This window comes from Halorubrum salsamenti, from assembly GCF_007671685.1.
GTDB lineage: Archaea > Halobacteriota > Halobacteria > Halobacteriales > Haloferacaceae > Halorubrum > Halorubrum salsamenti.
Map to the genome: position 1 here is coordinate 109,694 of NZ_VCNL01000002.1, position 53,088 is coordinate 162,781.

A 53,088-nucleotide genomic window follows, 5' to 3' on the forward strand; every position below is an offset into this window, starting at 1 on the left:
CGCCCTTCGGCGACTCGACGCGGGCGAGCGTCACCTCCTCGGTCGCGTGTCGCGGGTACGCGAGCGCCCGAAAGCCGATAGCCGCTCGACGCGGTCGACGCGCGGCGGGACGACGGTCGGGCGGGCGAGATCGCGCACGGTCGGCCCGATCGCGCGGTTCGCGGGCTCTGCCCGCGGGATCCGATCAAGATGAGGTCGGCCGCGACCGCCTCGGCGGTCCCGTCGATCCGGCGGTGCGGCGTCTCGCGGACGACGTGAGTCTCGACCCGAACCCGGCGTTCTCGATCGTCGATCGGTGGGTCCGAAGCGCCTCGTTCCGACGGTTCCGGAAGTTCGTCCTCGGCGTCCCCGAGCGGACGTTCGAGGGGGAGACCGTCACGAAGCGGATCCGGTCGACGCTGCTCCGATCGAGACGGGCGAGCCCCGTCTCGGACCCGTCTCTCACATGGTATTTTTTATACTGCACAATAATCACTTATAGGAGATCAACCTCCGGTCGGATCGTGGCAGACCACGGACGGCAAGGGTATAACCCGGCGGCGACCGAACCGGCAGCCATGAGCGACGAGCCGATCGAGGCCGCGGTCGAGCGGTTCCTCGACGAGACCGAGTCCACGCTGGACAGCTACGATCAGGGGTACGCGGACGCCGACGCGACGATCACGGTGCTCCGGACGCACATCGACGAGCTGGCCGCCGCCGTCGACGACGACGAGACGGAGTGAGCGAGGACGGGGAGCGTCGACTCGCCTCAGGGTCCCGCGCCGATCAGCTTTCGCACGCGGGCGACGTGTTCGCCGAAGGCGGGGTCGCCGCGTTCTCGCGGACGCGACACGTCGACGTCGACGATCTCGGCGACGCGCCCCGGCTCGGCCGCCATCACGACGATCCGGTCGGCGAGCGTCACCGCCTCTGCCACGTCGTGCGTGACGAACAGGACGGTCTTCCCGGTCGAGGCCCACACGTCGAGCAGCTCGCGCTGCAGCATCTCCCGGGTCTGGGCGTCGACCGCGCCGAACGGCTCGTCCATTAAGAGTAGTTCGGGGTCGACCGCGAGCGACCGCGCGATGGCGACGCGCTGTTTCATGCCCCCCGAGAGCGATTTCGGGTACGAGTCGCGGAACTCGGTGAGCCCGACGAGGTCGAGCATCTCGTCGACCCGGCGCTCGCGCTCGGCCGCGCTCCGGTCGCTCCGTTCGAGCCCGAACCCGACGTTCTCCTCGACCGTGAGCCACGGGAACAGGTGGTACTCCTGAAAGACGACGCCCATGTCGGTCGTCGGGCCGGTGACGGGCGCGCCGGCGACCCGGATCTCCCCGTCCGTGGCGTCAGTGAGTCCGGCGATGATCCGGAACAGAGTGGTCTTCCCGCAGCCGGACGGGCCGACGACGCAGACGAACTCGCCCGGCTCGACCCCGAACGAGACGTCGTCGAGCGCCCGGACCGGGGCCCCGGCGCCGTCGTACGTCTTGCCGACCGCGTCGACGGCGACGCCGGCGCTGCCGTCGGTGCCGACGTCCGCCGATCCGTCTCCCGCGTCCGGCCCCCGATTCACGCCTGCCATGCTAACACCCGCCGTTGGACCGCGCGGAACGCCACGTCGACGACGAGGTACATCAGGCTCAACACGAAGATGTACGCGATGGCCCGGTCGACGCGGAGGTTGTTGCTCGCGCGCAGAATCTCGCGACCGACGCCCGGCACGGAGAAGATCTCGGCGGCGATGACGAGCATCCAACACCGGCCGAGTCCGGTGCGGATCCCGGTTAAGATCCCCGGCAGCGACGCCGGGAGGACGACCGACCGGATCATGTCGAGGTCGCCGCGCACGCCCAGCGTCCGCCCCACGTCGATCAGGTCCTCGGAGACCTCCTCGACGGCGCCGTAAGTCGCGTAGAAGTTGATCCAGAATCCCCCGATAGCGATGATGAACGCCGCGCCGGCGTGGTTGAGGCCGAACCACGCGATCGCGAACCCGATCAGCGCCAGCGGCGGCACGGGTCGGAGCACCCGCACCAACGGGGCCGTCACGTCGTCGAGCAGACCGCTCCACGCGAACGCGACGCCGGCGCCCACGCCGAGTCCCGTGCCGGCGATCGTGCCGGGGACCCAGTGGCGAATACTCGACGCCAGCGCGTCGGGCATCGTCCCCGAGACGAACTGACCGCGGAACTCCGCCGCGACCGCGACCGGCGACGGCAACACGATCGCCGGCTGCGTGAGCGAGAGGAGGTACCAGAGCGCGACGAAGCCGACCAGCCCCGCGGCGCCCCGTAACAGCCGCCGCGGGTCGTCGAGGCCGAGGCCGGTCTGCAGCCCGCTCCCGTCGAACTCCCGTCCGGTGTCGGTAGCCATCAGAGCGAGTCGTAGACGTCGAAGTCGAAGATCTGGTCGTTCGTGAGCTGTTCGCCGATCTGGCCGTTGCTCGCCGCGAACTCCGAGAACACCGGGGTCGCCTCGCTGATGGAGGCGGGGTCGGTGACGAAGTTCGACAGCGGCGAGTCGAGCGCCGTCCGCGCCCGGTCGACCGGCATCCCGATCCCGGATTCGACGTGTTGGGCGGTCTCATCCGGGTTCTCGTCGATGAAATCGGTGGCGCGGACGTGCTGTTCGAGGAACTGCGCCGCGAGCGGTGAGTCCCGGACCGCGTCGCTCATCAGCGTCACCGCGGCGGGCTGGCCGGGGAGGATCTCGGCGGCCGTCCGGAGCATCGCGACGGACGAACCCTCCTCCTGTGCGATCGTCGGCACCGGCTCCATGATGGAAGTCCCGTCGATGTTCCCGCCGTTGATCGCTTGCCAGACGGCGCTGGCACCGTTTATCTCTCGGATCTCGATGCTGTCGTTCTCGTCGGGGTCGACGCCGGTCTCCCGGAGCCAGTACCGGAGCAGCACGTCGGGAACGCTCCCCTGCGGGAACGTGCCGAACCGGAAGGGGCGCCCCCGCTCTTCCTCCCACATCGCGAACGCGTCCCCGCCGTGTTCCTCGAAGGTGTCGTGGAACGAGGACTCGGCCATGATCCCCATCGGCTCGCGGATGTTCGCCGCGGTCACCCGTGCGGGGATGTCGTTGTCGATCACGATCATCGCCGGCACGATCCCGAACATGGCGACGTCGATGTCCCCGCCGCTGAACGCCTGCACGATCGCCGGGCCGTCGGTGAACTCTCGGCCGTCGATCTCGGCGTCGATCTCAGAGAAGTACCCCTCGCCCTCCATCACGTACCACTGGAGGTCGGGGTAGATCGGCATGTGCGCGACCGTCAACTCGTCGAGCCCGCCGCTGTCGCCGCCGAGACAGCCGGCGAGACCGACCGTGGCAGCGCCGCCCGCGGCCGTAAGAAACGACCGCCGCGAGGCTCCCGCGTTTCGCTCGGACATACCGATCACAGGAGTTCACCGTGCAATACACCCGCGCCACCAGCAACTGGAGCGTATACCGGTGACGGAGTGTATCTGGCAGAAACGCCGGTAGCCGTGGTTTCGGTCGGCATAGTCGGCGATACTCCGACGGAATCGCGTCCCCGATCCGCGCAATACTTGCGAGGCCGATCGGCGCGATCGCCGTCGGTCGCGACTCCGGCGACCGACCTACTACCGACCAGCCGCCGACCGCCCACCGACCGCCCACCGACCGCCCACCGACCGCCGACCGCCCACCGACCGCCGACCGCCCACCGACCGCCGACCGACCGCCCACCGACCGCCGACCGCCCACCGACCCGCAGCCGACCCGCCGTCGTTTATGAGGGCGCCCGCCAACACGCGCGTATGGTCTCGGAGATCTTCGACCCCGACGCGTGGGAACCGGTCACGGACGAGTTCGACGACATCACCTACCACCGCGGCGTCGACGTGCCGGTCGTCCGGATCGCGTTCGACCGCCCGGAGGTCCGGAACGCGTTCCGCCCGGGCACCGTCGACGAGCTGTACGCCGCGCTCGACCACGCGCGCAAGCAGGCGGACGTGGGCTGCGTGCTCCTCACGGGCAACGGCCCGTCGGAGAAGGACGGCGGCTGGGCGTTCTGCTCGGGCGGCGACCAGTCGGTCCGGGGCGGCTCCGGCTACGAGTACCGCGACGACGACGAGGCGGGCGACGAGGACGACGAGCTGGTTCGGGAGGCGCGCGCCGGCCGGCTCCACATCCTCGAAGTCCAGCGGCTGATCCGGTTCATGCCCAAGCCCGTCGTCGCCGTCGTCCCCGGCTGGGCGGTCGGCGGCGGCCACTCGCTGCACGTGGTCTGCGACCTCACGCTCGCGAGCGAGGAACACGGGAAGTTCCTTCAGACCGACCCCGACGTGGCCTCCTTCGACGGCGGGTTCGGCTCCGCGTACCTCGCGAAGCAGATCGGCCAGAAGAAGGCACGCGAGGTGTTCTTCCGCGGGAAGACCTACTCCGCCGAAGAGGCCGCGGACATGGGAATGGTCAACGAGGCGATCCCCCACGAGGAACTCGAAGAAGTCGCGCTGGAGTGGGCCGACGAGATGACGAAGAAATCGCCGACCGCGATGCGGATGCTGAAGTACGCGTTCAACATGACCGACGACGGGATGGTCGGCCAGCAGGTGTTCGCGGGCGAGGCGACCCGCCTGGCGTACATGACCGACGAGGCCCAAGAGGGCCGCGACGCGTTCTTAGAGAAGCGAGAGCCGCAGTTCCGCGACTACCCGTGGCACTACTGAAAAAGCCGTTCTGACCCCGGTCGTCACCCGTGCGTGTACCCGCGGTCGGGAAGCGGGTCGCCGTCGGCGGTGACCCCCTCCGCGGCGTCGACGACGCTCCCCACGCGAGTCAGCCCGCCCGGACACGCCTCGCGGGCTGGTTCGACCGCCTCCTCGGGGACGGCGCAGACGAGCTCGAAGTCCTCGCCGAAGTGCGCGGCCAGCTCGAAGCGCTCTGCCTCGTCGCCCTCGGCGATCTCGTCGACCGCGGGGTGAACGGGGAGCCGGTCGGGGTCGAGTTCGAACCCGACCTCGCTCGCCTCCGAGAGCTGGTGGAGCGAGCGCGCGAGTCCGTCCGAGGAGTCCATCATCGCGGTCGCGGCGTCCGCGAGCGCCAGCCCGTCGGCGACGCGGGGCGTGAACCGGAACAGGTCGTTGGCGCGCTCGACCGCCTCGTCGTTGCCCCTTTTGAATAGCCGGAGCGCGGCCGCGGACCGTCCCCACTCGCCGGTGACGCAGAGCGCGTCGCCGGGACGCGCGCCCGACCGCGTGACGGCGCCCGCGTCGGTCGCGTCGCCGACCGCGGTCGAGGCCGTGGTGAACTCGTCGTGGGTGTCGAGGTCGCCGCCGACGTACTCGGCGTCGACCGCCTCGCAGACGTCGACCGCGCCGGCGATGAACCGGTCGAGCTTCTCGTCGTCGAAGGCGGCGTCGGCGTAGACGGCGACCGCCGCGGTCGCCCTTGCCCCCATCGCCGCCACGTCCGAGAGCGACGCGCCGACCGCGCGCCACCCGGCGGTGTACCGCGTCGTCCCGGGCGGGAAGTCGGTCCGCTCGTGGAGCATGTCGGTCGTGATCACGGTGTCGCCCACGACGGCGGCGTCGTCGCCCGCGTGCGGGAGGTCGGCCGCGAGCGCCCGGAGCGCGTCTCGCTCGTTCACGATACCGACGGATCGTGTCGGGACGGCTTATAAGCGATCGATCCGGATAGCGCGGGCTCGTCCCCCGATCGCTCACTTGAGTGCGGCTCGTTACCAAGAACCATTTAAATAGGTAATACACATTAACGGATATTATCATTATCAATCATTATGTTTATTACCCACCTCCCGCACCTACCGAGTGCAATGACAGTATCCGTACGCGGACACGCAGCGCCCCGACCCGCCGACAGCACGATCACCAGACGACCACCGCAACCACCCACACGACCCGATGACGACGCCTAACGACACCACATCCACGGACGACCCGACGAATCAGACGACCCGAACGACCGATCGAACGACGACCGATCGATCCTCGACCAACCGATCGACGACGGATCGAACGACGACGGATCGACGCGGCACCGACGCTTCTCCCCGGACGATCCCCGGGCGCACGCCGATCACCGAAGAGGCGGGCGCCCCGATCGTCCCGACGACACGTCCGACGACCGAGGGGTCGACCGCGACCGAAACCCCTCGACGCCCCAGTCCGCCGCCGAGCGACGGCGAGCGGGACGCCCCGCTGGTCCCGGATCTGCGACCGACGCGTCGCCCGCGGACCGCCGGGGGGTCGCGATGAGCCCCGTCCCGATGGCGGGGACCGGACGCGGACCGCGACCGGACCGGACGACGTTCACGCGGCGCGCGACCGATCAGACCGACCGGACTGACGCCGCCGCGCGCATCGACGACACGACCGACCAGTTCACCGACGACGCGACAACGGAGCGACATCAATGAATCCCAACGAACTCGACGACGACGTCTTCACGAGAGATATCGACAACCCGGCCGGCCGCCGGCTCCGCGAGCTGTTCGAGGAGCAGGACTACACGTTCGCGCCCGGTATCTACCACGCGCTCGACGCCCGCCTCGCGGAGATGGCCGGGCTCGACGCGGCCTACATGAGCGGCTACTCGACCGTCCTCGGCCAGTTCGGCTTCCCCGACCTGGAGATGGTCACGATGAGCGAGATGGTCGAGAACGCGAAGCGCATGGTCGAGGCGACGAACCTCCCCGTCATCGCCGACTGCGACACAGGCTACGGCGGCGTCCACAACGTCCGGCGCGCGGTCCGCGAATACGAGAAGGCCGGCGTCGCCGCGATCCACATCGAGGACCAGACCTCGCCGAAGCGCTGCGGCCACATCGCGGGCAAGCAGATCGTCTCCCGCGAGCAGGCGCGCTCGCGCTTCGAGGCCGCGGTCGACGCCAAGCAGAGCGAGGACACCGTCATCATCGCCCGCACCGACGCGTACGGCTCCGCCAACGGCGACTGGGAGGAGCACCTCGAACGCGGCCGGATCTACGCCGACGCCGGCGTCGACCTCGTCTGGCCCGAGATGCCCGACCCGTCCCGCGAGGACGCGGTCGAGTACGCCGAGACGATCCACGAGACTCACCCCGACCTGGATCTCGCCTTCAACTACTCCTCCTCGTTCGAGTGGGGCGCGGAGGAGGACCCGCTCACGTTCCAGGAGCTCGGCGACCTGGGCTACCAGTACATCTTCATCACGCTGTACGGGCTCCACTCGGGCGCACACGCCGCCTACGAGGACTTCGAGAACATCGCGCAGAACGACGAGGAGGCGCAGTTCGACCTCGAAGAGCGGTACATCGGCCACGAGACCGAGAGCCACCACGAGCTCTCCTTCGTCCCGCGGTACCAGGACATCGAGGCCGAGTTCGACCCCGAGGCGCGCAAGCGGCAGGAGGAGTCGGCCGGCTTCACCGAGGACGAGAACGACCCGATCACGGCCGAGAACAACGACGACTGATCGCGTCGGCCGACGACTGATTCCGGCGCCCGGCGGTCACCGATCCGGAATCGCGCCCCGATTTTTCAGCTCGGCGAGGTCGCCGTCGCCGTAGCCGTACTCCCTGAGGACCGCCTCCGTGTGCTCGCCCAGTGAGGGAGGATGCCGCCGAGCCGTCGTCGGCGTCCGCGAGAAGTGCATCGGCGAGCCCGGCACCCGCATCGGTCCGGCGGTCGGGTGGTCGAACTCCGCGACCATGTCCCGCGCGGCCAGCTGCGGGTCGTCGAACACCTCCGCCATGTCGCGGACGCGGCTCGCGGGAACGCCGTGCTCGCCGAGCCGGTCGAGGGCCTCCTCGGTCGCGAGTCCCGCGAACGCGGCGTCGAGCTCGGGATCGAGCGCGTCCCGGTTGCGCACGCGCTTCTCGTTGGTCTCGAACCGCTCGTCGGCCAGCAGGTCGGGGCGGTCGAGCGCCTCGCAGAGCCGCGGCCAGAACGCGTCGGACGCGCAGGCGACGACGACGTACCCGTCGCGCGTCTCGAACGCCTGATACGGGGCGATGTTCGGGTGTTTGCTCCCCATCCGCCCCGGCGGCTCGCCGCTCGCGAAGTAGTTCGCCGCCATGTAGCTGGTCCACGCGGCCTGCCCGTCGAGCAGGCTCACGTCGATCTTCTGGCCCGTCCCGTCGCCCAGCTCCCGTTCGAGGAGCGCCGCGAGGATCGCCTGCGTCGCGTACATCCCGGCGCCGACGTCGGCGAGCGCGACCCCGATCCTGACCGGGGCGCCGCCCTCGGTTCCCGTGATCGACATGAAGCCACCGCGCGCCTGCATCATGATGTCGTAGGCGGGCTTGTCGCGGTCGGGGCCCCACTCGCCGTACCCGGAGATGCCGCAGTAGATCAGCCCGGGGTTCTCCTCGGCGAGGTCGGGGTAGTCGAGACCCCACTCGGCCATCTTGCCGACCCGGAAGTTCTCGACGAGCACGTCGGCCCCGCGGGCGAGGTCGCGGAACACCGCCCGCCCGGCGTCGCTCGCGAGGTTCAGCTCGACGGAGCGCTTGTTGCGGTTGACGCTCGCGTAGTAGGCGCTCTGGGCGCCGTCGCCCTCGCCGAAGGCGGGCGGGCGCCACGTCCGCGTCTGGTCGCCCTCGCCCGGTCGCTCGACCTTGATCACCTCGGCGCCGAGGTCGCCGAGCTGCATGGTACAGAACGGACCCACCAACACCCGCGAGGCGTCGAGCACGGTGAGCCCGTCGAGCGGTCCCGCGTCGCCCTCGGGGTCGCGCGCCTCACCGACCACGGGGGATCACCACCGATATCCGCCGCCGCGTCGCGTTCATGCCACCTGACTCGGGCGGACGGGTAATGAGCCTCCCGCCGGCGACGCCCGCCGCGTCGCCAACGGTTAAACCCCGCCGTGACGATCGAACCCGTATGGATCTCAATATCGAGGGGAACGTCGCGCTGACGACGGCATCGAGCAGCGGCCTCGGCTTCGCGTCGGCCCAGGCGCTCGTCCGCGAGGGCGCGAACGTGGTCATCAACGGCCGCGACGCCGACCGCCTCGCGGAGGCGAAGGCGGACTTGGAGGACGAAGCGGCCGGCGACGCCCGCGTCGTCGCCGTCGAGGGCGACATCACGGACCCGGACGACCTCGACCGGCTCGTCGAGACGACGCTCGACGAGTTCGGTCGGCTCGACCACCTCGTCACGTCAGCGGGCGGACCGCCGTCGGGGGCGTTCCTCGACACCGACGACGAGGACTGGGAGGAGGCCTACGAGCTGCTCGTGATGAGCGTCGTCCGGCTCGCGCGGAAGTGCGCCGAGCCCCTCGCCGACGGCGACGGCGGCACCATCGTCACCATCGCCTCGCGGTCGGTGAAGGAGGCGATCGACGGGCTGGTGCTCTCGAACTCGGTGCGGATGAGCGTCGTCGGGTTGGAGAAGACGCTCTCGAAGGAACTCGGCCCGGACGTGCGCGCGAACGCGGTGTTACCCGGCTCTCACGAGACGAGCCGGATCCGAGAGCTGATCGATCAGGCGATCGAGCGCGGCGAGTACGACTCGTACGAGGAGGGGCTCGCCGACTGGGTCGACAACCCCCTCGACCGCATCGGCGACCCGATCGAGCTGGGGAACACCGTCGCGTTCCTCTCCTCGCCGCGGTCCGGGTACGTGAACGGACAGGCGGTCGTCATCGACGGCGGCGGCGGGAGCTCGAACCTGTAATCGGGTCGCCTCATTTGCCGAGCCGCTTTCGCAACCGTCAACCGGCGGAACCGCCACGGTCCGCGTAGATGGAGGTCCTCGTCCGGCTGTCGGGGCTGCTCGCGCTGCTGCTCGCGGGGACGGGACTCCGACGCGTCGGCGTCCTCGACGCGGACCGCACGGAACTGCTCAACCAGACCGCGTACTACGTCGCGCTCCCGGCGCTGGTGTTCGTCGCGACCTACGACCAGTCGATCGGCGACGTCGTCTCGTGGGAGCTGTTCGTCGCCGTGGTCGCCGCGCTCCTCGGGACCGCGCTCGTGGCGTCCGCCGTCCACCGGAACCGGTCGCCGAGCGCGCGGCGCAGCGTCGCGGTCGTCCAGTCGTACCACTCGAACCTGGGCTACCTCGGCGTCCCGCTCGTCGCGGCGACGTTCGACGCCGAGGTGACCGCGATCGCGAGCGTCATCCTCGGCATCGGCGCGCTGGTGCAGGTGCCGCTGACGGTGGTCTTGCTGGTGTCGATGAACGGGGCGAACGCCGAGGGCGCCTTGGGGCGACACCTCCGGTCGCTCGCGGGCAACCCCGTCCTCATCGCGCTCGTCGCCGGCATGGCGATCGGGGGGTTCCGGCTCGGCGTGCCGACCGCGGCCGCGGCCGCCCTCGACTGGGTCGGGTCGCTGGCGCTCCCGCTCGCGCTGCTCTGCGTCGGCGCGACCCTGCAGGTCGACCCCTCGACGATCGACCGCGGGGCGACCGCCTCGGTGGTGGCGCTCAAGGTGGCGTGTATGCCCGCCGTCGCGTGGGCCGCCCTCGCGTTGCTCGGCGCCGACGCCGCGACGTTCACCGCCGGGGTCGTCATGCTCGGAACGCCGACCGCGGTGTCGACGTACGTGTTCGCGACCGAGCTCGGCGGCGACGCCGGGTTCGCCTCGCTGAACGTGTTCGTCACGACGGTCGCGTCGGTCGCGTCGCTGACCCTGCTGATCGAGCTGGTCGGTGTCGCGGTGTAGGCTGACTGACCCGACCGCGGCCTCGACCCGATCCGCGTCCAGCCGCAACCCGAATCCATTTGATCCGGGACGCCCACGGGCGAGCCATGGAACACGTCGCGTTCGACGACGCGGAGACGTACGAGCCGGAGGACGGGTGGGCGCGCGCCGCGCTGGCGGGCGGCGACCGGTTCTCCTTCGAGTGGTTCGAGAAGCCGGCGGGCCACTCCTCGCCGATGCACGACCACGAGAACGAGCAGGTGTGCGTCTGTCTGGAGGGCGAACTCGTCGTCCACACCGAAGACGACACCGCCGTGTTAGAGCGGTACGACTCGGTCCACCTCGACGCGTGGGAGTCGCACCGCGTCGAGAACCGGACCGACGAGCGCGCGGTCGGCCTCGACGTGTTCGCGCCGGGTCGCGGCTTCGACTTCTGGACGGACCGGGAGGAGTGATGGCGGGCGACGCGCCGCGGTCGGCGTCGGCGGGCGGAGACGCGGCGACGACCCGACTCGCCCGGAGCGTCGAGGGCCGACCCCTGCTCGGCGACGAGGACGGGTTCGTCCCGCTCGGAGCGGCCGGGAGCGACGGGATCGACGACGCGCTCGGCGAGGCGACCGGGGCGTCGACGCTGCCGCCGATCGACGATCTCCCCGCCACGCGAACGCCGGCGGAGCGGCTCTCGTTCGGCGTCCCGTTCGACCCCGGGAAGCTCTGGGGGATCGGGCTCAACTACGCCGACCACGCCGACGACCTCGACGCGGTGCGACCCGCCGAGCCCGCGAGCTTCATGCGGCCGGCGACGGCGCTGACCGCGCCCGGCGGGCCGATCCGGCTCCCGCCGACCGAGGAGGCGGCCCGGGTCACGGCGGAGGCGGAACTCGGGATCGTGATCGGCCGGACCTGCACCGACGTCGACGAGGCCGAGTTCGGCGACGTGGTCGCCGGGGCCGTCCCCGTCATCGACGTGACCGCCGAGGACGTGCTCCAGCGCAACCCGCGCTTTCTCACCCGCGCGAAGAGCTACGACACGTTCCTCGTCGTCGGGCCGTGGGTGTCGGCCCCGGTCAGCGTCGACCGGCTCGCGGGAACGACCGTCCGGACCGTGATCAACGACGAGACGGTCGCGGAGAACACCGTCGACCGGATGCTGTTCCCGCCCGAGGAACTCGTGGGCGTCCACTCGCGCGTGATGACGCTAGAGCGGGGCGACCTCATATCGACGGGCACGCCCGGCGCGGGCGTGATCGAAGCCGGCGACACGGTCCGCGCTGAGGTCGACGGCGTAGGCGTGTTAGCGGCCGACGTGGTCGGGAGGGAATGAGGATCGATATCCACGTCGGAAGGAGAGGAAGAACGCGAGAACCGGACGAGCCGCACCCGAGAGTCAGGCCGGCAGCGTGTCGATACCGTTGACCTCGACGTAGCCGTACCCGCACTCGGGACAGCGCCACTTCGTCTTCTCGCCGAGGTGGAGGGTCATCGCCGCGGTCCGGTAGAACGACTGGGCCTCTCCGCACGAGGGACAGTCCACGTCCTTTTCGAGCGCCATGTGCGCGGATCCGTCCGGCGCGGTTTTGAAGCTACTGATCCGGCTGTTCCCCGTCTCGCGTGACTCGCTCGGTCACGCCCCTCTGAGGGTCATGGCGATGAGCTTCTGTTCGGCGGCCCGGAGGTGCTGATGGAACGTCGGCGGGGAGATGTCGAACCGATCGGCGAGCTCCTCGGCGGTGACTTCCCGCGGCCAGTCGTAGTATCCGGCGTCGTGGGCCGTTTCGATGATATCTCGCTGCCGATCGGTCAGATCGTCGTCGAGGGCCGCCCGGAGACACCCCTGTCCGAAGATCGGCGTCCTGTAGGGCCGCTCTCGTTTGCGCGTCAGTTCGGCGTCCGAGTAGGCGTCGAGGAACCGATCGACTACCGCTCCGGTGTCCTCGGACGGGGGTATCTCCGCGCCGATGGTTCCGCTTCCGTCTCTCGCTTCGACGGTGCGGGGAAGCGCCCCCGCCTCACCGAGAAAGACCGCGGGGCAGTGGTCGTCCACGACGAATTCGAACAGCCCCCCGTCTTCGAACCGTTCGACGAGGCTCGGGTCGGCCGACGGATGGTCGCGGGCGAGCGAGAGGACGGCCTCGGGCTCGACGCCGCTGATCGAGAAGAACTCGGCGTAGCTCCCCCCGCCCCGTGGAATGAACTCTCTCAGCTGCATTTCCCCGCCTTCCAGCGCAGACACCGCGACGAACGGGTGCGTGGGACTCGAGAGGGAGAACTCGACGTACGTCACCCGCTCGTCCGTCCGAGGGCGATTCTGTGACGCCATGTAGTACCAGTGCTATCCTCAGCGTTTTTACTCTTCTCCTCACGCCGGTCGGCGAGCGCCCGCTCTGGACGCGGGGTCGAGCGGAGAGAAATCGGCGTCGCGGGTCGGAATCGCGGATCGGCGAGGGGCGGAACCGAGGGGGATGGAACGGCGAACTGTCAGATGTGTGCCTCTGACGGTAACACGGTGTGGCTCCTTCGGGATAGTCACACACCCTAACGGATTAGGTGTGGGGCCGGCGACGGCGGCCAGTTTACGTCTCGTCGACGTGCCGGACCTCGCTGGCGACGCCGCGCGTCGAGTCGACCATCTCCGGGCCGGACATCTCGGCTCGGCCGACCGCGAACGCCTTCGGCCCCTCGATGACGACCTCGTCGCCGACGCGGATGTCGTCGTCCGCGTCGACGACGCCGGGCGCCAAGACGGAGCCGTGGGGGACGAACGGGTCGATCCGGACCCGCTTGGTCGGGGCGTCGCTGTCGGCCCACCGGCGCGCGCCGGCGAGGGTGAACGAGAGGGTACCGTACTGCGGCACCATCGTCGCGAGCTGCTCGCCCGGCTCGCCCTCGCGGCCGGCGTCGGGGTCGTCGCCCCACACCTGCAGCTTGGGGTAGCGCCCGGTGGTCCGGATGTCGGCCTCGCCCGGCCCGCCGAACAGGTCGTCGCCTGCGCCGTCGCCGAGCAGGTAGTCGGCGAGCGCCCGGACCGTGTTGTGCTCGCGCTCCCGCTTGCTGTAGGCGGGCTCGCCCTGTAAGGCGGCGTTCAGCTCCCCCAGCGACTCGTCGCTCGTCGGGTGACCGACGCAGGTGTACTCGAAGGGGACGTCGACCGCGGGATCGCTCTCGACGCGCTCGCAGATCTCGCGGTAGCCGTGCTCGGGGACGTGAGCGATCACGCGGGAGTAGTCGTTCCGCTCCAGGTACCGGCGGAGCACCTCGGCGACGAACCCGATCTCGTCCTCGCTCCAGTCGCCGGTGACGACCGCGTCGTAGTGCTGGGCGGGGTAGGTCGTCTCCAGCTCCTGGGGCACCACGCCGATCGGCGAGGTCATCGAGACGGTGTGGCCGCGCCACTGGATCGCGTCGTGGAACTGCCCGTGGCTCTGGGAGTCGCTGTACGGTTTGGTGGCCGAACAGGGCACCAACACGAGCGGCTGGTCGGAAAAGCGGTTCCGGTACCGGCTCGTGACGCGGTCGGCGAACCGCCTGATCTCGACGCGGTCGAGCGTCTCGCTCGTCGCCGCCGTCACCTCGGCGTCGCGCATGAGGGGAGTCCGCTCTTCGAGGTACCCCCACTGGTCGTCGAACTCGCGGAACGCGGCCGTGAGCCACTGCTCGTGACGGGTCTGGCCTTCGATGTAGTCCCGCAGGCGACCCGCCCGGATCCGCTCGCGGACGCGCCGAAGCTCGGCGCGGAGGGCGTTGACGTTGTGCTCGGCGCAGTCCGCGCGCGTGAACTCCCCGCGGGGCCCCGCGCAGGCCGGACAGGCGCACGGCAGCTCGTCGAGGTCCTCGAGGAAGTGCTCGGCGTCGGCGGTGAGATACATCCCTTCCGTCCCCTTCGTCCGCGCGAGCGACGCGTCCACGAGGTCGACGCCGGCGTACGCGAGGAGCGCGACGTTCCGAGGCGTGGCGACGCCCGACAGCGTGAGGGCGGTGTCGGCCGGCAGGGCCTCTTTCGCGGCAACGATCGCGTCGCGGAACGCCTCGCCGTGGCCGACGAACCCGGAGGCGTCTGCGAGGACGTACGCGTCGGCTCCCACGTCGCGCGCGCTCTCGCTGTCGACGACCGCGGCGGCGGGGTAGTCGACGTCGGGGTGATCGACCGCGAACGACTCGCGGACCTCCTCGCGGGTGCCCGCGGGGAACGCCCGGTGCGGCAGGACGGTGAGGGTCGCCTCGTCGCCGTCGGGGACCTCGCGGTCCCCGGCCCAGAGGCTGCCCGCGTCCGTGAGAAACGGGTCCGCGAGCGCCGGCGTCGTCACCGGCTCGGCGAGCCGGAGCTCGCCGAGCCGGGCGGCGCCGTCGCGCTCGTGGACCTCGAAGTAGTCAGTCATACCTCCCCTCGCGGGGGGACGGTCAATTCTCTTGTGTTCCGCGGTCGTCCCGGCCGAACCGTTAGGTTCCCGGCGATTGTACCGTACCTATGGACATAACCGGCCCGTGGGACCGCGAACGCGTCGACGAGTTCCTCGACGGAGCGCGGATCCCGGTCCGTATCGGCTGTCGCACCCCGAGCGACGCCCCGTGGATCGTCTCGCTGTGGTTCTCGTGGGACGGCGCGGTCAACTGCGCGACGAGCGCGAGCGCCGACCTCACCGGCTTCCTCGCGCACGACGACCGCGTCTCCTTCGAGGTGTCGACGAACGACCCGCCGTATAAAGGGATTCGAGGGCGGGGCCGCGCGACGGTGACGGCGGACGCGGACAAGGAACTGCTCCGCGCGCTGTTGGAGCGGTACCTCGGTGGCGTCGACAACCCGACCGGCGATCGGCTCCTCCGACCGGAGCGCGAGGAGGTCCGGGTGCGGATCGAGCCGGAGCGGCTGCACTCGTGGGACTACACGAATCGGATGGGAGCGGAGGAGCGCTGATTCCGCTCCCGCTGCTCAGCGACCGAGGTGCCGCAGGTTCTCCGTCTCGACGCGGTCCGGAACCGCCTCGACCGCGCGCGGCACCCAATCGTCGTGACCGAGGGTGAGTTCGGCCTCGGGGTTGGACTCGGCGAGGCTCGCGACGCCCTCGGCGGCCGCGACCTGCGCCGCGCCGTCGACCCGCTCGGGGACCTCCGCGGTGAGCGGGTACGTCTCCGAGAGCGCCCGCGGGAACGGACCGAACGGGGGTTTCACGCGCCACACCGCGTCGTAGTCGTGGTTCGACGGCGCGTCCGACTCGGTGAGGAGGAGCCGTTCGGGGACCGCGAGCCGCGCGAGGCGGTCGTGATGCCGACGGACCTCGGGGCGGCGGGCCGACTCGTGGGAGGTGTAGAAGAACGCGTCCTTCGAGACCGGGTCCGTCCGCTCCAGCTCGTCGGCGTGGTCGAGGAGGGTCCGGAGCCCGTCGAGCATCGCGGGGTGGCCGCGGGCGCGGCGATCGACGAGCTGGAGGAGGTTCCCGGACCGGATCGCGGCCTTCACGCGCCGCAGTTCCTCGAAGGTGACGTGGAGGTTGTGCTCGGCGAGGAGCTCCTCTGTAGCGTCCATCTCCCGGAGCTCCGCGGGCGTGTGCTCGGCGCAGACCGGACACGAGCAGGGGAAATACTCCATCTCCTCGAGGTGTTCGGTCCCCGAGACCGTCAGGTACCGGCCGTCGCGCGCCATCAGCGCGTAGGCGGCCGAGTCGAACAGGTCACAGCCCGCGGCGACCGCCAGCGCGAGCATCATCGGGTGGCCCGCGCCGAACAGGTGAACCGGGGCGTCGGGGTCGAGCCCGCGCTTGGCCGCCCGCACCGCCTCGACGACCTCGGCGTAGCGGTAGGAGTTTAAAAGGGGAACCATCGCGCCGACCGGGAACACGTCCAGGTCGGTCGCGCTCGCGTGTCTCCCCGCCTCCTCGCGGAGGTCCGGGAACGTCGACCCCTGCACGGGGGCGTTGACGAGCATGTCGCCCGTCTCCGCGGCCTCCGCGTCGGCGAGCGCTTGCCGCGTCGTCTCCAGCTCGCGCTCGGCGCGCTCGCGGTCGACGTCGGGGGGCGTGGGCACGTCGACCGGGGTGGCCACGTCGCTCCCGATCCGCCGCTGGAACTCGATGATCTCCTCGGTGGTCACGTCGATGTCGCCGTACTCGGCGAGCTGGAAGGAGCCGGAGTCGGTCATGATCGCGCCGTCGAACCCGAGGAAGTCGTGGAGCCCCTCCTCCAGCACGCGGTCGCGGATCCGGTCGGTGCTCCGGATGATGTAGGAGTTGGTGATCAGCATCTCCGCGCCGAACTCCTCGGCGAGCCGCCGCGGCTCGACCGTGAGGACGTTGGGATTGACGACCGGCAGGAGCGCCGGCGTCTCGACGGTCACCCCGGCGCGGGGGACCTCCAGCCGCCCGATCCGCCCGGCGGCGTCGTGGTCCCGGACCTCGAAGTGATCGCGCATACCCGGAGTCCGGGGACGCGGGCGGTAAGGGTTGCGTTCGGGGGCGACGGGGCGAGCCGCCCCGGCGTCGCCCGCGGCGGCGACCGCGGCCGCGAGCGCCCCCGACTCAGAGCCCGGTCGGGTGGCTCACGTACGCCGTCTCCAGCCCCCACTCCTCCGTCAGCGCCTGCAGCGACCGGACGCCGAACGTCTCGGTCGCGTAGTGGCCCGCGAGGAACACCGTGATCCCCGCCTCGCGCGCGTCGTGGTAGACCCGCCCCTTCCCCTCGCCCGTGACCAGCGCGTCGGCGCCGGCCGCGACCGCCTCGTCGAGCCAGTCGGCGCCGGAACCGGTGACGACCGCGACGCGCTCGATCTCGTCGGGGCCGAAGTCGATGACCCGCGTCGGCAACTCCTCGTCCTCGCCGTCTGGCTGTCCCTCGAACCCGTCGAGCGTCTCGCGGATCGACGCGGCCGACCGCGGCGCGTCCGTCTCGCCGATCGTCCCGATCGTGACTGGCCCGATCTCGCCGAACGGCTCTCGGTCGTCGAGAGCGAGTTCCGCCGCGACGCCGGCGGCGTTGCCGAGTTCGGTGTGGCCGTCGAGCGGGAGGTGCGAGACGTATAAGGCGAGGTCGTGCTCCGCGAGCGCCGCGACCCGGTCGTAGGTCCGGCCCGTGACGCGGTCGATCCCGCCCCACGAGATCCCGTGGTGGACGACGAGGACGTCCGCGCCCGCGTCGGCCGCGGCCTCGATAGTCGCGTCCGCGGCGTCGACCGCGAACGCGACGCGCTCGATCTCCTCCCGGTCCGACCCCACCTGTAACCCGTTCGCGCTGGCGTCGACGTCGGCGTACGCGGCCGTCTCCAGCCGGTCGTCGAGCCGTCGCACGTACTCGGAGCGCTCCATACTGACGCGTGCGCCGGGCAGAAACTAAAGCACGCGGGTCCTTCCGGAAGTTACTCTCTCTCCGCGAGGAACGCCTCGACGGCCTCGCGGTCGGGGAGCGCCGTCATGCCGCCGCGGTCCCGCACCGAGAGCGCGGCCGTCGCGTTGGCGAACGCGAGCGCGTCGGCGAGGTCCGGCGGGTCGTCGGCGTCGACCGCGCCCGCGGCCAACCGGTTTATCAGTCCCGAGGTGAACGCGTCGCCGGCGCCGGTGGCGTCGACCGCCTCGACCGAGAACCCCTCGTGACGCGCGGTCGTCTCGCCCCACGGCGCCGCGTCCATGCTCGCCGCCACCGCGCCCGCTGAGCCGAGGGTGACGACCGCCGTGTGCGGTCCGAACTCCAGCAGGTCTCTGGCCAGATCCGCGCCCTCGCGCGAGGAGATACCGGTCGCCGCCACGTCCTCGTCGCTGGCGAACGCCACGTCGGTGTCCCCGAGGATGTCGCGGATCGCCTCGACCACCGCGTCCCGGTCCCCCTCCGGAACCAGGTCCGGGCGGTAGTTCACGTCGAACGAGACGGTGCAGCCGCGCTCGTCGGCCACGGCCGCCACCTCGCGAATCGCCGTCCGACCCCTCGGGTGCGTCAGGGCGACGCCGCCGAGGTGGACCCACGAGGCGGCCGCCAGCGCGTCGGTCGGGACCGCGTCGGGCTCGAACCCGAACGTCACGTCCCGCGAGCCGTAAAAACGGAATCGTCGGCCGTCGACGCCGGGCGGCGAGACCACCGCGAGCGTGGTGTTGCCGCCGACGCGCCGGGAGAGCGCGTCGGGGACGCCCTCGTCGTCGAGCGTCTCCCGCAGGAAGTCGCCGAAGGGGTCGTCGCCGAGTCGGGTCCAGAACGCCGGCGGCGTGCCGAGCCGGGAGAGCCCGACCGCGACGTTGGCCGGGGCGCCGCCCGGGCGGTGCGTGAAGCCGTCCACGTCGCGCAGCGTCTCGCCCGCTCCGGGAAGCAGGTCGACGAGCGTCTCTCCGGCCACGAGAATGTCCGTCATACGTGGAGGGAGGGACGTCGGACGGTATGAAAGTTCGCGGTTCGCCGGCGATATCGAGTGGGTGGGACCGGCGGCTCGCTCGCGGGCGATCGTCTACTCGCCGCCTCCGTCGCCGTCGTCGCCTTCGCTTTCCTCAGCCCCCGCGACCTCCTCCGCGACCGCCTCGAACGCCGCGAGGATGACCCGCTTGCAGGCCTGCCCCTCGGTCGTCCAGTGCTGCGCGTAGTCGAGCATGTCGTCGTAGATGTCGGGCTTACAGCCGGCCGCCTGCGGGTGCCCGCCCCCGTTCACCTTCCCGGCGACCTCGTGGGCGTGCCGGAAGTCCTCGGAGCCGCGGATCGACGCGGAGCCGGCGGGCTTGACGATCACCGCGGCGTCCGATCCCCGCTCTCGGAGGGCTTCGGCGACCTCGTTCTGCGAGCACCGGCCGTACGTGACGGCGACGGTCCACTCGCCGACCTCGTGAGTGACCGCGCGGTCGACGGCGGCGCCGATCCGGGCCTCCTTCTCGACGCGCCGATCGGCGACGAACTCCCGGACCGTCTCGGGGAGGTCGGCGCCGTACGCGCCCACGATCGCCGCGTACTCCTCGCCGCCGGCCCAGTAGGAGTAGTCGGCCAGGTCGTCGGAGCGCGGGTCCTCCTTGATCCAGAGGTCGTGGTCGCGCGTCACGGCCGCCAGTTCGCTCCACCGGTCGTCGAAGTCGTAGTCGAGCGAGCGGAGCGCCACGTCGGCGGTGCACTCCTCGTCGGACTCGCCGACCACGAGGTCGACGCCGAGGTCGCGGACGGCCGCGGCGGTCGACTCGTCCCACTGGTGGTGGTCGAACCACCGGATCGAGGCGGTCGACTCCGCGAGCGCCTCCAGCGGCTCCGCGATCCACTCGTAGTCGTCGGGACACAGGTCGCAGACGAACAGGTCCACGTCGTCGTCGGCGTACGCGAGCACGCGTTCGAGCGACGTGTCGATGGAGTACGGCCCGGCGGCGACCAGCCCGACCGGCGACTCGGCGTGGGCGTCCTCGGTGGGGTCCTCGGCGTCGGTCTCGCCTTCGCCCCCTTCTGATTCGGACGCCTCGTCCTCCCCGTCGCCGAGCCGCGCCGCGATGGCCGCCTCGAAGTCCGCGGCGTCGAGCGCGGCGTCGTACGTCTCTCGGACCATCGCCGCGCAGGCGAGCCCGTCGGCGTCGCCGTCGGCGATCACGACCGCCTCGCTTCCCTCGATCGCCTCCTTCGCGCGCCGCTCGGCGCGCTCCTCGTCCAGCGAGTCCGGGTAGAAGAAGCCCTTGCCGGGCAGCCGCGTGTACCGCGAGCGGGGGATGTCCCCCTCGTCGATGAGTTCGTCGTCCATACCGTCGCGCCGGGCGGCAGCGGGAAAACTCCGCCGTTCTCGGGCGGGCGGGCCGGCTGACCGCCCTGACGCGAACCGCGCCGCAGCCTCAGATCGTCGTCCGCCGCGGGTCCTCGTCGGTGAGCTGGCGGACGGTGAGCACGGGGATCGGGCACGTTCGGACGACGCGTTCGGCGACCGAGCCGATGAGGAACCGGTTCTCGCCGTGTCGCCCGCGGGTCCCCATCGCGACCGCGTCGGCGTCGACGTCCCGCGCGTACCCGGCGATCTCGGGGGCCGGACGGCCCTCCCGAACCTCGGTCGTGACGTCGAGGGTCGCGTCGCGCGCGGTCGCGGCGTCGGTCACCTGATCGAGCGCGTCCTCCCCGCGGTCGTCGAGCGCCTCGCGGAGGTCGTCACGGACCTCGTCGGGCGTGGACTCGACTTCGCCGCTGTCGACGACGTAGAGGGCGTGGACCTCCGCGTCGAACCGCGCGGCGACGTCGACCGCGACGTCGACGGCCCGGCGGACGCTGTCGGAGCCGTCGGTCGCGACCACGATCGTGTCGAACATGTGCACCCGTTCGCCGAGGCGGTAGTTAAAAATAGGCGGTCGGATCCGAGGACACGGCGATCGACAGCGCGAGCGCGGCACGACGAAGTTTATAAGTGATCGAGGCGGTGCAGCGGCGCGTGCTCCTCGCGCTCATTGGGCGCGAGGAGCACGCGCGAGGTCGCCGGCGGCTTCGCCGCCGGCTTCGCCGCCGGCTGCCAGAGGGACCTTCGGTCCCTCGCTGGAGTCAGTCGCCCGGAGCGAAGCGGAGGGCGACTGACGAGGCTGGGGAGGTGTGAGGCTGCGGTTGTTGCTGGGCGGGACTCAAAGGGGCAGTCGCCGGCGGCTGTGCCGCCGGCTACAAGCGAGAGCTTCGCTCTCGCCCTGCCGCGAGGACGACGGTGGCGTAGCAAGCACCGCAGCGAGCAACGCGAGCGAGGAGCGCAGCAAGGTCCCCGAGTCGTCGCGGCTGGGGCCTCGGAGGTCTCCACCGTCGGTCTGCCAGCAACGATTTATAAGCGAGCGGCTGGGGCTTCGGAGGAATTCGTCTCGTCAACAGTTTCACTTATAAACCCCGATCCGCGTACCGCCTCCCCTACGCCAGGAAGACGTGCCGCGGCCGGTCGGCCAGCACTTCGCGGCCCCACTGGACGGTCTCGCGGAACTCGTCGGAGCCGAAGAACGCCATCGCGTCCTCCTTCGCGTGCCACTGGCTCGCGATGAACATGTCGTTCTCGTCTTCGACGTTGATCATGAGGTCGGTCTCGACGTGGCCGTCCATCTCCGCGAGGATCTCCCCCACGTCGTCGAACGTGTCGGTGAAGTCCCCCTGGTGCTCCGGCTTGACGGTGTAGAACATCCCCATCGTGCCGAAGCCGGACTCCTCGCCGGCGCGGGCGACGATCCCCGGTAGCTCCGAGAGGAAGCCGGCCGCGGTCTCGGCGGCGGAGGCCGTGTCCCAGATGGAGACGACCGCGGCGCGGTCGGTGACGCGCCCCTCGTACACCGCCGTCTTCACGTGGGTGCCGTAGTGGTCGAAGTTCCCGCGGAGCCCCTCGACCTCGTCGAACAGCTCGTCCACGTCGGCCTCGCTGTAGAGCACGGTCGCGTACACGTCCTCGCCGTGGGGCTTACCGGCGTAGATGTCCAGATCGGCGAGCTCGCCGCGGATGTCCTCGCCGGACGCGTCGTCGCCCCCTTCGTGTCCACCCTCACGACCCTCGTCGCCCGTGTGGGGGTGGTCACCTTCCCCGCTCGACTCCCCCTCGCCGTGGGGGTGGTCGCCGTGCGCGGAGCCGCCGCCGGAGCCGGCGTGGCCCTCGCCGTGAGCGTGACCGTGGCCGTGTCCTTCCTCGCCGTCTCCGGCGTCGCCGTCGCCTGTCGGCACCGTCTCGCCGGCGAGGTACGCGCCGAGGTCCGCGGGCGGGAACCGGCGGCCGATGTAGAACTCGCCGAACTCGCCGTACCGCGAGGAGGCGGGGTCGAAGCGCATCTCGTAGACGATGTCCTTGATGTCGGTCGGGTCCGAGCCGAACAGGGTGACGCCCCACTCGTGGCCCTCGAAGCCGACGGAGGAGGCGATCACCTGCTTGATCTTCCCGGCGTACTCCTTGCCGACCTCGCCGTGGTCGGCCATGAGGTCGGCGCGGTCCTCGAACGAGAGGTCGTACCAGTTGTACTCCTCGCCGCGGCGCTTGCTCATCGGGTAGAAACAGACGTACTCGTCGTCGGGGATCTCCGGCGTCAGCTTCCCTTCGATGTATCGTTTGAGGCCCGCGTCGACCGATTCGGGGTCCTCGAAGTACTCGTCGGAGACGTACCCGGAGACCTCGGTGACGGAGACGTAGGAGGTCGTTCGCTCGGTGAACTCCGCGAGCGCGGTGTCCTCGAACCGGCGCTCGATCGACGACAGGTCGTCGAGTGCGGGGCGGAAGTGGACGAACAGCAGGTCGGCCTTGTGCCCGAGCACGGAGAACAGCCCGGAGTCTCCCTCCTCGGCGTCGGCGACCAGCTCCCGGTGTTTCAGGAAGTCCTTCCCCTCCTCGATCGCCCGTTCCCGCTCTCGCTCGGGGGCGTCGCGCCACGCGTCCCAGTCGACGGACCGGAAGTCGTGCAGCGCGAACCACCCCTCCTCGGTCTGTGGTGCCTCGACCATACGGCGGCTTGGGTCGCCGGGACTTAGGTGTTTGCGAGTCGTCGGCGTCGCGTCTCCGGGACCGAAAACACCTCGACGGGTCGAGACGACGCACCTGTGAATCCCCCAACAGGATTAATCGTTATTAGTGCGTTGGTAACGCATGGCAATCGCTCGGCACGAACGCGGACTGCGAGCCGACCTGCGGGCGCTGCTCTCGCAGGTCCATCCGGTGTTCATGTTGCCGCCGCTCGCGGCCTCGTGGTTCGGGGCCGCCGTCGCCGGCGAGTTCGCGCTCTCGACGGGCGCGATCCACGTGACCGCGATCTTCTTCGCGGTGTACACGGCGCACGTGAAGGACGGCTACGTCGACTTCCACCGGCGCGGCGAGGACGACGACCACCCGATGACGGTCCGCGGCTGCCGCCTCTGTCTCCTCGCCGCCGGCGTCGGCTTCGCCGCCTGTACGCTCGCGCTGGGCGCCCTCGTCGGCCCGGGGGCCGCGATCGTCACCCTCCCGACCTGGTTCGTCGGGTACCTCCACGCGCCGCAGCTCGACACGAACCCGGTCACCACGACGCTCGGGTACCCGACCGGCATCGCGCTCGCGCTGCTCGGCGGGTTCTACGTCCAGACGGCGGAAGTGACCGCGACGATACTCGGGTTCGCGCTCGTCTTTCTCGTCACGCTCGCCGGGGTGAAGGTCATCGACGACGAGCAGGACTACGCGTACGATAAGTCGATCGACAAGCGGACCGTCTCGGTGCTGCTCGGCCGACCGCGAGCCCGGACGCTGGCGTTCTCCCTGCTGATGGTCGGACTCGTCGGCGTTCTCTGGGGGACGATCGGGGGGCTGTTCCCCCCGTCGGCGCCGGCCGCGGCGCTCGCGTTCGGCTCGGTCGCGCTGGTCGCCAGGCGGGCCGGCCCGACGGTCGCGACGATGCTGCTGATCCGCGGTGCCTACGTCTTCCTGGCCCTCCTGCTCGCGGCCGTCTGGTTCCGACCGCTGTCCGGCGCCGCGCTTCCGGACATCACCGTCCTCGGGCCGTACACCTACCTCGCCACCGAGGTCGTCTTCGGGGCACTCGCGTTCGCCCTGCTCCGCTACGCCGGCGCGCTCCGTCAGGCCGCCCGGACGGTCGCCGCCCTGTACCCGATCGCGTACCTCTGGGACTGGTACACGCTGGAGGTCGGCGTCTTCGAGATCGCGATGCGCACCGGGTACGACCTGTTCGGGATCCCGGTCGAGGAGCACCTCTTCATGATCGTCGTGCCGGCGCTCGTCCTCGGCGTTCACGAGACCATCCGAACGCTCTCGGCCGAGTCGGACGAGGCGTCGCGAAGCTCTCGAGGCGAGTCTCGCAGGTGACACGCCCGCGGATCGGCCTTGCGAGCCGACCGCGTTCGACCCGACGATCGCCGCGACCGAAACCCTTTCACGACGACTCAGAAACGTAGGGACGATGCGGAAAAGCGGGCCGCCGAAGGGACTGATCTCGTATCTGGTGTTGGAGCTGCTCGACGAGCGTCCCCGGTACGGGTACGAGCTGTTGGGCGAGATCACCTCGATCAGCGGGGGCCACTGGGAGCCGTCGTACGGGTCGGTGTACCCGATCCTCTACAAGTTCGAGGAGGAGGGCGTCGCCGAGCGTATCGAGCGCGAGGACGAACCCGACCGCAAGTACTTCGCGCTCACCGACGCGGGCCGCGAGGAGCTGGCCGAGAAGCGCCGCGAGATCGGCGGCGAGGCGAAGGAGTTCGGCGACGTGGTGCTCGGCTTCTACCACCTGTACTCGGCGCTCGCCACCGACGACCGGTTCGAGGTCGACGACGGCGAGGGCGACTGGGCGTACTCCGAGCGCTACAGCGCGTGGATCGTCGAGCAGACGATCCGGCACCACGAGCGCGACTTCGGGGAGTTCGAGCGGATCGACGCCACCCCGGAGGAGTTCTACGCGGCGGCGGAGAGCGACGGAGAAGGCGGTGAATCGGGTGACCCCGGAGAGACCGAGGGCGACGCCAAGGACACCGGGAATACCGGGGACCCCGAGGACACCGGAGACACAGAGGACACCGAGTCCGCGTCATCCGGGGCCGCGGACTGACGGGCCGCCGGACGCATAGACCGAGACCCGTCGGCCACCTCCGTCCCGAAAGTCTATACGGGCCACCCGCGACTACCCGGACAATGTCTACCGACGAACCGTCCGTCCCGATCGTGTGCACCGACTGCGAGACGGAGACCAGCGTCCCGCTGTCCGACGTGGCGGACGCGCTCGCCAAACACAACGACGGGAAACACGACGGGGAGGAGATCGCGGAGGTCGACCCCGCGCTGAAAGACCGGCTCGCCGACCTCGTTGCGGAGGACCTCGGACTCTTCGACGAGGCCTGACGGAGAGCTGGAGTGCGGGGACGCGGAGCCGGGAGAGACCGCGAGACCGACCCGCTGGCGACGGGAGAGGGATCGCGGAGCAGTCGTTAGCCGTCGTGAAGCCGCGAAACGGCGAGCGCCGGGAGCCGGTCCCAGCCGCGAACGCGGGTCCCGCTGGCGGTTCGTTCGCGGGCGCGGTCAGTCGTCCTGCGCGAGCGCACCCTTCGGGTGACCCTTGTGCTGGAGGTTCCGGTTGTCGCGCTTCCGCGTCGCCGTCGCGGGGATGACCTCGTTGACCTCGTCGCGCGGACGCCCGGTGTAGCCGTGCTCCGGGAACTCGGCGCAGTGCGCCATCGCGTCGTGAGACCCTTCCCAAGGACCCTGTTCACAGTCGTCCGCCGTACAGACGAACACTATGTCATCGGACATGTTGACCGAGTGTTTCAACCGCCCATATAAAAACGCCACAGCCAAATTATCTGCTGTGATAACGGAAGCGCAGGGCGGAACAGACGGTCTCCGCAGACCCGGAGATCAGTCTCCGAGAACCGGCACGCCGGAGAGTTCGACGCTCGTTCCGCCGTCGCGGCAGGTCTCAAGCGCGTGTTTAGCCGCGAAGCCCGCCTCGTGGGCGGAGGCGCCGCGACCGACGCCGACTTGAAGCTCGATGTCGGCGTCGTCGGCGACGTGCGCGACCGCGTCGGCGAACGCCCGCTCGGGGAGGTCCGGACAGACGGCGACGACGTTGTCGCCGCCGACGAAAAACGAGAGGGCGCCGTGGGTCTCGCGGAGGTACCGCGTCAGCGAGCCGTAGGCGCGCTCGACGTTCAGGAACGTGTCGAACTCGTTGAGGCGGTCGGTGTACTTCCCGGTCACGTTCACGATGTCGAAGTGGGCGATCTGGAGGTCCGACGGAGCCGTCTCGGTGAGGTAGTCGCCGGCGAGTACCTCGGTCCGGCCCTCGTCTTGCGCGCTCCCCTCGGTCTGGAGCAGGCGGTTCGCCGCCTCTAAGGCGTCGATCGGTCGCTCGGCGACTCCGGTCCCGAGGCTGACGCTCACCGGGTAGCGGTTCCCGATCGACTCCTGAAGCGCCGCGTGGGCCGCGCCGTCGAGGCCGTTCGTCACGGCGATCATGTTGTCGTAGCGGGTGGAGAAGACGTAGGCGTCTCGCGGACCCATGAACTGGGCCACGTCGGCGAAGAGCCGCGACTGAAGCGTCTGGAGGTCCATCTCCCGTCGGGGCTCCGGCGTCACCGTCCACGGCCCGTAGTTGTCGATCTGGACCAGCGTCACCTGAGTCGTCGTCACAGTGACCGTGGGTTGGGAACGACCCCGCTTTACGCTTCCGTTATCCCGAAGGTGGAACTGGTACCGGATATGAAACGGGAGGTGCAACTCCCCGGAGCGCCGCAACCCCTACGACCGTGGCGTCCCGATCCCGCCCATGGAGTTCAGCGGCGCCGTCCTCGACGTGGACGGCACGGTCGTGCGAGGCGACGATCCCATCCCGGGCGCGCCGGCGGGCTACCGCCGGCTCCGCGAGGCCGGGATCGAGACGCTGTTCGTCTCGAACAACCCGACGAAGGCCCCGCCGGCGTACGTCGACCGACTCGGCGGCGCGGGCTACGACATCGACGCGGACCGGGTGTTCACTGCCGGGAGCGTGACCACGCGGTACCTGAGCGAGCGCCACGCCGACGACGACCTGCTGTGTATCGGCGCTCCGGGGCTGGTCGATCAGTTCGAGGCGGCCGGGCTCGCGACGACCGACGACGTCGACGCCGCGGACGCGCTCGTCGCCTCGATCGACCACGAGTTCGACTACGACGACCTCTGTACGGCGCTGTGGGCGCTGGAGCGCGACATCCCCTTCATCGGCACCGACCCCGACGTGGTCATCCCGGCCCCCGAGCGCGACGTGCCCGGGTCCGGGGCCGTGATCAACGCGATCGCGGGCGTCGCCGAGCGCGAGCCGGACGCGGTCCTGGGGAAGCCCTCGGACACGGCGATCGAGATGGTCCGCGAGCGGCTGCCGTACCCCCCGGAGGAGTGTCTCGTCGTGGGCGACCGGCTCGACACCGACATCGCGCTCGGCGAGCGCGCCGGGATGACCACCGCGCTCGTGCTGTCCGGCGTCACCGACGAGGCGACCGTCGCGGACGCGGAGATCTCGCCGGACCACGTGCTCGACAATCTCGGCGACGTCGATCGCGTCATCGAGTGACGGCGCGGCCGATCCCCGAGGGCCGACCCCGACGCTGAGGCGCCACGGCGCCGGTCCCATGCGCGACCACTTTCGCTCTGTGGGAAACATTTATAAATCGAACCACCTTCCGAGCGAACATGAGAGAGGTTACCTCGCATGAGGACGAGACGGGCGACGACGAGGAGGACCCGGAGCAGGCCGTTCGCGTGATCGAGGGACACGCGGTGCAGCTCAACGAGTACCGCTACTGAGACGCCGAGGACCGCGCGACCGCGGAGAGCGTTCGGAGAGGGCGCCGGGGCGCTGTCGGGAGCGTTAAGTGCGCGTCGGGGGTAGCAGAGGGTGTGATACGGAGGCTACGACGGGCGAGTGTCTTCGCCGCGGTGGCCGCGGTCGCCGTCCTCGCGCCGGCGCTCGGCGACGCCGCCGCCGTGCCGTTCCTCGCCGCCGCCGGCCTCGCCTTTTTCGGGGTCCGCGACGGCGAGTGGTTCGAGACGCTCGCTCTGCCCGGCGACCGCGAGGAAGAGCGCCTCTACGGCTTCGTCGCGTTCGCGCTCGCCGCCGCCGGCCTCGCGCTGTTCGCCTCCCTCCCCCGCGCACCGCTCCCGTACGAGGCGTTCGCCGCGTCGACCCTCGCGGTCGGCTGCGGCCGCCTCGGCCGCGCGCTCGTCGCCGAGCGCTCCGACGACGAGTTCACCCTCGTAGCCGGGTACGTCGCCGGCGGTACGCTCGGCGCCCTCGCGGGACAGGTCGGCGTGCTGCTCCAGACCGACGGTGCGGGCGTCGTCGACGGTCTCCCGACGGTCGTCTTCCTCGCGGCAGTGGCGGCGCTCGCGGCGGCGCTCGTCAGGTCCCTCGTGTTCGACCGGGACGCGCACATCACGGTCATCCTCGTCGCGTTCGCCGTCTGGGGGTTCGTCGCGGTGGACCCGGCGGTCACCGTCCCCCTCGTCGCCTTCGGGCTGGCGGTGACCGGCGCGCTCGGCTACGTCTCGTTCGCGCTCGGCACGGCCTCCGTCCCCGGCATGCTGACGGGAGTGTTGTCCGCGCTGTTGGCCGTCGTCCTCGGCGGCGTCGGCTGGTTCGCCACGCTCATCTCGTTTTACGCGATCGGCGGGCTGGCCTCGAAGTACCGCTTCGACGAGAAGGCGAACCGGGGCGTCGCACAGGAGAACGAGGGCGCCCGCGGCACCGGGAACGTGCTGGCGAACTCCGCGGTCGCGCTCGTCGCCGTCGTCGGCTACGCGGCGACCGCTCACATCGGCGTGCCGGGCGCGCTCTTCGGCTTCGCGTTCGCGGGCGCGACGGCGACCGCGATGGCCGACACCCTCTCCTCCGAGATCGGCGGGCTCTACGACGGTCCTCGGCTGGTGACGACCCTGCGCCGCGTCGAGCCGGGGACCGACGGCGCGGTGACGTGGCAGGGCGAGGTGGCCGGGCTCGCGGGCGCGCTGCTCGTCGCCGGCCTCGCCGCGTTCGGGATGCCGGTCGGCGACCCGGCCGTCGGCGGGGGGATCGTCGCCCTCGCGGGCGTCGCGGGGATGACCGTCGACAGCCTCCTCGGCGCGCTGATCGAGGGCGAGCGGATCGGGAATCAGGCCGTGAACTTCCTCGCGACGCTGTCGGGAGCGACCGTCGGCGTCGCCGCCGCCGTCGCGCTCGGGGTGGGGCTGTGAGATGACCGGCGAATCACCCGAAGACCGCCCCGCCCCCGACCCCAGAGTTCGCGCCGCCCGCCCGGCCGACGCCGGCCGGATCCGGGAGCTACAGGACTACCTCCGACAGCCCAACCCGGACCTGCTGGAGTACGGGCTCGCGGTCGGGTCGGCGCTCGTCAGCGTCGCCGACGGCCGGGCGGTCGGCTACCTGCTCCCGGTCGACGCGCCGAACCGTCCCGGCGTCCACCTCGCCGAACTCGTCGTGGGTCCCGACTACCGGCGGGAGGGTCGCGCCCGCGGGCTGCTCTCGGCCGTCATCCGGGACGCGACCGGCCCCGTGACGCTGCAGGCGCACCCCGACAACGACGCCGCGCTGTCGCTGTACGAGGGACTGGAGTTCGAGGTCGTCGACCGACGCGCCGACGCGTACGCCGACGGCGACGCGCTGGTGTTGCGTCGGGAGTAGGGCCGGCGACGGGCCGGCGCGAGCGCGACGCATCGCCCTCGCCGCGTGAGGACAGACAAAAGGCCTATTCGAGCCCCACGCGTCCGGCGAGACATGACCGACGCCGACGCGGGAGAGGGGGCGATCGAGGTCGACTTCGGGGACGACGGGCTCGTCCCGGCGATCGCACAGGACGCCGACTCGGGCGAGGTGCTGATGCTCGCGTACGTCTCGCCGGAGGCGCTCGAACGGACCCGCGAGACGGGCGAGGCGCACTACTACTCGCGGTCGCGCGACGAGCTGTGGCACAAGGGCGGCTCGTCCGGGCACACACAGGAGGTCCGCGAGGTGCGGGTCGACTGCGACGCCGACACCCTGCTGTACCTCGTCGATCAGAACGTGGGAGCGTGCCACACGGGCCACCGCTCGTGTTTCCACCGGACGATCGACGGCGAACACGTCGGCGAGCGCGTCTTCGACCCGGACGAGGTGTACTGATGACGGACGGGGACGACACCGACCCCGTCCGCGAGGCGGGCGAGGCGGCCGCGACGCTGCGCGAGCGCTACGACGAGCTCGCTCGGATCGAGGGGCGGATCGCCGACCTCGGCCGGGACCGGATCGAGGCCGCCGCCGACGCCTACCGTCGGGCGCACCGCGTGCTCGACCAGTACGAGGAGGACGCGGTCGGCACCGGCGACTTCGGCTCGTACGTCCAGTTCCGTGGGGAGTTCGGAGAGGCGGTCGACGTCGACGACGACGCGCTCGCGGCCGACGCGTTCGCCGCCGCCGACGAGGCGGTCGACAAGCGCCGGCTCTCCGAGTCCGACTTCGAGGCCGCCCGCGAGGCGCTGGATCCGGCCGGCGAGTACGTCGACCTGCTCGGCGACCGCGACGAGGCCCTCGACGACTACCGGGCCGCGCGGAAGGCCGCGCAGGAGGCGCGCAAGGCGCTCGACGCTCGGGTCGAAGAACTGCGCGAGGTCGGCGACATGGCCGACGCCGACCTCGACGCCGACGTGGATCGGATCCGCGAGCCGATCGAGTCGTACAACGACGCGGTCCGCGATGCGTTCGACTCCTTTTATAAATCGGCGTCGGCCCGAGCGGTGTTCTCCTTCCTCGACCGCGCCGACGGCACCCCGTTCGTCGACGCCGACGTGCCGCCGACCGACCTGCGCGAGTACGTCGACGAGTACGACGCGGGCGAGGAGCCGCTCCCGACCCTCTTGGAGTACGCCGACTACTCGAACTCGAAGCTGGAGCACTACGTCGACGACCCCGGCGCTCTTCGGACCGCGGTCGCGGTCCACCGCACCTACGTCGAGCGGCTCGACGCCGAGCCGCTGACGCTCGACTGGCCCCCGGCGAAGGGCGACGAGCTGGCTTACGAGATCGACGAGCTGATCCCCCTCGCCTCGCGGGTCGCCGACGACGAGACGGTGGCGACGCTCCGGTCGGTCCGCGACCTCGCGCGCGACGAGGAGTACGAGCGGCTCCGCCGCGCGACCGTGGTGCGCGACGCGCTCGACGACCCCGAACTGCGGCTTTTAAAGGAAGATATCATCGACGGTCGGGTGCGCGAGGCGGAGCGGACTCTGTCGATCGCCGAGGACGTGCTGGCGGAGACGGAGCGGGAGTAGGATTTTTAAGACCCGGCGGCGCGGACGTGCGGGTATGACCAGATTCGACGCCGCGACCGAGGGGGAGCGGCTGAAGCTGTTCGCCGACGCGGCGACCGCCCACCGCGCCCGCTCCAGCGAGGTGATGACCGTCGACGTCGACCCCGACAGCGACACCACCGAGGGCGGCGAGGTGCCGCCGTGGGTCCAGCTCGCGGGCACGGAACTCGTCCTCGACTGCACCGACGACGAACTGGACCGGCTGAAGGACCTGCTCGGCGAGTTCCCGGAGTTCCGGATCGACGAGCTGGTGAGCCCGGAGGAGGCCGAGGGGACGAACGCCGTCGTCACCGCCCGGTCGGACGCGAACCGCGTGGCGGGGTTCGTCGAGCGCGCGTTCCGCGAGGTGTACGAACTCGACGACGACTACCGGGCGTGGGTGACGGCGATTTAAAAGGGAAGGAGGGGGTCGCGCGCGACGGAAACCGCTATCCCGCGGCGCGCGCTCGGTCGGGTATGCCCACCGAGACGGAGCGGATGCTCGCCGGGGAACTCTACGACCCGAGCGCGCCCGAACTGGTCGCCGACCGGGAGCGCGCCCAGGACCTCGCTCGGCGGTACAGCGCGACGAGCGAGGCGGAGGCGGAACGACGCGAGACGCTCCTGCGAGAGCTGTTCGACGGGGTCGGCGACGACCCGGTCGTACAGCCGCCGTTCCGGTGCGACTACGGCTACAACGTCGCCGTCGGCGACGGCTTCTTCGCGAACTACGGCTGCGTGTTCCTCGACACCAACCCGGTCTCGTTCGGCGATCGGTGTCTTCTCGGCCCGGGGGTCCACGTCTACACGCCGACCCACCCGATCGATCCCGAGGAGCGCGCGACGGGGCGCGAGCGCGCCGAGCCGGTGACCGTCGGCGACGACGTCTGGATCGGCGGGAGCGCCGTGCTCAACCCGGGCGTGACCGTCGGCGACGGCGCGGTGATCGCCTCGGGCGCGGTCGTCACGAGCGACGTGCCGGACCGCGTCGTCGTCGGCGGAAATCCGGCTCGGGTGATCCGAGAGATAGAGTGACCGACCGCTACGCCAGCGCCTCGGCGAGAACGGGTGCGACGCTGACGACGCTGCAGCCGCGTTCGAGCGTGTCGCTGCCGACGATGCGGTCGACGCCGGCGCCCCGGAGCTTCGTCACGGCGTTGGCCGCGAGCATGGGGTGGACGCAGGCCGCGAGCACCCGCGCCGCGCCGCGATCGTTCAAGACGGCGACCGACTCGCTCATCGTCGACCCGGTGGCGACGATGTCGTCGACGACGACCACGTCCCGCCCCTCGACGGGGGCGTCCGAAGGCGACACCTCGATCTCGCCGGTGTCGCGGTCGCGGTGCTTCTCGAAGTAGTCGGTCTCGCCCGCGCCGTACGCGTCCCGGACCGTCTCCGCGATGCCGACCGCGCCCTCGTCGGGCGCGAGGAACAGGGGGTCGTCGAGGGCGGCCGGCAGGGGCTCCGCGAGCACGCTCGCGGCGTCGACCGTCTCCACGGGTACGTCGTAGAAGTCGGCCACGTCGGCCTCGTGGGGGTTGACGAGGACGACGCGGTCGGTCCCCGTCGAGATCGCCCGCGCCATCGCCCGCGCCGAGACGGGCTGGCCGTCGCCGAACGACTCGTCCTGTCGGGCGTACCCCATGTAGGGGATCACCGTCGTCACGCGCTCGGCGCCGGCCTCGCGGACGGCGTCCTGTAGCTGGAGCAGTTCGACCCACGCCTCGTCGGAGTCGGTCGCGGCGACGACCGTCGCCTCGTCGCCGGCGAAGTCGGGGACCGCCGCGAGCCCCTCGCCGTCCGGGAACCGGTCGTAGGTCGGGGTCGCCAGCGGCCGACCCGTCTCCTCGGCGAGCGCGGCCGCGAGCAGCTGTGAGCTGGATCCGGGTACGATCATGGGCGTCCGTACCCCAGACACCGGTAAACCAGTTTCCTTACTCGCCCGCTTTCGCGTGCCCCGCCGCGCGGAGCGACCGTCGCGCGGAACGAGCGCCCCGCGGAGCGACCGGCGACCGAGCCCCACGCGAGCGTGTGACGCACCGCGGCCACAGGGGCGGATATTTACGCGAGCGGCGGATACGACGCCGTAATGACCGAAACAGGAGACCGAGTCGGTCTCGCCTGCCCGTCGTGTTCGCCGGGCGAGGAGACCGTCCACGAAGTGTTACGCCCCGGCGGGCAGGCGACCGTCCGCTGTACCGACTGCGATCACACGTACAAAACCGAGATCCCGGAGGAGGAGACCGTCGGCCTGACCGTCATCGTCTCGCAGGACGGCGAGTCGTTCTCGACCGAGATGGACGTGCCCGCGGACACCTACGTCGCCACGGGCGAGGAGTTCGTCGTCGACTCCCCCGACGCCCTGATGCAGGTCCGGGTGACCGGGATCGAGGTCGGACCCGAGCAGCGCGTCGAGGAGGCCGATATCGAGGCCGTCGAGACGCTGTGGACCCGCGCGGTCGACAACGTCACCGTCCCGGTGACGCTTCACCCGAAGGACGGCAACGCCGACCAGACGCGCTCGCTCCGGGTGAACGTCCCCGGCGACTACGAGTTCACCGTCGGCGAGACCGAGACCTTCGGCGAGGAGGAGTTCACGATCGAGGGCGTCCAGATCCGCGAGGACGCCCCCGAGTACCGCCACGAGAAGCTTGACCACGAGGGCGACTTCGCGTACGCCAAGGACTGCAATCGGGTGTACGCCCGCGACGAGAGTCTGACGGCGTGGTCGGCCTGGTAGCCCGGTAGCCGGTGACCCACGGCTGACGGTGACCTCCGGCCCGTGGGCTCGTCAGTGGACTCCCCTTCCGCCGCCGCGGTGACGGAGGCGCGGAACTCGCCGTTCAGGTGCAGCGCCTCTGACGGTGGCGCACGCCGAGAGGGCGCTCCCTCACCCGGAGACGTCCGATCGGGGCCGCCTCAACGGTGTCCGAGCGGCGTTCTCGCTCGCGTTGTGATTCGCGTTCAGTCCGTTCTCGCGCTCTCGACACGCGAACCCGTGTGCGCTGTTCTGTCATGCTCCCTACGGACACGGTGTGTGTGAACGCTGTGCAGCCACAGGAGTTTTGCAGTAGGCATCAGATGGTCGAGCTAAGGCCGATCACGGCGGACGGCGGCAGCGATGTATCGGCCGACAGAGACGGTCACTGATGGATCCAAACCTGACAATCGTCGCGACTGCCGTCGCGCTCCCATTCGTTGCCGCGGTCCTCTCGCCGCTTCTGTATCGCGTCCTCGGCGAACGGACCGGCTATGCGGGGGCCGTCGTCGCGGCGGCCAGTTTCGGACTGCTGGCGACGGAGGTCGACAGTCACGGCACGGTCGGGGTGTCATGGGTCCCCGCTCTCGACGTGGGGGCCCAGTTCACCGTCGACGGGTGGGGACTCCTCTTCGCGCTCTTAGCCAGCGGCATCGGCGTCCTCGTGTTCGTGTACTCGGCGGCGTACATGCACGGAGAGGAGGGGTTGGCGCGCTACTACGCGGCACTGCTGGCGTTCATGGGGTCGATACTCGGCGTCGCGCTCGCCTCCGACCTCGTGTTCGTCTTCCTGTTCTGGGAACTGACCAGCCTCTGTTCGTTCGTGCTCATCGGCCACTACACGGACGACGACGAGTCGCGCTACTCGGCGCGGATGGCCATGGTCGTGACCGTGGGCGGTGGCCTCTGCCTGCTCGCGGGGCTGCTCATGCTCGCGGTGGCATCCCGGGGCGCCCTCGGCGGCGCGACCTTCGACCTGACGGCGATGATCGCGAACGACGAGGCGATGCGCGCCGCCCTCCGCGATTCGGGGCTGTTCGTGCCGGCACTGGGCCTGATCGTCGTCGCCGCGGCCGCGAAGTCCGCACAGGTGCCGCTCCACTTCTGGCTGCCGAACGCCATGGTCGCTCCGACGCCCGTCTCCGCGTTCCTCCACTCCGCGACGATGGTCAAGGTGGGCGTCTACTTCCTCGGCCGCGTGCGTCCGCTCCTGATGAGTCCCGAATGGGTGTCGCTCGTCGCGACCCTGGGACTCCTGACGATGACCGTCGGGTCGCTGCTGGCTGTGGCCGCGACCGACACCAAGGAGCTGCTCGCCTACTCGACGGCGAGCCACCTCGGGCTGATGGTCGCCGGCTTCGGCTTCGACGTCGTCTACGGCGGCGAGGCCGGCGCGTTCCACCTGCTCAACCACGCGCTGTTCAAGGCGCCGCTGTTCCTCGTCGCCGGGATCGTCGTCCACGAGGCCGGAACCCGCGATCTCGACGACCTCGGGGGGCTCTGGCGGGAGCTCCCGGTAACGGCCTCCATCACGGTGATCGCCGCGTTGAGCATGGCCGGAATCCCGCCGTTCAACGGCTTCTACTCCAAGGAACTGCTGTTCGAGGCGGCGTACGAAGTCGCCCACGAGGCCGGCGGTCTCGCCTGGCTGTATCCCGCCGTGGCGACCCTCGCGAGCGTGTTGACCGTCGTCTACTCGGTGAAGTTCCTCGCGCTGTTCTTCGGCGAGCGGCGAGCCCCGGTCGCGGACGTCCACCGACCGCCGATCGCGCTGGTCGGACCCCCCGCCGTGCTGGCCAGCGCGGCGGTCGTCGTCAGCGTCGCGCCGCAGTTGGCGGTTGACGTCATCGTCCAGGGCGCCGTCGACGCCACCGGCACCGGCGAGGCGGAGCTGTCGGTCGGACTGCCGACCCACTTCTCGCCCCCGGTCGCGATGTCCGCCGTCGCCGTCGTCGGCGGATTCGCCGCGTATCCGTTTCGGGGTCGCCTCGCGGCGGGCGTTCAGCGAGGAGTCGACGCGCCGATCCCCGTTCGGCCCAGCGGGTGGTACGACTGGATCGTCTCGACCACGACCGTGACCAGCGCCCGGTTCGGCCCGGCGGTCCACAACGGCCTCCTCCGGCGGTACGTGCGATGGGTGGCGGCGGCGGGGAGCCTGCTCGCGCTCGCCGGCTTCGCCGCGGCGGCGGGACCCCTCGAAATAGGGGGGATCGGCGGAATTGGCGTGCCGCTGGCGGTCGCCGTCGTGTTGGGGGTCGCGACCCTCGCCGGCGCGGCCGTGGCGACCGCTTCGTCACACGTTTCCGGCGTGCTCACGCTGTCGATCCTCGGGTTCATGCTCGCCATCTTCTTCATCCTCGCGAGCGCGCCGGACCTGGCGCTCACGCAGCTGGTCGTCGAGACGCTCGTCCTCCTCATGTTCCTGCTCGTCCTCCAGCGGTTGCCGTCGTTCTACTCGGAGGTGCGACCGCTCGCGATCGCCCGTGACGCGGGCGTTTCGCTCCTCGTGGGCGCGATGGCGTTCGTCGCAGTCCTCCTGACGATACCCGGCCCCGACGCCGACCCGACGAGCGTCGCCGCGTACTACACGGAACAGGCGGTTCCGGGCGGCGGCGGCACCAACGTCGTCAACGTCATCCTTGTGGATTTCCGGGCGTTCGACACGCTGGGCGAGCTGCTGGTCGTCGCGACCGCCGCGATCGCCATCCTCGTGCTCGTGACGATGCGGACCCGCGGTGAGGCGGCCGTGACCGAGGCCGGAGAGGAACCGACTCCCGACGGGGGTGACTCGCCGTGACGACGACGATCATGCGGACGACGGCCCGGGTGACCGTCCCCATCGTGCTCGTCGTCTCGATCTCGCTGTTCTTACAGGGGCACAACCTCCCCGGCGGCGGCTTCATCGGCGGCGTCCTCACCACGGCGGCGTTCGTGCTGATATACGTCGCCTACGACCTCGATTACCTGGAGTCGGGGGTGCTCGGCCGGGAGGTCGAACCCGGTACCAGCATCTTCGAGCACCGGACGGTCACCGCCTACCGCCGCACGTTACTCGCGGGCCTGGTGGTCGTTCTCGGCAGCGGCGTCGCGGGGATCCTGATCGGCGACCCGTTCCTGACGCAGGGGTACGTCCACCTCGAAGGCGTCCCGATCTACCACGAGGTCGAACTCGCGAGCGCGCTCGCGTTCGATCTGGGCGTGTACCTCGTCGTCGTCGGCAGCCTCCTGACGATCGTCTCGGTGGTGAGCTCCGAATGAACCGGAGCGGAGAGACGCCGTCTACCGAACGTGAGGGTGGTGGGCGATGAGCGCCGCCCTCGCGGTCGCGGTCGGCGGGCTGTTCGCCGTCGGGACGTTCCTCCTCCTCCAGCGGGACGTGATACGAGTCGTGTTCGGCGTCGCCGTCGTCTCCCAGGCGACGTTCGTCTATCTGATCGCGATGGGAGGTATCGACGAGGGGACCCGAGACCTCGTGCCCGTTCTCGAGGTCCACGGTGGCGGCGTCCCCGAGGTCGCCGACCCGGTGGTACAGGCGCTCGTCCTGACGGCGATCGTCATCAGCTTCGGAACGACCGCGTTGGCGCTCGTGCTGTCGTACCGCGCCTACGAGGAGAACGAGACCATGGATGTCACGGAGTGGACGTAATGAGCGTGCTCGTGATCGCGCCGCTACTAGTCGCGGTGACCGCCGCCGTGCTGACGCTCGCGCTCGGCCGGCGACCACGGGTCCAACGCGCGACGAGCGTGGCCGGCGTCGTCGGCTACGTCGGAGTCGTGTCCGCCGCCGTCTGGGCGTTGGTTCTCGGGCCGGCGGCCCCCGGCGCAGCGGTGTATCAGGTGGGTGGCTGGCCCGCTCCCTTCGGGATCACGCTCGTTTTGGACGGGCTGTCGGCGTTCATGCTGACGATCGCCGCGGGCGTCGGCGTCGCGTCGATACTGTTCTCGGTCCGGTACGTAACTCCCGTGAACCAGCGCGTGTACTACCATCCGCTGTTCCACATGCTCCTCGTGGGCGTGACCGGGTCGTTCCTCACCGGCGATCTGTTCAACCTGTTCGTCTGGTTCGAGGTGATGCTGATCGTCAGTTACGTGTTCGTCGCCTTCTACGGTACCGATCACGCCACCGCGGCGTCGTTCCGCTATCTCGTGATGAACGTGTTCGGGAGCGCGCTCATGCTCGTCGCCGTCGGGGGCCTGTACGCCACGACGGGGACGCTCAACATGGCCGACATGGCCCGGCGACTGGCGACCCCCGAGGCGTACGGCATCGATCCCGCTCCCGTCGTCGGGCTGTCGGCGCTGCTGCTCGCGGTGTTCGCGCTGAAAGCCGGACTCGTCCCCTTCCAGCTCTGGGTGCCCGCCGCCTACGCCGCCGCCCCGACGCCGATCACCGCGATGTTCGCCGGCGTCACCAAGAAGGTCGGCATGTACGCGATCGTTCGCCTCTACTTCACGGTGTTCGCCGCCGCGACGGTCCCCGTCGACCTGCCGGGAATCACCGCCGCGTCACCGCTGGGCTTTCTCGCCCCGACGTTGGGAGCGATGGGGGCCGCGAGCGTCCTCGTCGGCGGGTTCGGCGCCGTCGGCCAGGACCGACTCGGGGGCCTGTTCGCGTACTCGAGCATCGGTCAGGTCGGCTTCATCGCGGTTCCCGTCGCGGTCGCCGCGGCGGCGGACCCGGCGGGGACGCTCCGCGGGGTTGCCGTCGCGGCCGCGCTCGTGTTCGCGCTCCACCACGCGCTCGCGAAGGGGCTTCTCTTCCTCTCGGCGGCCGCCGTCGAGGACGCGACCAATACGGATCGCCTGCGGGACCTCGGCGGCATTGCCGGTCGCTCGCCGGTGCTCTCGGGAGCCGTCTTCGTCGGCCTCCTCTCGCTGATCGGTCTCCCGCCGCTGACCGGGTTCTTCGGGAAGTTCCTCGCCTTCGACGCGGCGGTTCGGGGGCTTGCGTCCGGCCCCGGCGCGCTGTCGGCGCTCGCACTGGTCGCGTTGCTCCTCGGTGCCGTGCTGACGATCCTGTACGCGACGCGCGTGTGGGTCGGCGGCTTCTGGGGTCGGGAGACGACGGCGGTCGAGACCGCAACCGTCGAGTCGGGCCAGGTCGCGGTCGTCGCCGCGCTCGCGGCGACCGTCGTGCTCGTCGGCGTGGGGTTCGATCCGATCTACCGGTTCGCCGAGACGGCCGCGACCGCCGCACTCGACGGCGAGGGATACGTCGACGTCGTGGGGCTGAACGGGGGTGACGGCGCGTGACCCGAACCTGGCCGATCGCCGGGGTCCTCTTCGGCGTCCTCTGGACGTTCGTCCAGGGACCGCCGCTCGAGCCCGAGCCGCTCGTCGGGTCGCTGCTGATCGGCCTCGTAGTCGGCTTCCCCACGGCCTTCGTCTTCCGGCGTCTGTACGGGGACACCGTCGATCTCACCCGATCCCTTCGCGGAGTCCCGTACGCGTTGTTGTACGTGCTGACGTTCATCCGGGAGGCGATCGTCGCCAGCCTCGACGTCACGTACCGCGTGCTCGCGCTCTCCGGGGCGTCCGAGCCCGAGGTGATCCTCATCCCGCTGCGCGTGCGGTCCGATCTCGGCGTGACCACCATCGCCAACAGCATCACGATGACTCCCGGATCGCTCACGCTGAACTACGATCCCGAGGAGAACGCGCTGTACATCCACGTCATCGACGGGAGCGATCCGGAGGACATCGTCGACCCGATCCGCAAGTGGGAGGACTACGCGCTCGTCATCTTCGACGAGGCGCTGTCGCCGAGCGACCCCGCGCCGGATTTCGCCGTCTACCCGCCCGACCGAACGCATCCCGCCCTCAAGCAGGCCGCCCCGGAAGTGAGCGAAGGGACGGAAGCCGAACGGGCGACCGGGGAAGCCACAGGAGGTGAGAAGGATGGCCGCTGAGGGACTCCTAGTACCGGTCATCGACGCCGCGATCGTCCTCGTGGCGCTTCTGAACCTGCTGTGTGGCTACCGCGCGGTTCGGGGACCGACGGTTCCCGACCGCGTGGTCGCGCTGGACGCCATCGCGACGAACGTCGTCGCGATCGCCGTCCTGTTCGCGGTCAAGACCGGCCGGGGCCTCTTCGTGAACGTCAGCCTCGTTCTCGCGATCATCGCGTTCCTCTCGACGGTCGCGGTTGCCAAGTTCATCACCGAAGGCGACATCATCGTTACACAGGAGTGATCACGCTATGGATTACCAACACCGAATACGACAGGACGGTCCAACAGATCACCGCGTTTCCGGAGGAGACCGTCGATGATCGAATCGACCTCGATACGGACCTGGATCGTCATCGGATTCGTCGTCGTCGGGGCGTTCTTCCTCACGGTCGGGACGATCGGTCTGTTGAGACTGCCGAACGTGTACAACCGGATGCACGCCACGAGCAAGCCGGCGACCATCGGAACGGTCGCGGTCTTTCTCGCCGGGTTCGTGTACTTCGGTCCCGGGGGTGCCGGCCTCTCGTCGCTCATCGGTATCGTCTTCCTGTTCCTGACGGTGCCGACCGGCGCGCACATGATCTCGCGAGCGGCGGAACAGACCGGCGTCCCGTTCCTCGGCTCCGTGACGTGGCCGGGGAAATCCGACGACGAGTAACGCTCTCTCCGACGGCGAGTAACGCTCTCCCACGGCTTTCGCCGTGGGTGTTCGTCTCGCGTTCTTTATAAACGAGACACACACCGGTTCGGTATATCCCCGAACCACGGGTTAAACAGAGTAAGAGTGCTGTATTCGTCTGTAACGCGATATGAACCGCGTTGTCGGACCATGGGGCTGTCCCATGGTACCGAGACTCAGATGACGCGGTTCTGCAGGTAGTCGAGGTGTTTCGCGTTGTAGACGATCTTGACCTCGTCAGTCGCCGGGCTGCCGATGCAGGTCAGGCGGACGTCCTTCTCTTCGACCTCCTCGTCGGAGAGGATCTGCTGCATGTCCATCTCGATGTCGCCCTTCTTGACGATGGCGGCGCAGTTCGCGCAGGCACCGGCACGACACGAGAAGGGCCAGTCGTAGCCCTGTGCCTCGGCCGACTCGAGGATGTACTCGCCCTGATTCACTTCGAGGGTGCCGTAGTCCTCGCCGTCGAGGTCGGCGTCGGCCGCCTCCTCGAAGAGGTCGTCGTCGTCCATCGACCAGCCGTGGTCGTCGAGCACTTCGTAGTTGAGGTATTCTACTGTGGGCATCACCTGCCGGTTTGATGCCCACCTCATTAGGCTTTGCTGTTCCGCGTTTTTCTCGCTCGATCGGAGTTCTCTGAGTTCTCTGAGCGTCCGAACACGTTCGCTTTGCACCTATCGGTAGGTTATCACGACTGATTCATCGTGAGTAACAGTAAATACCGGAGGGCCGCAAGCAGGGTTCGATGGAAGAGTCCGTCGTCGCCGACTTCGTCGGTCGCGTCCACACCTCCGGGCTGGGAAGCGACGAACCCGTGACGGGGCGCGTCCTCCTGAGTCAGCGCCGGCTCGTGCTCGTCACCGACGACGCGAAGACGACTGTCCCCCTCTCGAAGGTGTTCGACATCGCCGTCGGCACCGTCCCCGGCGACCTCCAGTCGTTTTTCAGCGACAGCGTCACCGTCGCCTACGAGCAGGGCGGCGGCAGGCGAACGGCCCTCGTCGAGGGCGAGCCGGACGACATGGAGCGGTTCACCCGCCTGCTGTTCAAGGCCCTGTTGCGCGGCGTGACGGTCACGGTCCGCCACCCGGCGAAACTCGGCGGGCGCGTCACGGACGCGTCCGACCACACCGCGTCGATCAGCCTCTCGCCGGGCGCGATCGGCTTTACCGACTGTCCCGACCCGTTCTCAGTCGAGCTCTCCTCCGTCATCGACTACGAGCGGACCGACCGCACGATCGCGGGCTCCAAGCGCCCCGCGCTCGTGTTCCGCCACGTCCCCGAGACCCAGACCGTGACGTCGATCGCGACCGTCCCCGATGAGCGAACCCTGAACGTGCTCGGTCGGTACATCAAGCTGGAGTACGACGAGGTGATGAAGGACGTCGAGGCGTTCGACCCGACGGAAGAACAGCTGGAGATCCTGGTGTCGATCTACTCCGCCGGCGGCGAGGCGAACATCGCCGACGTGGTCACCGGCGACGTCACCCAGACGGAGCTGGTCCTCGAAACGCTCCGCGACGAGGACCTCGTCGTCGACGGCGACTCGGGCGCCGCGCTCACGCGGAAGGGGCAGATGATCGTCACCTCGTACATGGAATCGGTCAACTCCTAGCGACGGTCTCCCGAGTGCCGTCCAGACCCCCGTTCGGTCCCGAACGGGGGAAGTTTCATGCCGATACGGGTGCATGTGTGTCACATGCCAGACGACCACCACGGGCGGTCGACGCGACTCGACGCCGTGGTCCGCGAGCGGGGGATCGACGAGCCGGCCGAGGAGTTCCCGGCCGACGCGTCCGATTCCGGTTCCGGGCCGCGAGTCGCGCGGGTGCCCGAGCCGCACGTCCACGACACCTTCTCCGTCGAGGGGATCGACACGAAGCGCCGCGAAGGATTGTTGGAGGCCGTCCTCCGCGACCGCGAGGGCGTGAGCGCCGCGTCGGCGACCGCTCGGAACGGCACCGTCGGCGTCCACCACGACCCGTCGGTGTCCCGTGACGACCTCCGTGAGACGCTGGAGGCGTGCGGGCTCGTCGTCGATCCGGCTGACCGGGCGTTCGAGACCCGGCGGGCCTCGCAGTTCGCGTCGGCCCGCGTCGCCGTCGCGGTGCTGTTCGGACTGATGGTCGCGACGCCGTACATCGCGGTGCTGTATCCGACCAGGATCGAGTGGCTGTTCTACGACCCCCTCACGGTGGCGTACCTGCAGTCGCTCCTCGACTCGCAGATGGCGACCCACTTCTTCGTCAACCTCGGCGCGCTGTCGGGAATCGCGTTCCTCGTCGCCTGCGCTCCGATCGTCCGCCGGGCTATCGGCGGGCTCGCGGAGGGGCGGCTCACGACCGACGCGCTGTTCGTCGGGAGCGTCGCCGCGCTGTTCGCGTACAGCACCGCCGCCGCGTTCACCGGTTTCGACGGGGCGGTCCACTACGACCTCGTCGCCTACGCGGTCGCGGGCGCCACCCTCTGGACCCACTTCGGCGTCGCGGACCCGGCCGCCGAGGGGCGCGGATCGGCGGACTCGGCCGGAAACGCGGCCGACCCCGAGGTCGCGGACGGCGAACTCGCCGACGGCGACCCGGTGGCGATGACCGACGGCGGCCGGTAAGCGGCTGTTCCCTTTTAATCCCCACCGTCAGGCTCCGGCTCGACACCCTCGATCGCGACCGCGTCGCCGACCGCGAGCGTCGAGCCCCACTCCGCCTCGGGGACGACCGTGTTGACCATCAGCCGGAAGTCGTGGTCGAACCGGTCGCTCTCGGTCCACGCCGGGAGCGTCTCGCGGCGCTTCCGGATGAACGTCTCGCGGAACCCGTCGATCGGCTCGCCCGTGTCCGGATCCCGCGAGGGGACGACGCAGCGCTGACACGGGTTGACGCCGAACAGCTCCGTCTCTCCGATCGAGACGCGGACGGCCTCCCCGTGGTCGGCGAACAGCCGGTCCTCCCAGAACGCCGGGCAGTCGTCGATCACGAGGTTCGGTCGCAGCCGTCGCCGCATCTCCGCCGCGCCCGAAACCTCGTCGAACCACGAGGCGACCGTCTCCAGCGTCGCCCGCGAGGCGACCGTCGGCCCCGGCGCCGCCCGGTCGTCGGGGAGTCCCCCGTCGGGCTCGCGGACGAGGTCGACCGCGTAGCCGAGGTACTCGCCGACCCACGCCGCCAACGCGTCGCCGTCTTCGGGGAGCGCGAAGGTGCGCTCGTCGGCGTCGACTCCCGCCTCGGGACGCGCCGGCCGCGAGAGAGTCACGGCGGTCGGCGTCGCGTCGGTCGGACCGGCGAGCTCGTAGCTCGCCGAGAGCCCGTGAACCGCCGGCTCGCGCTTCCCGTTGACGTAGCCGCCGTCGCCGCCGACCGAGGCCGCGTGCGGGTCGACGCCGGCCTCGACGAGCGCGTACGACCGGTCGCCGCGGAGGGCGCCGTTCGGTCCGAGTTCGGCGCGGTCGACGGCCACGCCGTCGTTCGACTTCAGCGGGTAGGCGACGAGCTCCGCGATACGTGCCATATCCGCGGTTCGGGGGGCGGCGACAAAAGGCCCCGGGAGGGAGGAATCGGGGGAGAGAAAGGGGGGCCGAAGACGAGGGAGTTACTCCTCGTCGTCCGCGTCGGCGTCGGCGTCCTCCTCGTCAGCGTCGGCGTCTTCGGTCGTCAATCCGGCAGCCTCGAACGCCTCGGCGACCTCCTCGACGGGGAGGGTCCGGTAGCCGTCGGCCTCGGTAACCGTGGCGACGGCCAGATCGGCCGGCTCGAACTCGTCGTCGTGGGCGGCGAGCGCGGCGACGCCGAGTTCGACGCCCGCGTCGAGCGAGAGCCCCTCGGTCCACTCGTCCTCGAGGTGACCCTGGATGTCGGATCGGCCGCCACCGATGACGGTCGCCTTCCACTCGTTGGGAGTCCCGGAGGGGTCGGCGGCGAACAGGCGCGGCTCGCCGTTGTCGATGCCACCGATGAGGAGCGCGGCGCCGTACGGTCGCGTGCCGCCGCGCTGGGTGTTCTCCTGAATGTGATCGGTGACGAACTTCGTCAGCGTCTCGACGCCGACGGCCTCGCCGTAGCGGAGGCGGTTCCCCTGCGACTGGCGGCGCGCGAGGTCGATCAGCTGGCGGGCGTCGGCGACGTGGCCGGCGCTCGCGGTGCCGAGGTGGTCGTCGAGCTTGTGGAGTTTCTCGATGCTCTCGGCCTCCATCAGCGTCGAGGACGCGCGGGACATCGCGACGAAGACGACGCCGTCGGCCGTCCGGACGCCGACGCTCGGCGCGCCGCGCGAGACCGCCTCGCGGGCGTACTCGACCTGATAGATGCGCCCGTCCGGCGAGAACAGCGACGTGCCGCGGTCGTACGCCTGCTGGTCGTTACCGCCCATCATCGTCGATCACCCGCTCTCGCGGTGTCGCGTCGGTTCATTACCGTCCCTTACGTCGGACGGTTGAAAAAGCATCCGTAACCGGTACGTTCGGATCGGGACCCGGGGCCATATACGTCCGCGTTCGCCGGCGAACTGGACGGCCCGGCGCGGCGATCGGTCGTCCCCGACGCGACGATACCCCCGCCTACGACGGATATATGTCGCGCGACGCCCTAACAGGGGTGACATTGACACCCACGAGAACGACAGCCGCGCTACTGGTCCTGTTGGCGCTACTGGGGGCCGTCGGCGCGGCCGCGGCGGTACCCGACGCCCGGATCGCGATCGACGGGGTCGACGCGAGTTCGAGCGAGCCCGCCGTCGGCGAGCGGACGGCGCTGAACGTGACCGTCTCGAACTCCGGCGGGAGCCCGGCGGCGGCCGACGTGACGAGCGTCCGCCTTCTCGACGCGGGGGGCGATGACGGGGACGACCCCCGCGACGAGGCGACCGCGGTCGGGGCGCTCTCGGCGGGCGACGCGACCGACGTGGTGCTGTGGACCCGATTCGACGAGCCGGGCGAGCACCGGATCACCGTCGAGGTCGTCGCCGAGCAGGAGGCGACGGGCGGCGACGGCGACGGCGGGACCGTCACGGTGACCCGCGACGTGGTCGTCGACGTCCAGCCGGCCGAGGTCGCGCTCGACGTGCGGACCCGAGCGCTCTCGCCGCAGGACCTCCGGAGCGACGACGAGGACCAGAGCGGCGGCGGGATCGGCGTCGGCGGCATCGAAGGCGTCTTCGGCGGCGGTGGCGGAGGGCTCCAGTCCGCCGAGGACGACGAGGCCGAGCCGGTTCAGTCGGCCGACTCGCCGGTCGCGGTGACCGTCGTCAACACGGGAACGTCGACCGCCGACCGCGTGGGCCTGACCGCCGTCGGCACGCCGGTCGGAGCGAGCGATGGAGGGGATGACGGGGATAGCGGGACCGAACCGACCGTCGAAGCCGGCCCCTTCGTCGTGGAGGACGTCGCGCCGGGCGAGGAGCGGCGGGTGGTGATCGACCTCGGACCCCTCGACGAGCGCTCGGACGTGGCCGTCACGGCGGCGTTCCGATCGGAGCTCGACGCACCGGCCGGCGCCGGCGCGAACCGGACGGCGACGGCGACGCTCCGGTACCCGCTGCGCGAGGGGGCCCCGACCGTCACCGACGCGACCGTCGAGCGGACCGGCGACGGCGAGGTGGTCGTGGACGCCAACCTCGGCAACGCCGGTACCGGCGAGATAGAGGGCGTCGTCGTCTCGGTCGCGGGCGCCGACGGGGTCGCACCGACACCGGACGGCCGGGAGTACTTCGTCGGCGGCGTGGGCGCGGGCGACTTCGTCGCCTTCGACCTGCGGACCGCGGCGAACGCCTCCGTCGCCGACTCGGTCCCGATCCGGATCGCGTACACGGAACGCGGCGTCCGCTACACCGAGACCGCGACGGTGGCGCTCCCCGAGTCGAGCGACGGGGGCGCGGGAGGCACCGGCGCCGTCGGGACGCTCGGAGCGCTGGGAATCGTCGGGATCGTCGGCGTCGCGGGCGTCGCGGTCGCCGGGAGCGTGATCCGTCGCCGCGATGTATAGCGTCGAACTGCGAGGTGCGACCAAGCGGTACCCGGGCGGAGGCGCCGAGCCGGTGGTGGCGCTCGACAACGTCGACTTCGCGGTCGAGCCGGGGGAGTTCGTCGCGGTCGTCGGGCCGAGCGGCTCCGGGAAGTCGACGCTGCTCAACGTGCTCGGGCTCCTCGACGACCCCACCGAGGGGTGGCGCCTGCTGGACGGCACCGACGTGACCGAGCTCACGGTCGCCGAGCGCACCGCGGCCCGCAAGGAGTCGATCGGGTTCGTCTTCCAGGACTTCCACCTCCTGCCGACGCTGACCGCGGTCGAGAACGTCGCGCTCCCGACCGCGTTCGACCCCGGCGACGAGAGCGACCGCGCCGCCGACCTACTCGGCCGGTTCGGGCTCGGCGACCGGCTCGACCACGAGCCGTCGGAGCTGTCCGGCGGGCAGAAACAGCGGGTCGCCATCGCCAGGTCCCTCATCAACGAGCCGGCGGTGCTGCTCGCGGACGAGCCGACGGGGAACCTCGACACGGAGACCGGGGAGTCGATCCTCGCCGAGTTCGAGCGCGTGAAGGAGGAGGGGGTCGCCGTCGTCGCCGTCACGCACGACCCGCTCGTCGAGGGGTTCGCGGACCGCGTCGTCGAGCTCACGGACGGGGTGTTGGAGGGTGGGATTCCGGACGAAGCGGACCCGGTGAACGACCCCTCGCCGGCCCCCGACGCCGACTCGGGGATCGCGCCGGGGGAACGATGAGCGGCGGCGAGCGCGAGCCGTCGCCAGAAGCGGGGACGGACGGCGGGCTCCGCGACGGAGTCGCCGGCCGGCTCCGCGGCTGGCGCCCCGCCGTCGCGATGGCCGCGCGGAACCTCCGGCGGAACAGGGTGCGAACGGTGCTGGCGGTGCTCGGCGTCTGTATCGGCGTGCTCGCGGTCGCGGCGCTGGGGATCTTCGGCAACGTGCTCGCGCTGGGGGCACAGGACGCCATCGGCGACATCGGCACGCAGGTGGTGGTGTCGCCGAACGCGGACGCCGGCGTGGAGTCGCTCTCGGCGGCCGACGTGGCGTCGCTCCGGCGCGCCGTCGACGACCCGGCGGTCGGGGACCCGGCCGTCGTCCCGCTGTACTCCGACAACGCGGTCGTCGAGGGCCCGAGTTCACAGACCTTCGCGACCGTGTACGGCGTCGAGGAGCCGGGGCTCGCGTTCGAGGCCGCGGAGGGCAGGCTCCCGGACCGCCACCGGCAGGGCGCGATCGTCGGCGCGGGCGTCGCCGAGGACCTCGGCGTCGGCGCGGGCGACACTGTCGGGATCGCGGGGTCGCAGGTCCGGGTGGTCGCCGTGCTCGCCGAGAGCCAGACGTTCAGTCCGGTCGCGCCCGACGACGCCGTCTTCCTCCCGGAGTCGGCGTTCGCCGCCGACGGCTACGCGCAGGCGCTGGTCGTCGCGGAGTCGGGGGAGACGGCGCGGGCCGCCGCGGACGCGATCCGCGAGGACGTGAACGCCCGCGAGGAGCGCGTCGACCTGTTCGAGCTGGCGGCGATCGTCGACGAGATCAACGATTTCTTCGATCTCCTCAGCACGTTCCTCCTCGGGCTCGGCGCCATCTCGCTCGTCGTCGCCGGCGTCTCGATCCTCAACGTCATGCTGATGAGCACCGTCGAGCGCCGACAGGAGATCGGCGTGATGCGCGCGGTCGGGGTGACGCGCCGGGACGTGTTGCGCGTGCTCTTGGCGGAGGCCGGGCTCATCGGCGCCGCGGGCGCGGCGGCGGGGACCCTGCTGACCGTGCTGCTCGTCGCCGGGCTCGTGGCCGCGACGCCCGCGGTCGACGCCGCGCTCGTGCTCGACCCGACGAACGGTTACTACCTCCTGTTAGCGCTCGGGTTCGGCGTCGGCGTGGGGCTCGTCAGCGGGGCCTACCCGGCGTGGAAGGCGGCGAACGAGCGCCCCGTGGAAGCGCTGCGGAGCTGACCGGTCTGCCTCGAGGCCCGGCGACCGCGCCGTGTCGTCGTCACCCCGCCCACCCGCCCCGCATGTCGTCGGTGACCCGGTCGCGCCACGTCTCGAACGCGTCGCGACACTCGGGTTCGCTCTCGACGTGACGCACGAATCCCGCGCCGGGTGACGCGAGCTTCGCCCCGCAGAACGGGCACTCGCTGGGCTCGATGGCGGTTTCCGATAGTGCCATGCGAATCCATAACAATGCGGATACTGAAAAATGTTGTTACGATCACCTAAATCCGACTTCTGTGTGCAATATTAGTCTATATATCGTATATCACTGGATATACAACCAAAGAAACACCCAATTCGACTCCGTCTTAGCACACATCGATCTCCGAACCGGCAGCGCGCTCGGGCTCTCTGCCTCAGTCGGCGATCCGTTCCAAGGTGACGAACACGAGGTCGTCGTCGGTCCCGTCGCCGCTTTCGCCCTCGGCCGCGGCGACCTCGCGTTCCACTTCGGTCCACTCCTCGGCGTCCCAGTCCGGGAAGCGCGTATCGCCGTCGGGACGCTCGGGGACCTCCGTCAACACCAATCGGTCGGCGCGGTCGAGGAACTGCTCGTAGACCGTCGCGCCCCCGATGACATAGGCCTCGTCGACGCCGCGCTCGGCGGCGTCGGCGGCCGCGAGATCGACCGCCTCCTCGATGTCGTTCGCGACGACGGCGCTATCGGGGAGTTCGAGGTCGCGGGTCGTCAACACGACGCTGGTGCGATCTGGGAGCGGGCCGCCGATCCGGTCGGCGATGCTCTCGTAGGTCGCGCGGCCGACGATCACGGGGTGACCGGTCGTGAGTCGCTTGAAGTGGGCCAGATCGGCCGGGTAGTGCCACGGCATCGCCCCGTCGTCGCCGATGATGCCGTTCTCCGCGACCGCGGCGACGAGGACCAGATCCACGTCCGTCGTCATCGCAGCGTTCACTCCGCGACCGCGAACGAGATGCCGTCCGCGGAGTCGTAGTCGACGACCTCGACGTCCTCGTAGGTGAGCTCGTCGAGCGGCACGTCGGCGATCTCGATCCGGGGGCGATCGCGCGGCTCCCGCGAGAGCTGTTCGAGCAGGCCGGGGACGTGGTCGTACCCCTCCTCGCCGTCCGCCTCGTCGGGGGCGGTCCGTTCGACCCAGCTCTTCACGTCGAGGTAGTCGGCCTTGCTCTCGACGTTTGCGAGCCGGTCCTGTACGTACGGGAGGTTGTTCGCGTACCACTTCCCGCGCTCGCCCCGCCCGCAGTAGACGTGGGCGTCGACGACGGTGTGGCCGAACTCGCCCACCTCGAATCCGGTCCGCTGCGCGAGCGCGTTCGCGAGGAGCGCGTACGCGGCGATGTTGAACGGCACGCCGAGCGCGATGTCGCCCGAGCGCTGCGTGAGGTGGAGGTTGAGCCGGCCGTCCTGCACGTTCACGACGAAGGTGTAGTGACACGGCGGCAGCGTCGAGACGGCGGCGTTGGCGGGGTGCCACGCGTTCACGACCATCCGGCGAGACTGCGGGTTCTCGTCGAGGGTGTCGAGCACGTACTGGATCTGGTCGAAGGTCCGACGCTCGGCGCCGTCCGCCCCCTCTTCGACGTTCACCCAGCGGTGGGCGTCCTCGGGCCACGTCTCGCCGGGGAGCGCGTCGACGCCGTCCGGCACGGGGAACCGGCGCCAGAACCGGCCGTAGGCGGTGTCGAGGCGGCCCTCCTCGTCGGCCCACGCGTCCCAGATCTTGGTCTCCTCGCGGAGGTTCCGGATGTGCTCCTCGCCGGAGAGGTACCAGAGCACCTCGTGGATCAGCGAGTTCCAGCGGTAGCCGTCCATCTTCTTCGTCGTGAGGAGCGGGAACCCCTCCGCGAGGTCGACGGTGTACTGCCCGCTGAACGTCGCGATCGTGTCGACGCCGGTCCGGTTCGGCTTGTACGTGCCCGTCGACAGGGTGTCGTCGACGAGATCGAGGTACTGTTGCATGGTGGGATCGGACTCGCCGGCGCGGCCGCCGGCGAGACGGGTTTACCTGTCCAAACGAACGGGCGAACCTAACCGTGACGGTCTGGCCGTTCGGATCGGTGTGGGAGTGGTCGACGATTCGATCGGAGAGGCCCTCGCCGATCCGATCGATCGCTTATAAACAGTCGTCACGAAATCGACGGTGAACGCCTCCAAAGCCCCAACCGCGACGGCTTGCGCGCCTTGCTGCGCGCCTCGCTCAGTCGCGATCACTCCCTCGCTGCGGTGCTTACTGCGGCGTGCTTCGCCCTCGCGGTTGTCCCTTTGAATCCCACCCGGCCACAACCGCACAGCACCTCACACCTCCCCAGCCTCGTCGGCCGGCGCTTATAAGCGCCGGCCGGCTCCCTCGCACGCGCTCCTCGCGGGCCGATGGCCCGCTCGGAGGCGCGCGCCGACCGCAGATCAGCAAGTCTGAGACTATTCGACTAGACCAGTTAGAAAACGCACCGGCCGAGACTCCCGTGAGCGAAGCGAACGGGAGGCAGGCCGGTGTATCTTCGAGCGGAGCGAGAAGATGCACCGGCCGAGATTTGAACTATGGAAAGACGGTCCTGCTCGCTCACTCCGTTCGGTGCGCGGGCTACGTCTTTCTGAGTTCAAATCACTCGGTGATTTCTCTCACTACGTTCGAGAAATGCACCGGCCGAGATTTGAACTCGGGTTGCAACCATGGCAAGGTTGCGTGATACCACTACACTACCGGTGCGTGCTTCGCATTCGGTGATTGGTCGGAGGATCACTTAAACCTTTGACTTCCTCCCACGGCTTCAGCCGTGTGATTCCTCCGGTGGGGATGCTGGCTATGTCGCGCCCACGGAGGCAAGTTTCCCATCACCGGTACTCCGGTTTGTGCGCTTCTCGTTGGGACTTGCCCTCTCAGGAGAGTGTGGTAGCTCCGACCAGTTATGGTCGTCCCACTTGAGACGCACGGGCCGAGCCATCGACCCAACGGATTCACCAGCCTGTCGTTCGAGGAACGTACGAGACGCGCACAGATCGGCGTGAGCTTCGTGACCGCACGGACACCGGAACAGGTCACCGTCTCTGTCTGCGGCGTCCCGCTCGTCACACGCCGGGCACGTTCGGGTTGTGTCGGCTTCTGACCGCACCTCGACAGTGATGCCGTATTCCTCGGCACCCTGCGAGAGTTGTTTGATGAACGCCCGAAATGCCCAAAACTGGTGCGTTTTCGCGTTCACATCGGCGCACCAGTGCGTCGAGAGAACGTCGGTAAGGTCACCCACGTATACCGTGGCGACCCCTTCGGCGTAAAGTCGGTCCAGCAGGTCTCGAACCAGTGCATCCTGTGCGTGGTCGCGCCGCCGTGTCCGTTTGCGATACAGTCGCCGTATCCGCCGACTGCTGTATCGTCCCTCGCGGAGTTTCGACTGTAGACGAGCGATTTCGTCGGTCGTCTCGCGGAAGCGGTCGAACAGGTCGCGGCCTTCATAGAGGTACTGCTGGCCGGTCGTGGTAGTACAGGCAACGAGATTATTCGCGCCCACGTCCAGCGCGGCTTCGTGAGAAGCCAGTGGTGAATCCTGTCGAGAATCAGGCACAGTAACAGGCTGAAAGGCCCTGAACGTGTCGTCTATCTCGTCGTACTGTATCTCCAAGCGTCCCTGTTGGCCGTCCCATTTCGGAGCGCCGCAGACTTCGAGGCGGAGCCGGTCGTGATAGCCCAAGCCGTACTCGTCTTTCAGAGCGTGGCCGACTGGTATCTCGACTCGTGACCGTTCGCCAGTTTCCAGTGTGTACTGGTCGTTGCGGATGAACGTGCGTAGCTCGCGGCCATCGTCCTCGTTGCCCCAGTAGCCCGGGGGAGCAGTGTCCTCGCCGTTGTCGCAGGCGGCGAAAAACGACTGCCACGCCGATTTGTTTTTCCGAATGGTCTGCTGTGCGGTTGCAGAGCCGAGAACGTCGACGTACTGTTTCCGGTAGTCGGCAGTATCCCACACGGATTCGCCGTCGAAGAATTGCTGGCGGCGCTCGTAATTCAATTCGTTCCACAGGCTCGCAGAGGCATCCAACAGGTCCAGCAGTAGCCGCTTGTCGTCGTCAGATAGCGGGCGTACCGCGAACGTGTTGGTTCGCCTCACGACGATAGATGTTTGTAGATGTGTGTCTAAATGTCTTTTGGACACAAATGCGCCCGAACATCGACATATCACACACACTGAATGGACGAGTGAAAGACCTCGCCAAACAGAAAGATATGGCCCTTGATGAAGCCTACCGGGAGATTATCGAAGCGGGTCTGGAAGCGGTGGAACATCCAGACGAGTCGTAGTGCGTGGTTTGCTACGATGTGCTGTCGGTTGGACCCACCCCTGAAAGGGTGAAATTCCGCTCGCTACATGTCACATCCGAGCGATCGTGGACAGATGGTGCAGATTCGGGTGAGGCGACGGGTTCCGGATCGCGACTCACTCCCGGCGCGTCGCCGCGATGTCGTCGGCGTGA

Annotated in this window: 58 protein-coding genes and 1 tRNA gene (1 of these 59 running past the window's edge); 33 read left to right on the forward strand and 26 right to left on the reverse strand. The window is 69.9% G+C overall.

What is annotated here, in order from left to right:
* The first annotated feature begins 557 nt into the window (after positions 1–557).
* Complete coding sequence (locus FGL94_RS18170; protein ID WP_186313335.1) at positions 558–725, forward strand: hypothetical protein; 168 nt, start codon at positions 558–560, stop codon at positions 723–725.
* A gap of 26 nt (positions 726–751) precedes the next feature.
* Here FGL94_RS18170 and FGL94_RS05170 read toward each other — a convergent pair whose 3' ends face one another.
* The 3 genes from FGL94_RS05170 to FGL94_RS05180 are packed head-to-tail and all read right to left on the reverse strand — an operon-like array spanning position 752 to position 3,380.
* The gene (locus FGL94_RS05170; RefSeq protein WP_144921716.1) at positions 752–1,564 is read right to left on the reverse strand and encodes an ABC transporter ATP-binding protein; all 813 of its coding nucleotides are present in this window, start codon (positions 1,562–1,564) and stop codon (positions 752–754) included.
* Positions 1,552–2,355 carry an ABC transporter permease gene (locus FGL94_RS05175; RefSeq protein WP_144921719.1) on the reverse strand — a complete coding sequence of 268 codons (804 nt, stop codon included), beginning with the start codon at positions 2,353–2,355 and terminating at the stop codon, positions 1,552–1,554. Before FGL94_RS05175 ends, FGL94_RS05170 begins: the two co-directional genes overlap by 13 nt.
* Positions 2,355–3,380: an ABC transporter substrate-binding protein gene (locus FGL94_RS05180; protein ID WP_144921722.1), complete on the reverse strand. Its 1,026-nt coding sequence runs from the start codon at positions 3,378–3,380 to the stop codon at positions 2,355–2,357. Before FGL94_RS05180 ends, FGL94_RS05175 begins: the two co-directional genes overlap by 1 nt.
* A gap of 390 nt (positions 3,381–3,770) precedes the next feature.
* Here FGL94_RS05180 and FGL94_RS05185 point away from each other — a divergent pair, with 390 nt between their 5' ends.
* Positions 3,771–4,682, forward strand: coding sequence for a 1,4-dihydroxy-2-naphthoyl-CoA synthase (locus FGL94_RS05185; RefSeq protein ID WP_144921725.1), 912 nt, complete (start codon positions 3,771–3,773; stop codon positions 4,680–4,682).
* Positions 4,683–4,705: 23 nt separating this feature from the next.
* On the opposite strand, the gene thiL is transcribed toward FGL94_RS05185, so the two are convergent.
* On the reverse strand, positions 4,706–5,602 hold the full coding sequence (gene thiL, locus FGL94_RS05190; RefSeq protein ID WP_144921728.1) for a thiamine-phosphate kinase: 897 nt from the start codon (positions 5,600–5,602) through the stop codon (positions 4,706–4,708).
* 274 nt (positions 5,603–5,876) lie between these two features.
* On the opposite strand from thiL, the gene FGL94_RS18540 reads away from it, so the two are divergent.
* From FGL94_RS18540 to aceA, 3 genes are read left to right on the forward strand one after another with little or no spacing between them, the layout of a single operon-like run.
* Entirely contained in the window at positions 5,877–6,230 is a 354-nt protein-coding gene (locus FGL94_RS18540) for a hypothetical protein (protein WP_144921732.1), read from the forward strand.
* Complete coding sequence (locus tag FGL94_RS18175) at positions 6,227–6,391, forward strand: hypothetical protein (RefSeq protein ID WP_186313336.1); 165 nt, start codon at positions 6,227–6,229, stop codon at positions 6,389–6,391. Before FGL94_RS18540 ends, FGL94_RS18175 begins: the two co-directional genes overlap by 4 nt.
* The gene (aceA, locus tag FGL94_RS05200; protein ID WP_144921735.1) at positions 6,388–7,428 is read left to right on the forward strand and encodes an isocitrate lyase; all 1,041 of its coding nucleotides are present in this window, start codon (positions 6,388–6,390) and stop codon (positions 7,426–7,428) included. Before FGL94_RS18175 ends, aceA begins: the two co-directional genes overlap by 4 nt.
* Positions 7,429–7,464: 36 nt before the next feature.
* Here aceA and FGL94_RS05205 read toward each other — a convergent pair whose 3' ends face one another.
* Positions 7,465–8,706, reverse strand: coding sequence for a CaiB/BaiF CoA transferase family protein (locus tag FGL94_RS05205; protein WP_144921738.1), 1,242 nt, complete (start codon positions 8,704–8,706; stop codon positions 7,465–7,467).
* A 134-nt stretch (positions 8,707–8,840) separates the two neighbouring features.
* Here FGL94_RS05205 and FGL94_RS05210 point away from each other — a divergent pair, with 134 nt between their 5' ends.
* The 4 genes from FGL94_RS05210 to FGL94_RS05225 all read left to right on the forward strand — a co-directional run bounded on the left by FGL94_RS05210 (position 8,841) and on the right by FGL94_RS05225 (position 11,930).
* A complete protein-coding gene (locus tag FGL94_RS05210; protein WP_144921741.1) occupies positions 8,841–9,635 on the forward strand; it encodes an SDR family oxidoreductase in 795 nt (264 codons plus the stop codon).
* 68 nt (positions 9,636–9,703) lie between these two features.
* Positions 9,704–10,627, forward strand: a complete 924-nt coding sequence (locus tag FGL94_RS05215) for an AEC family transporter (protein WP_144921744.1) — start codon at positions 9,704–9,706, stop codon at positions 10,625–10,627.
* An 86-nt stretch (positions 10,628–10,713) separates the two neighbouring features.
* Positions 10,714–11,061 (forward strand): cupin domain-containing protein, encoded by a 348-nt coding sequence (locus tag FGL94_RS05220; RefSeq protein WP_144921747.1) that lies wholly within the window; start codon positions 10,714–10,716, stop codon positions 11,059–11,061.
* Positions 11,061–11,930: a fumarylacetoacetate hydrolase family protein gene (locus FGL94_RS05225; protein WP_144921750.1), complete on the forward strand. Its 870-nt coding sequence runs from the start codon at positions 11,061–11,063 to the stop codon at positions 11,928–11,930. Before FGL94_RS05220 ends, FGL94_RS05225 begins: the two co-directional genes overlap by 1 nt.
* Before the next feature lie 63 nt (positions 11,931–11,993).
* Here FGL94_RS05225 and FGL94_RS18180 read toward each other — a convergent pair whose 3' ends face one another.
* The 3 genes from FGL94_RS18180 to arcS all read right to left on the reverse strand — a co-directional run bounded on the left by FGL94_RS18180 (position 11,994) and on the right by arcS (position 14,982).
* Positions 11,994–12,158 carry a DUF7838 family putative zinc beta-ribbon protein gene (locus tag FGL94_RS18180; RefSeq protein ID WP_186313337.1) on the reverse strand — a complete coding sequence of 55 codons (165 nt, stop codon included), beginning with the start codon at positions 12,156–12,158 and terminating at the stop codon, positions 11,994–11,996.
* A 72-nt stretch (positions 12,159–12,230) separates the two neighbouring features.
* On the reverse strand, positions 12,231–12,926 hold the full coding sequence (locus tag FGL94_RS05230; protein ID WP_144921753.1) for a helix-turn-helix domain-containing protein: 696 nt from the start codon (positions 12,924–12,926) through the stop codon (positions 12,231–12,233).
* 253 nt (positions 12,927–13,179) lie between these two features.
* Entirely contained in the window at positions 13,180–14,982 is a 1,803-nt protein-coding gene (gene arcS, locus FGL94_RS05235) for an archaeosine synthase subunit alpha (RefSeq protein ID WP_144921756.1), read from the reverse strand.
* Positions 14,983–15,071: 89 nt separating this feature from the next.
* Between arcS and FGL94_RS05240 the strand changes: the two genes are divergently transcribed.
* Positions 15,072–15,518 (forward strand): pyridoxamine 5'-phosphate oxidase family protein, encoded by a 447-nt coding sequence (locus tag FGL94_RS05240; RefSeq protein WP_144921759.1) that lies wholly within the window; start codon positions 15,072–15,074, stop codon positions 15,516–15,518.
* 15 nt (positions 15,519–15,533) lie between these two features.
* Here FGL94_RS05240 and tgtA read toward each other — a convergent pair whose 3' ends face one another.
* From tgtA to FGL94_RS05270, 6 genes are all read right to left on the reverse strand, one after another.
* Positions 15,534–17,009, reverse strand: a complete 1,476-nt coding sequence (gene tgtA / locus FGL94_RS05245; protein WP_144921762.1) for a tRNA guanosine(15) transglycosylase TgtA — start codon at positions 17,007–17,009, stop codon at positions 15,534–15,536.
* Positions 17,010–17,115: 106 nt separating this feature from the next.
* The gene (locus FGL94_RS05250) at positions 17,116–17,898 is read right to left on the reverse strand and encodes a Nif3-like dinuclear metal center hexameric protein (RefSeq protein WP_144921765.1); all 783 of its coding nucleotides are present in this window, start codon (positions 17,896–17,898) and stop codon (positions 17,116–17,118) included.
* A 50-nt stretch (positions 17,899–17,948) separates the two neighbouring features.
* Entirely contained in the window at positions 17,949–18,929 is a 981-nt protein-coding gene (locus FGL94_RS05255) for a carbohydrate kinase family protein (protein WP_144921768.1), read from the reverse strand.
* Between the two features lie 93 nt (positions 18,930–19,022).
* Positions 19,023–20,279, reverse strand: coding sequence for a DHH family phosphoesterase (locus FGL94_RS05260; RefSeq protein ID WP_144921771.1), 1,257 nt, complete (start codon positions 20,277–20,279; stop codon positions 19,023–19,025).
* Positions 20,280–20,367: 88 nt separating this feature from the next.
* Positions 20,368–20,832 (reverse strand): universal stress protein, encoded by a 465-nt coding sequence (locus FGL94_RS05265; protein ID WP_144921774.1) that lies wholly within the window; start codon positions 20,830–20,832, stop codon positions 20,368–20,370.
* A 574-nt stretch (positions 20,833–21,406) separates the two neighbouring features.
* The gene (locus tag FGL94_RS05270) at positions 21,407–22,966 is read right to left on the reverse strand and encodes a heme-binding protein (RefSeq protein ID WP_144921777.1); all 1,560 of its coding nucleotides are present in this window, start codon (positions 22,964–22,966) and stop codon (positions 21,407–21,409) included.
* A gap of 142 nt (positions 22,967–23,108) precedes the next feature.
* Here FGL94_RS05270 and FGL94_RS05275 point away from each other — a divergent pair, with 142 nt between their 5' ends.
* The 3 genes from FGL94_RS05275 to FGL94_RS05285 all read left to right on the forward strand — a co-directional run bounded on the left by FGL94_RS05275 (position 23,109) and on the right by FGL94_RS05285 (position 25,340).
* Positions 23,109–24,314, forward strand: coding sequence for a lycopene cyclase domain-containing protein (locus FGL94_RS05275; protein ID WP_144921780.1), 1,206 nt, complete (start codon positions 23,109–23,111; stop codon positions 24,312–24,314).
* 94 nt (positions 24,315–24,408) lie between these two features.
* Positions 24,409–25,050 carry a PadR family transcriptional regulator gene (locus FGL94_RS05280; protein ID WP_144921783.1) on the forward strand — a complete coding sequence of 214 codons (642 nt, stop codon included), beginning with the start codon at positions 24,409–24,411 and terminating at the stop codon, positions 25,048–25,050.
* 83 nt (positions 25,051–25,133) lie between these two features.
* Positions 25,134–25,340 carry a hypothetical protein gene (locus FGL94_RS05285; RefSeq protein ID WP_144921786.1) on the forward strand — a complete coding sequence of 69 codons (207 nt, stop codon included), beginning with the start codon at positions 25,134–25,136 and terminating at the stop codon, positions 25,338–25,340.
* A gap of 177 nt (positions 25,341–25,517) precedes the next feature.
* Here the strand turns inward: FGL94_RS05285 and FGL94_RS05290 are convergent, their stop codons facing one another.
* Together FGL94_RS05290 and FGL94_RS05295 are read right to left on the reverse strand one after the other, a co-directional pair.
* The gene (locus FGL94_RS05290) at positions 25,518–25,748 is read right to left on the reverse strand and encodes a hypothetical protein (protein WP_144921789.1); all 231 of its coding nucleotides are present in this window, start codon (positions 25,746–25,748) and stop codon (positions 25,518–25,520) included.
* A gap of 105 nt (positions 25,749–25,853) precedes the next feature.
* On the reverse strand, positions 25,854–26,627 hold the full coding sequence (locus FGL94_RS05295) for a GTP cyclohydrolase III (protein WP_144921792.1): 774 nt from the start codon (positions 26,625–26,627) through the stop codon (positions 25,854–25,856).
* Positions 26,628–26,763: 136 nt separating this feature from the next.
* On the opposite strand from FGL94_RS05295, the gene FGL94_RS05300 reads away from it, so the two are divergent.
* The 7 genes from FGL94_RS05300 to FGL94_RS05330 all read left to right on the forward strand — a co-directional run bounded on the left by FGL94_RS05300 (position 26,764) and on the right by FGL94_RS05330 (position 32,324).
* Positions 26,764–27,543: an HAD-IIA family hydrolase gene (locus FGL94_RS05300; protein ID WP_144921795.1), complete on the forward strand. Its 780-nt coding sequence runs from the start codon at positions 26,764–26,766 to the stop codon at positions 27,541–27,543.
* Between the two features lie 326 nt (positions 27,544–27,869).
* Complete coding sequence (locus tag FGL94_RS05305; RefSeq protein ID WP_186313338.1) at positions 27,870–29,201, forward strand: DUF92 domain-containing protein; 1,332 nt, start codon at positions 27,870–27,872, stop codon at positions 29,199–29,201.
* A 1-nt stretch (position 29,202) separates the two neighbouring features.
* Positions 29,203–29,649 (forward strand): GNAT family N-acetyltransferase, encoded by a 447-nt coding sequence (locus FGL94_RS05310; protein WP_144921798.1) that lies wholly within the window; start codon positions 29,203–29,205, stop codon positions 29,647–29,649.
* Positions 29,650–29,742: 93 nt separating this feature from the next.
* Entirely contained in the window at positions 29,743–30,126 is a 384-nt protein-coding gene (hisI, locus tag FGL94_RS05315) for a phosphoribosyl-AMP cyclohydrolase (protein WP_144921801.1), read from the forward strand.
* Positions 30,126–31,271, forward strand: coding sequence for a DUF7118 family protein (locus FGL94_RS05320; protein WP_144921804.1), 1,146 nt, complete (start codon positions 30,126–30,128; stop codon positions 31,269–31,271). The genes hisI and FGL94_RS05320 overlap by 1 nt, the downstream gene beginning before the upstream one ends.
* A gap of 34 nt (positions 31,272–31,305) precedes the next feature.
* Positions 31,306–31,704: a hypothetical protein gene (locus tag FGL94_RS05325; RefSeq protein WP_144921806.1), complete on the forward strand. Its 399-nt coding sequence runs from the start codon at positions 31,306–31,308 to the stop codon at positions 31,702–31,704.
* Between the two features lie 62 nt (positions 31,705–31,766).
* Entirely contained in the window at positions 31,767–32,324 is a 558-nt protein-coding gene (locus FGL94_RS05330; protein ID WP_144921809.1) for a sugar O-acetyltransferase, read from the forward strand.
* Between the two features lie 7 nt (positions 32,325–32,331).
* Here FGL94_RS05330 and prs read toward each other — a convergent pair whose 3' ends face one another.
* On the reverse strand, positions 32,332–33,186 hold the full coding sequence (prs, locus tag FGL94_RS05335) for a ribose-phosphate diphosphokinase (RefSeq protein ID WP_144921812.1): 855 nt from the start codon (positions 33,184–33,186) through the stop codon (positions 32,332–32,334).
* Positions 33,187–33,378: 192 nt separating this feature from the next.
* On the opposite strand from prs, the gene FGL94_RS05340 reads away from it, so the two are divergent.
* The 8 genes from FGL94_RS05340 to mnhG all read left to right on the forward strand — a co-directional run bounded on the left by FGL94_RS05340 (position 33,379) and on the right by mnhG (position 40,656).
* On the forward strand, positions 33,379–34,029 hold the full coding sequence (locus FGL94_RS05340) for an HVO_0476 family zinc finger protein (protein WP_144921815.1): 651 nt from the start codon (positions 33,379–33,381) through the stop codon (positions 34,027–34,029).
* A 409-nt stretch (positions 34,030–34,438) separates the two neighbouring features.
* Entirely contained in the window at positions 34,439–36,844 is a 2,406-nt protein-coding gene (gene mbhE, locus FGL94_RS05345; protein ID WP_144921818.1) for a hydrogen gas-evolving membrane-bound hydrogenase subunit E, read from the forward strand.
* Complete coding sequence (locus FGL94_RS05350; protein WP_144921821.1) at positions 36,841–37,305, forward strand: MnhB domain-containing protein; 465 nt, start codon at positions 36,841–36,843, stop codon at positions 37,303–37,305. Before mbhE ends, FGL94_RS05350 begins: the two co-directional genes overlap by 4 nt.
* 46 nt (positions 37,306–37,351) lie before the next feature.
* Positions 37,352–37,693: a sodium:proton antiporter gene (locus tag FGL94_RS05355; RefSeq protein WP_144921824.1), complete on the forward strand. Its 342-nt coding sequence runs from the start codon at positions 37,352–37,354 to the stop codon at positions 37,691–37,693.
* Positions 37,693–39,300: a complex I subunit 5 family protein gene (locus tag FGL94_RS05360; RefSeq protein WP_144921826.1), complete on the forward strand. Its 1,608-nt coding sequence runs from the start codon at positions 37,693–37,695 to the stop codon at positions 39,298–39,300. The genes FGL94_RS05355 and FGL94_RS05360 overlap by 1 nt, the downstream gene beginning before the upstream one ends.
* Positions 39,297–39,956: a Na+/H+ antiporter subunit E gene (locus FGL94_RS05365; protein ID WP_144921829.1), complete on the forward strand. Its 660-nt coding sequence runs from the start codon at positions 39,297–39,299 to the stop codon at positions 39,954–39,956. The genes FGL94_RS05360 and FGL94_RS05365 overlap by 4 nt, the downstream gene beginning before the upstream one ends.
* Positions 39,946–40,239: a monovalent cation/H+ antiporter complex subunit F gene (locus FGL94_RS05370; RefSeq protein WP_144921831.1), complete on the forward strand. Its 294-nt coding sequence runs from the start codon at positions 39,946–39,948 to the stop codon at positions 40,237–40,239. Before FGL94_RS05365 ends, FGL94_RS05370 begins: the two co-directional genes overlap by 11 nt.
* Before the next feature lie 75 nt (positions 40,240–40,314).
* Entirely contained in the window at positions 40,315–40,656 is a 342-nt protein-coding gene (gene mnhG / locus FGL94_RS05375) for a monovalent cation/H(+) antiporter subunit G (protein ID WP_144921834.1), read from the forward strand.
* Positions 40,657–40,853: 197 nt separating this feature from the next.
* Here mnhG and fer read toward each other — a convergent pair whose 3' ends face one another.
* Positions 40,854–41,243: a ferredoxin Fer gene (fer, locus tag FGL94_RS05380; RefSeq protein ID WP_144921836.1), complete on the reverse strand. Its 390-nt coding sequence runs from the start codon at positions 41,241–41,243 to the stop codon at positions 40,854–40,856.
* A 179-nt stretch (positions 41,244–41,422) separates the two neighbouring features.
* On the opposite strand from fer, the gene FGL94_RS05385 reads away from it, so the two are divergent.
* A complete protein-coding gene (locus FGL94_RS05385) occupies positions 41,423–42,292 on the forward strand; it encodes a CheF family chemotaxis protein (RefSeq protein WP_144921839.1) in 870 nt (289 codons plus the stop codon).
* An 84-nt stretch (positions 42,293–42,376) separates the two neighbouring features.
* Complete coding sequence (locus tag FGL94_RS05390; protein WP_144921842.1) at positions 42,377–43,285, forward strand: hypothetical protein; 909 nt, start codon at positions 42,377–42,379, stop codon at positions 43,283–43,285.
* Positions 43,286–43,299: 14 nt separating this feature from the next.
* Here the strand turns inward: FGL94_RS05390 and FGL94_RS05395 are convergent, their stop codons facing one another.
* Together FGL94_RS05395 and FGL94_RS05400 are read right to left on the reverse strand one after the other, a co-directional pair.
* Entirely contained in the window at positions 43,300–44,181 is an 882-nt protein-coding gene (locus FGL94_RS05395) for an MOSC domain-containing protein (protein ID WP_144921845.1), read from the reverse strand.
* A gap of 81 nt (positions 44,182–44,262) precedes the next feature.
* A complete protein-coding gene (locus FGL94_RS05400) occupies positions 44,263–45,042 on the reverse strand; it encodes an archaeal proteasome endopeptidase complex subunit alpha (RefSeq protein WP_186313339.1) in 780 nt (259 codons plus the stop codon).
* A 197-nt stretch (positions 45,043–45,239) separates the two neighbouring features.
* Here FGL94_RS05400 and FGL94_RS05405 point away from each other — a divergent pair, with 197 nt between their 5' ends.
* From FGL94_RS05405 to FGL94_RS05415, 3 genes are read left to right on the forward strand one after another with little or no spacing between them, the layout of a single operon-like run.
* The gene (locus FGL94_RS05405) at positions 45,240–46,649 is read left to right on the forward strand and encodes a COG1361 family protein (protein WP_144921853.1); all 1,410 of its coding nucleotides are present in this window, start codon (positions 45,240–45,242) and stop codon (positions 46,647–46,649) included.
* A complete protein-coding gene (locus FGL94_RS05410; protein ID WP_144921856.1) occupies positions 46,642–47,385 on the forward strand; it encodes an ABC transporter ATP-binding protein in 744 nt (247 codons plus the stop codon). The genes FGL94_RS05405 and FGL94_RS05410 overlap by 8 nt, the downstream gene beginning before the upstream one ends.
* Positions 47,382–48,602 (forward strand): ABC transporter permease, encoded by a 1,221-nt coding sequence (locus FGL94_RS05415; RefSeq protein ID WP_144921859.1) that lies wholly within the window; start codon positions 47,382–47,384, stop codon positions 48,600–48,602. Before FGL94_RS05410 ends, FGL94_RS05415 begins: the two co-directional genes overlap by 4 nt.
* A 40-nt stretch (positions 48,603–48,642) precedes the next feature.
* Here FGL94_RS05415 and FGL94_RS18185 read toward each other — a convergent pair whose 3' ends face one another.
* From FGL94_RS18185 to FGL94_RS05440, 6 genes are all read right to left on the reverse strand, one after another.
* Positions 48,643–48,819, reverse strand: a complete 177-nt coding sequence (locus tag FGL94_RS18185) for a DUF7501 family protein (protein ID WP_186313340.1) — start codon at positions 48,817–48,819, stop codon at positions 48,643–48,645.
* A 181-nt stretch (positions 48,820–49,000) separates the two neighbouring features.
* Complete coding sequence (locus FGL94_RS05420; RefSeq protein ID WP_144921862.1) at positions 49,001–49,546, reverse strand: dihydrofolate reductase; 546 nt, start codon at positions 49,544–49,546, stop codon at positions 49,001–49,003.
* 8 nt (positions 49,547–49,554) lie between these two features.
* Positions 49,555–50,583, reverse strand: coding sequence for a thymidylate synthase (thyA, locus tag FGL94_RS05425; RefSeq protein WP_144921864.1), 1,029 nt, complete (start codon positions 50,581–50,583; stop codon positions 49,555–49,557).
* Positions 50,584–51,260: 677 nt separating this feature from the next.
* A tRNA-Gly gene (locus FGL94_RS05430) sits at positions 51,261–51,331 on the reverse strand.
* A gap of 94 nt (positions 51,332–51,425) precedes the next feature.
* The gene (locus FGL94_RS05435; protein ID WP_144921866.1) at positions 51,426–52,724 is read right to left on the reverse strand and encodes an RNA-guided endonuclease InsQ/TnpB family protein; all 1,299 of its coding nucleotides are present in this window, start codon (positions 52,722–52,724) and stop codon (positions 51,426–51,428) included.
* Positions 52,725–53,051: 327 nt separating this feature from the next.
* Positions 53,052–53,088, reverse strand: partial view of an enoyl-CoA hydratase/isomerase family protein gene (locus FGL94_RS05440; RefSeq protein ID WP_144921869.1) — the 3' portion only. Its footprint extends 659 nt past the window's final position; the window shows 37 of its 696 coding nt (coding positions 660–696); its start codon lies off the right edge, out of view; its stop codon occupies positions 53,052–53,054.

Excerpts from the sequence above, each read along its gene's own strand:
- FGL94_RS18170 (WP_186313335.1), top strand. The coding sequence starts at position 558 with ATGAGCGACGAGCCGATCGAGGCCGCGGTCGAGCGGTTCCTCGACGAG.
- FGL94_RS05170 (WP_144921716.1), bottom strand. The coding sequence starts at position 1,564 with ATGGCAGGCGTGAATCGGGGGCCGGACGCGGGAGACGGATCGGCGGAC.
- FGL94_RS05175 (WP_144921719.1), bottom strand. The coding sequence starts at position 2,355 with ATGGCTACCGACACCGGACGGGAGTTCGACGGGAGCGGGCTGCAGACC.
- FGL94_RS05180 (WP_144921722.1), bottom strand. The coding sequence starts at position 3,380 with ATGTCCGAGCGAAACGCGGGAGCCTCGCGGCGGTCGTTTCTTACGGCC.
- FGL94_RS05185 (WP_144921725.1), top strand. The coding sequence starts at position 3,771 with ATGGTCTCGGAGATCTTCGACCCCGACGCGTGGGAACCGGTCACGGAC.
- FGL94_RS18540 (WP_144921732.1), top strand. The coding sequence starts at position 5,877 with ATGACGACGCCTAACGACACCACATCCACGGACGACCCGACGAATCAG.
- FGL94_RS18175 (WP_186313336.1), top strand. The coding sequence starts at position 6,227 with ATGAGCCCCGTCCCGATGGCGGGGACCGGACGCGGACCGCGACCGGAC.
- aceA (WP_144921735.1), top strand. The coding sequence starts at position 6,388 with ATGAATCCCAACGAACTCGACGACGACGTCTTCACGAGAGATATCGAC.
- FGL94_RS05210 (WP_144921741.1), top strand. The coding sequence starts at position 8,841 with ATGGATCTCAATATCGAGGGGAACGTCGCGCTGACGACGGCATCGAGC.
- FGL94_RS05215 (WP_144921744.1), top strand. The coding sequence starts at position 9,704 with ATGGAGGTCCTCGTCCGGCTGTCGGGGCTGCTCGCGCTGCTGCTCGCG.
- FGL94_RS05220 (WP_144921747.1), top strand. The coding sequence starts at position 10,714 with ATGGAACACGTCGCGTTCGACGACGCGGAGACGTACGAGCCGGAGGAC.
- FGL94_RS05225 (WP_144921750.1), top strand. The coding sequence starts at position 11,061 with ATGGCGGGCGACGCGCCGCGGTCGGCGTCGGCGGGCGGAGACGCGGCG.
- FGL94_RS18180 (WP_186313337.1), bottom strand. The coding sequence starts at position 12,158 with ATGGCGCTCGAAAAGGACGTGGACTGTCCCTCGTGCGGAGAGGCCCAG.
- FGL94_RS05230 (WP_144921753.1), bottom strand. The coding sequence starts at position 12,926 with ATGGCGTCACAGAATCGCCCTCGGACGGACGAGCGGGTGACGTACGTC.
- arcS (WP_144921756.1), bottom strand. The coding sequence starts at position 14,982 with ATGACTGACTACTTCGAGGTCCACGAGCGCGACGGCGCCGCCCGGCTC.
- FGL94_RS05240 (WP_144921759.1), top strand. The coding sequence starts at position 15,072 with ATGGACATAACCGGCCCGTGGGACCGCGAACGCGTCGACGAGTTCCTC.
- tgtA (WP_144921762.1), bottom strand. The coding sequence starts at position 17,009 with ATGCGCGATCACTTCGAGGTCCGGGACCACGACGCCGCCGGGCGGATC.
- FGL94_RS05250 (WP_144921765.1), bottom strand. The coding sequence starts at position 17,898 with ATGGAGCGCTCCGAGTACGTGCGACGGCTCGACGACCGGCTGGAGACG.
- FGL94_RS05255 (WP_144921768.1), bottom strand. The coding sequence starts at position 18,929 with ATGACGGACATTCTCGTGGCCGGAGAGACGCTCGTCGACCTGCTTCCC.
- FGL94_RS05260 (WP_144921771.1), bottom strand. The coding sequence starts at position 20,279 with ATGGACGACGAACTCATCGACGAGGGGGACATCCCCCGCTCGCGGTAC.
- FGL94_RS05265 (WP_144921774.1), bottom strand. The coding sequence starts at position 20,832 with ATGTTCGACACGATCGTGGTCGCGACCGACGGCTCCGACAGCGTCCGC.
- FGL94_RS05270 (WP_144921777.1), bottom strand. The coding sequence starts at position 22,966 with ATGGTCGAGGCACCACAGACCGAGGAGGGGTGGTTCGCGCTGCACGAC.
- FGL94_RS05275 (WP_144921780.1), top strand. The coding sequence starts at position 23,109 with ATGGCAATCGCTCGGCACGAACGCGGACTGCGAGCCGACCTGCGGGCG.
- FGL94_RS05280 (WP_144921783.1), top strand. The coding sequence starts at position 24,409 with ATGCGGAAAAGCGGGCCGCCGAAGGGACTGATCTCGTATCTGGTGTTG.
- FGL94_RS05285 (WP_144921786.1), top strand. The coding sequence starts at position 25,134 with ATGTCTACCGACGAACCGTCCGTCCCGATCGTGTGCACCGACTGCGAG.
- FGL94_RS05290 (WP_144921789.1), bottom strand. The coding sequence starts at position 25,748 with ATGTCCGATGACATAGTGTTCGTCTGTACGGCGGACGACTGTGAACAG.
- FGL94_RS05300 (WP_144921795.1), top strand. The coding sequence starts at position 26,764 with ATGGAGTTCAGCGGCGCCGTCCTCGACGTGGACGGCACGGTCGTGCGA.
- FGL94_RS05310 (WP_144921798.1), top strand. The coding sequence starts at position 29,203 with ATGACCGGCGAATCACCCGAAGACCGCCCCGCCCCCGACCCCAGAGTT.
- hisI (WP_144921801.1), top strand. The coding sequence starts at position 29,743 with ATGACCGACGCCGACGCGGGAGAGGGGGCGATCGAGGTCGACTTCGGG.
- FGL94_RS05320 (WP_144921804.1), top strand. The coding sequence starts at position 30,126 with ATGACGGACGGGGACGACACCGACCCCGTCCGCGAGGCGGGCGAGGCG.
- FGL94_RS05325 (WP_144921806.1), top strand. The coding sequence starts at position 31,306 with ATGACCAGATTCGACGCCGCGACCGAGGGGGAGCGGCTGAAGCTGTTC.
- FGL94_RS05330 (WP_144921809.1), top strand. The coding sequence starts at position 31,767 with ATGCCCACCGAGACGGAGCGGATGCTCGCCGGGGAACTCTACGACCCG.
- prs (WP_144921812.1), bottom strand. The coding sequence starts at position 33,186 with ATGATCGTACCCGGATCCAGCTCACAGCTGCTCGCGGCCGCGCTCGCC.
- FGL94_RS05340 (WP_144921815.1), top strand. The coding sequence starts at position 33,379 with ATGACCGAAACAGGAGACCGAGTCGGTCTCGCCTGCCCGTCGTGTTCG.
- mbhE (WP_144921818.1), top strand. The coding sequence starts at position 34,439 with ATGGATCCAAACCTGACAATCGTCGCGACTGCCGTCGCGCTCCCATTC.
- FGL94_RS05355 (WP_144921824.1), top strand. The coding sequence starts at position 37,352 with ATGAGCGCCGCCCTCGCGGTCGCGGTCGGCGGGCTGTTCGCCGTCGGG.
- FGL94_RS05360 (WP_144921826.1), top strand. The coding sequence starts at position 37,693 with ATGAGCGTGCTCGTGATCGCGCCGCTACTAGTCGCGGTGACCGCCGCC.
- FGL94_RS05370 (WP_144921831.1), top strand. The coding sequence starts at position 39,946 with ATGGCCGCTGAGGGACTCCTAGTACCGGTCATCGACGCCGCGATCGTC.
- mnhG (WP_144921834.1), top strand. The coding sequence starts at position 40,315 with ATGATCGAATCGACCTCGATACGGACCTGGATCGTCATCGGATTCGTC.
- fer (WP_144921836.1), bottom strand. The coding sequence starts at position 41,243 with ATGCCCACAGTAGAATACCTCAACTACGAAGTGCTCGACGACCACGGC.
- FGL94_RS05385 (WP_144921839.1), top strand. The coding sequence starts at position 41,423 with ATGGAAGAGTCCGTCGTCGCCGACTTCGTCGGTCGCGTCCACACCTCC.
- FGL94_RS05390 (WP_144921842.1), top strand. The coding sequence starts at position 42,377 with ATGCCAGACGACCACCACGGGCGGTCGACGCGACTCGACGCCGTGGTC.
- FGL94_RS05395 (WP_144921845.1), bottom strand. The coding sequence starts at position 44,181 with ATGGCACGTATCGCGGAGCTCGTCGCCTACCCGCTGAAGTCGAACGAC.
- FGL94_RS05400 (WP_186313339.1), bottom strand. The coding sequence starts at position 45,042 with ATGATGGGCGGTAACGACCAGCAGGCGTACGACCGCGGCACGTCGCTG.
- FGL94_RS05405 (WP_144921853.1), top strand. The coding sequence starts at position 45,240 with ATGTCGCGCGACGCCCTAACAGGGGTGACATTGACACCCACGAGAACG.
- FGL94_RS05410 (WP_144921856.1), top strand. The coding sequence starts at position 46,642 with ATGTATAGCGTCGAACTGCGAGGTGCGACCAAGCGGTACCCGGGCGGA.
- FGL94_RS05415 (WP_144921859.1), top strand. The coding sequence starts at position 47,382 with ATGAGCGGCGGCGAGCGCGAGCCGTCGCCAGAAGCGGGGACGGACGGC.
- FGL94_RS18185 (WP_186313340.1), bottom strand. The coding sequence starts at position 48,819 with ATGGCACTATCGGAAACCGCCATCGAGCCCAGCGAGTGCCCGTTCTGC.
- FGL94_RS05420 (WP_144921862.1), bottom strand. The coding sequence starts at position 49,546 with ATGACGACGGACGTGGATCTGGTCCTCGTCGCCGCGGTCGCGGAGAAC.
- thyA (WP_144921864.1), bottom strand. The coding sequence starts at position 50,583 with ATGCAACAGTACCTCGATCTCGTCGACGACACCCTGTCGACGGGCACG.